The following is a 57,541-nucleotide window of genomic DNA, read 5'->3' as shown; positions in this document are numbered from 1 at the left end:
CGTGTTCTTCGCCGACCTGGGGCTGCCCGAGCCGGTCGCGAACCTCGGCGTCGGCAGCGGCACCCACGCCCGGCAGACGGCCGCCCTGCTCACGGGGCTGGAGGACGTCGTGCTCGAACACCGCCCGGCGCTCGTGGTGGTGTACGGCGACGTGAACTCGACGCTCGCGGCGATCCTCGTCTGCGCCAAGCTGCACGTGCCGACCGCGCACGTCGAGGCGGGCCTGCGCTCCTTCGACCGGGAGATGCCGGAGGAGGTCAACCGGGTCGTCACCGACGCGCTGTCGGACCTGCTGTTCGCCACCTCTCCGGAGGCGCTGTCGCACCTGGCCAACGAGGGCGTGGACCCGGCGAAGGTGCACCTTGTCGGCAACCCGATGATCGACAGCCTGTTCGCCGCGCTGCCGAAGCTCGACCCGGCGCCCGTCCAGGAGCGCCTGGGGATCGACGGCAGGTACGCGGTGGCCACGCTGCACCGCCCGGCGAACGTGGACGACCCGGAGGCGGCCCGCGAACTGGTCGACGCCGTGCTCGGGGTGGCCGAGCAGGTGCCGGTGGTCGTCCCTCTGCACCCGCGCGGCCGGCAGCGGCTGGCGGACGCCGGTCTCGTGGACAAGCCGCATCTGAAGATCGTTGACCCGCTCGGTTACGTGGACTTCCTGTCCCTGGTCAGGGGAGCCGCCCTGGTGGTGACCGACTCAGGCGGCGTTCAGGAGGAGACGACCATGCTGGGCGTCCCCTGCCTGACCGTCCGGCCCAACACCGAGCGGCCGATCACCGTGACCCACGGCACCAACCGGCTCGTCACCCCCGCCTCGCTCCCCGCCGCGGCGTCCAAGGCCCTCGCGGACGGCGCGGCCACACCGAGCGGCGAGCTGCCGCCACTGTGGGACGGCGCGGCCGGGCCGCGGATCGCCCGCGTCATCGAGGCATGGCTCCGCGACGACAACCTCTCCCCCGCCGCACGCGGCAGGGTCGGGTAGGTCTCCGGCCCGAACGGCGGCCATGACCGACGGAGGACAGGAAAGGTCTATACGGACCCCGCCTGTCGAGCGACCTTGAACGTCTTAGGGCCGGCGGCGCGCAGACGCTATCGCTGTCGCGAGCAGAATCAGCGCGAAGACCACACCCAGAATGAGGAGCACAAACCCAATCAGCAGGTTCCAATTTCCCAGCTCGCCGATAACCGGGAGGGTGGGGTCCACGTAATAGACGACAATCCACAGAATGCCGACGATCCACGAGGCGGCCATCGCCAGAGCGGGCCGTCGCAGTGGGCGTTTGCCGTGCTGCGCCGACTCGTCCGTGTCCTCGATATAAGAGTCAGACACTTGCTTCGCTCCTGCCCATGACCAGAAATCAGACGTATACCGGCACGATCGCCAAAGACCAGACTATCCCACGACGGCAGAGCGAGATGGGATGTTTTCGCGCTCCACCGGCAGGTGACGTGGACGTGGCCTGCGGGTCAGCATCGTGACCCGAATGCCTCAGGGCTTGAAGCATGCCTGCGCCGTCCCTCCTGGTCGTCTCGGCACCGGCCGAATGAGCCAGGGCGATGTGACATCACGACTGCCCGCCGGGACCGCGACCCCAGGCATTTGACCGCCGAGGTCCTCGAGGGCTGATCGAGCGCCTTGACGGCGGGGGTCGGCTTTCACATCGGCGTGTCCGATGGACCAGCCGGCTTTGGCGTGGTCCATCGGATGCCTGATTTCGGCGCAGCCGAGCAGGTTTGCCCGCGCGTCCGACCGCTAAATCGTCGCCACCCAACTCCAACTGTAGGAGCCCGTGTAGTGGGCGTAGAACCTGATGGTCACCGTGAAGGGAAGACCCACACCTCCCCATGGTGTCGGGACGCCGAAGGTCAGGTTCCCTGTGGTGACCGCCATGTATCCCGCCTTCGCCCCCTTCCTATTCCAGTTGTAATAATGCTTGTCGGTTATCGGACTTCCCGCCATCAAGGCCGATCCTCTGATCTTCCGCATTGAACCGACCCATACGCTCGTCAGCTTCTTCTTCTTCGCGTTGAAGTAGAAGGAGAATTTCTGTTCGACCGTGAACCACCCTCCGTACGATGCTCGTACGGTGATGATGACGCCGCCATGGGCGAGGCTTCCGCCACCGCTCCCCGTATATACCGCCTGACCAGTCAGATCGGAGTTGTCGACCGGGTCGCCGAGACCGTATTCGTACGCGTTGGCGCTTCCACCGACGATCGGGTCGACGGACAGGAAACGGCCGGTGGCCGGGTTGTAGAGGCGGACGCCCATAAGGACGATGTCGGTGACGGTGTCACTGGCTCGTTGGGCTCCTCCCAGCCATTCGTAGCGGTCACTCGTGTTGGCAGTGCGGTCGAGGCCGTATTCGGTCTGCTCGGCATAGCCGTCCACCCCGATGGCGCCGCTGGTGTTGCCGCAGGTGGCCACGACGTCGCCGTGCAGGTTCGTGAGCTGCAGCGTCACGGTGCCGCCGCTGGTCTGGATCGCCTCCAGCCCCGTAAAGGCGGTGATGTTGCGGGTCCAGGTGCCGTTGGCCTCGGCGATCCAGGCCGGCGAGTCACCCCCGCCCGTGTAGTGGTTGACCTGGGTGCCGGCCGGGGAGGTGGTCTGGCGGACGCGGCCGAGCGGGTCGAGGGTGAAGGTCTTGGTCGTCGACGCCTGGGTGAGGGTCCTGACCATGTCCCCCGCGTAGTAGCCGACCGTGACCGCCGCGCCATTGGCCGTGGACCCCGCCGGGACGGCGGTCGTGCGGCCGAGGGCGTCGTAGGAGTACCCGGAGTCGTTGATCCGGTCGGCAGAGTCGTAGGTGTGTGTTGCGGTCGCCGGGGTGGTCGAGGTCGTGCAGGACCCGTCGTCGGCTGCAGGGTAGCTCGCCTGTGACGTGCGGTTGGTGTTCACGTCGAACCCGTACGTGCGGGTCTCGCACGACAGGTTGTAGGTGTCGGCGACCTGGGTGAGCCGTCCGGCGGTGTCGTAGGTGTAATGCTGAAGGCTGCCGTTCGGCCCGGCATTCTCTACCGTGCGACCGTCCGCGTCGGGAACCGCGGTGAACGCGAGCCACCTTGCGCCCGACTTGGCGTAGGTGAGCGACGTCTGCTTCCCGGCGTCGTCGTAGACGCTGGTGGCGGTCAGACCGTTCGGGTAGACCTGCTTGGCCAGGTTGCCTGCCGGGTCGTAGGCGGCGGTGAAGGTTCCGACCGCGGAGAGCGTGATCTGCGTGGGCAGGCCACGGCGCTCGGTCTTCCCGGCCGCGTCGGTGCCGTCGTAGGTGTAGGTGTAGGTCCCCTTGCCGTCGTTCAGCGTGGCCACCCGGCCCGTCGCGTCGTACGTCGTGACAGCGGTGTTGCCGTCGGCGTCGGTCGTCGAGTACGCCCGGCCGAGCGCGTCGTAGGCGGTGGTCACCGAGACCCCGCCCGCGGTCACCCCGGTCTGCAGGCCGGTCGCGATGTCGTAGGTGTAGGCCCGGTCAGGCAGTGCCGTGCTGCCGACTCCGGTCTCGGTGACGCTGGTCGTGGCCGTACGGCCTGCGGCGTCGACTGTGACCGTCGACGTGCGGGTCGCCGCGCCGGACGTCTCCGCGGTCTGCGCCGTCTGACCCCAGTAGCCGTAGGAGATCGTCGTGACAGGGAGTGTCCCTCCGCTGGAGGGGTTGGCCGCAGCGGCGGACCGGCACACCAGCCCGGCCCACTGCGGCTTGCCGCCGCACGTGGGGACCGAGGAGTTCGCGGCTGCCGTGTAGTAGGTCGTCGTGGTCGTGCCCGCGTCCGAACCGGACGAGGACGGCATGCGCCGCTCGATCTGGCGCCCGGCGTCGTCGTAGCGGACCTTCTGCGCAATGTCTGTGCCACCGGAAACGAGGGTCTTGTAGCTGGTCGGCTGGAAGAGGTCCCACCCGGAGGGGTCACCGGAGACGATCGGGTCGTAGCCGGTCTTCTCGATGTGGGCGTCGGCCGCCGTCACCGTGCCGGCACCGTTCACCACCAGGGGCTTCACCGTCATGGTGGTCACCAGGTGGTAATCGGTGTCCGGGTCGGGCTTGCCCTCGTCGTAGGTGTATCCCGCGTGTTGGCGGGCGGACACCAGCGTGCCGTCGGCGAGCATCACCTGATGGGCAGGGCCGTCGCTGGTCAGGACATCGCCGTCGTCGTTGTACGTGGTGAGGTCGGCCAGCAGGTCGGCACGCTCGGCCGAACTGGCGCGACCGGCCACGTAGGCGTCTGTCGAAGTGGTGGGCGCCAGGGCCTCGGTCCGGTTACCCGCGGACAACTCCCAGACGGGGTTGCCGTTGTCGTCGTACCGGGTCGCCGAGACCTGCCAGGCTCCCGCGCCGTACGCGGCCGTGTTCACCGCGCGGCCGTTGACGTCCATGTAGGTTAGGGTCGCGTACGGGTAGTCGGCGGAGGCGGGGGTGTAGGAGCCGTCCCCCTTCTGCGGGGGCACGTGCCAGGCGGGGAAGACCGCGGTGCCGGTGCGGGGCAGGTCGGTGGTCTGCGACCAGGTCGCGGCGGCGGTGCCGGTGACGTCGACGGGCGAGTTGATCGGAACGCCGTAGGACACGGCCTCGATCAGGTCGGTGGCGCCGGCCTCGCGCTGGACATCGGCCAGGCGGCCCGAGGTGTCGTAGTCGATCCGCCAGGGGTTCAGCCCCGGTGGTGTGATCTGCGAGATCCGGCCGGCCGCGTCGTAGTAGTAGGTGAGGGTCAGGTTGGTGCGGGGGTCGGTCAGCGTGCGCAGGTGGCCGGTGGAGTCGTAGGCGTATGCGGCGACGACGGTGGTCTTCATCGCCAACGTCGCCGGGTCGTAGGCGGTGTAGGAGATGGACTTGACCAGGCCGGTGTAGTCGCCCCAGCCGCTGGACACACCCGTCGCCGTCGTACTCGAGGCGTATGTGAGGTCCAGCGTCTTGCAGCCCGCGACCAGGGTGGTGCAGGTGACCCCGGCGGGGACGGGGGCGAGCATCCGGCTCACCCGGCCGGAGGCGTCATAGGTGTAGGTGGTGGTGTTCTCGCTGCCCGCCTCGTCGATCGAGGCAACCCTCCACGCCCCGCCTGAGGCGGTGAAGACGGTCTTCGTGCCCTCGGCGTCGGTGTGGGTGAACTGCGTGGCTGAGTCCTTGACGACCTTCGAGCCGTCCGAGGCGTCCGAGATACCGGTGTATGTGCCGTCGCCCTGGACCGTATAGGTCTGTGTGGCACCGTCGGTGCCGGTGAGCAGCACATACCCGGCGCCGGAGTGGTCCTCGAACCTCATGCCCGACGCCCTGGAGGCCCCGCCCGGGAAGGACGCGGTCCAGCCGGGGCCGAAGACCCCTGCCGCGCCTGATGCGGTGGCGGGGGCCAGGGTGGTGTGGCCGCGCGAGACCGACAGATCGAAGGCCGTCACGTCGGTGGCGGAGACGGAGTAGTCGCCGGTCAGCAGCGAGACCGTGCCGGGGCCGAGCTGCTGGGTGGCGTAGGAGGAGCCGAAGGCCGTCCGCTCCAGCGTGAACTCCCGCCCATCCGAGCACGCCTCACCCGAGGCGTTGACGAAGCAGGCGCGGACCTGCACCGGGCCGTCACCGCGCCCGGCCGCGGCCATTGTGGCGGCCACATCCCAGTACAGCGGCCCGAAGACGGCGCTGGTGGCGGTGGTCACAGTGGTATACGGCCAGCCCGAGATCGGGGTGGCCGACCCTGGCACCGTCACATGCGCGACAGGGATCTGCGCCCAGGTGCCGCTCGCGGTGACGTCGGCCTTGTACTCGTACCGAACCCCGGTGGCGCCGGGGGCGGCCCGGGAGCCGAGCGTGACGGCGGCCTGGGTGCGGTCGCCGGCCAGCGGCGCGGTGACCTCGCCGGCGCCCACACCGAAGCTGTAGGTGGTCACCGTGGAGGTGCGCAGCGCCATGTCGCGCGCCTTGACTGACAGCGTGTGCCAGCCCTGGGCGGGGTCGATGGTGATGCTCTTGGGATCGCCGCCGCCGTCGTTGTCCTCAACCAGGTTCGGAGTGGAGGCGTCGTCGAGGCCCCAGTAGTAGCCTGCGCCGTCGGCGGAGGTGGTGTCGAGCGTGCAGGTGACCGGGGCGGATGCCTTGGCCGTCCAGGCTCCTGGAGGGTAGTCCGGGCAGGAGATCGTCGGCGCCGCCGGTGCGGTGACATCGACGGTGAAGTACCGGTAGGAGGAGTAGTCGCGGGAGTAGTCGGTGCCGTCATACCCTCTGGCCCGCCACCGGTAGTGGTACCCGTCGACCAGCTTGCCCGCCGGGACCGTCACCGTACCCAGGTCGCCCTGCAGGATGCCGGTGACGCTGCCGGTCCACACGGCGCCGCTGCCCTCGGCCGGATAGTTCGGGTCGTGTTCCAGATAGAAGCTGATCGTCTCGGTGTCCCACTCGCCGTCCCCGACCATGCCGGTCAGCGTCGGCGTCAGGGAGGTGACGAACGCACCGCCGTTGGTGCCGCCCGCCGAGGGGTTGGCGGTCAGGTGGTGCGGAATCTGCGGGTAGGAGTTCCACTCGATCGTCAGCCGCGGGCCATCCGCCCCTTCAGTGTTCTCCGAGGAGCGGAACATCCGCCAGTTGGTGGCCTGGGTCTCCGACACCGCACGGACCTGCAACCCGTAGTTCTCGGCGGGGTGGTCGGTCCAGTACTGCACGATGTCCTCGATCGACCACAGCATGTCGTGCTCCGGACAGCTGGAGTCATACCCGTAGGCCTGGCTGGTGTTGTCCACCATCCCCGTCGTGGTCGAGCTCGGCTGACTCGACATCGTCAATGTGGACGACGACCAGGCGGAGGTCACCCGCTTGACCCGGATGCCCAGACCCGCGCTCACCCCGCCACAGGCGTTCGCCTTGTAATTGGACAGGTATAGGTCGGCGTTCATGATGTGCTTGGAGACCAGGCCGCTGAGCTTGAACTGTAGATACGTGCGCGCGGTCTTCGTGCCGGACCCGAACCGGCCCGCGTGCAACCACGTCGCCGAGGTCTGGGAGTTGGCGTAGTCGTCGGAGACGAACGTGTCGGTCTGCAGCGTCATCTGCATGTACGGGTCGATCGTCACCGGGTAGGTCACATCCGGCGCGTTCAGGAAGTCCATCGACGGCTTCAGCACCAGAACCGGCCCGTCCGGGCCCTTCTCCACCGACGAGCCGACCTCCGACCGCTTCCCCGCGTCCGGGGAGTCGGCCGCGGCGGCGTCCCACATGTGCGGCGGCGGCGCGGCGGCGACCAGATCGCCCTTGCCCTTGCCGGCGTTGTCCACCAGCTTCAGCCGGTTCTTGGAATCCTTGGAGAAGTCCACACCGGCCGACTCGACCGGCAGCCGGATCTCCACCGGCGAAGTTGGCTTCTGCTTCAGCACCACATAGTGCACGAACCCGCGCGGCTGCGCCTGGACGACCAGGTCCGCGCCGGGCGCGATGTCCGCCCACGTCGCGGTGTTGCCCGACACCTGCGGCTTACCCAGGGAGGTCGGCCAGCGCACGCCGAACCTGTGCTCGTCCTTGCCCGAGCCCGTGACCAGCTCGGCCAGCGGGCCGCTGCCGCCGTCCGAAATCTCGACCTGGGCCCCGGACGCCGCGGCCTTCGGCTCCAGATGGCCGTTCCGCTCCACCAGGGTCGTGTCGACCGGCACCCACGCGCCGTTCTGCTTCACCCGCACCGGACCGGCGAAAATCTCCGTCCTCGCCGAGCCGTCCGGCAGATAGACCGTCGTCGAATCCTCCGTACGCGCCGACAGATCCTCCACCGGCGAGTTCTGCAACCGAGCCGCCAGCGCCGCCGACGTCGCATCGGGACGTTCGGCGGCAGGGGCCGGGGGGGCCGCCTTCGGCGCCGTGCCCGCAGCGGCAGTCGCCGGGGTGACCGCGTTGGACATCAGCAGGAGGGCAACGAACATGCCACCTGCCATCCGTACGCGTCTGTGCCTATGCCTGACCTGCAGGAATGCCATTTGCCACTCCGGCTCCTCGCCCTACTAACACATCAGGGCCAGAGAGTACGAATGGACAGCACATTTCCGGCACATTTGCAATATGCCGGCCGTCTGATATGTTTGCCCGCTTACTCCTCCTTGCAGCCCGATCGTGAGGATTGCTAATATTTTGGCCAGGAACTTCAACTGGCTCGCACTCTTGCTACATGGGGGCTGTCTGTGCTATTCCAGGTGCTGGGTCCGCTGGCGGTCGAGGACATGGCAGGCCAGAGCATCGACATCAAAAATGGAAAGCTCCGCCATTTGCTGGCGTTGTTCCTCCTCAATACGAACGTAATCATCTCCAAGCACTGGCTCATCGAGCATCTTTGGCACAGTCATGCACCCAAATCCGCGTTGAGCAATCTGAAGACGTACATCACGCGTCTACGCCGACTGGGAATCCCCATTCTCACGCAAGCGGGCGGCTACAAGATTCGGATGGATTCGGACGAATTGGATGCCCACATATTCGAGAATCTCGCCTCCGGAGGGCAGACGGCGCTCGATCGAGGGGATCTGTACGAGGCGGCTGCCAGCCTGGAAATGGCGACGCGTCTCTGGCGTGGCGATCCCCTGCTTGGGATGGATCTCGATAAGGAACTCTCCCTGTGGGCGGAGCGCCTGCGGGAGGGTTATCGAGTGGCGACCGAAGACTTCTTCGAAGCGCGACTGGCCCTGGGACGCCATCGCGAGATCATCGCCCCCCTGAGGACCTGGGTGGGGAGGCATCACCTGCGAGAGCGAGCTCATGCGCAACTGATGACAGCCCTCTACCGCGACGGCCGGCAAGACGAGGCCTTGAGGGTCTACCAAGAGCTTCGTGCGAATCTCGTGACAGAGATCGGGGTGGAGCCGACACCTGCCCTGCGAGAACTTCAGCGACAGATCCTCGTCGAGGACGGCAAGCTCCAATCGGACTCGACTGTATACATGATCGTGGAACGTGCCAGAGCACTCGTCCACCGGGTCCATTCACCCCACCTCGGTGCCTCGCTCGCCCAGCAGCAGGGGAAGTGAAACGTGCCGTAGCGGTCGATCCCGGGTTCGCGAACGCGTCGTCGCTCACCGCCGGGGCGTTCGACACGGGTGCACGCTACGTCGACCGGCGGAGCGGCCGGTCGGGGTGGCCTTCCGGCCCTGGCTCGGGCAAACGGACACGAAGCGGGCGACGGTCACCGTACGATGGCTTCTCCAGGAGAGGGAGAGGCATGGCTGAGACCCACGAGACGCCAGAGACTCCGGACGGACCGCGTTTCCAGCGGCTGGGGCCGGTGAACTGGCTGCCCGAGGAGCGCAAGCACGTCGAGCAGTACGAGCAGCGGATCCGCGACCTGGAGAACCGGCTCGCCTACCAGGAGGCCCGGGCCGACTACGCCCTCTGGAGGCTCCAGGCCACCCAGACCCAGAAGCCCTACCGGGTCGCGCAGGTGCTGACGAACGCGGCGAAGCCCAAGAAGATCGTCCGGCTGCCCCGCGATCTCAGCAAGGCGATGAAGGACGGCAAGAAGGCGCCGAAGGCGCCGCCCTCCGCCATCGAGGTCGCCGCCGCCGCGGAGGCGCGGGGTCCCGAGGTCAAGATCCCGAGCCTCAGGTGGCCGGACGGGCCGGTCGTACGGCCGGACCTGCGCGTCGCGGTGATCCTCGACGACTTCTCCCGCATGGCGTTCAAGTACGAGTGGGACCAGATCGAGTTCGGGCTGCAGGACTGGCGCGAGGTCTTCGCCGAGAAGCGGCCCGAGATGCTGTTCTGCGAGTCGGCCTGGCACGGCAACCAGGGCCGCTGGCGCTATCAGATGACCGGGACCAACGCGCCGAAGCAGGAGCTGCGCGACCTGATCGCCTGGTGCCGCGAGGAGGGCATCCCCACGGTCTTCTGGAACAAGGAGGACCCGCCCAACTTCGACTTCTTCATCGACACGGCCAAGCTGTTCGACTACGTGTACACGTGCGACGGCGACATGATCCCGAAATATCGCGAGATGCTGGGTCATGACCGTGTCGGCGTGCTGCAGTTCGCCGCCCAGCCCCGGATCCACAACCCGATCCAGACCAAGCAGGGCCGGCCGTACGACGTCGTCTTCGCGGGGATGTACTTCCGCGACAAGCATCCCGAGCGGCGCGAGCAGATGGAGACGGTCCTCGCGCCCGTGCGCCCGCTCGGCCTGCACATCTACGCCAGGAACGCCTCGGTGGCCGACAAGTACGCCTGGCCGGAGGAGTACCGCCCTCACATCGTGGGCGAGCTGCCGTACGAGCAGATGTTGGCCGCGTACAAGATGTACAAGGTCTTCCTGAACGTGAACTCGGTGATCGACTCGCCGACCATGTGCGCGCGCCGGGTCTTCGAGCTGTCGGCCTGCTCGACCACCGTGCTGTCGGGGTGGTCGCGGGCCATCGAGGAGACGTTCGGCCCGCTCATCCCGGTCGCGCACTCGCAGGAGGAGGCGTACAACCGGGCGATCTACCTGATCAACAGCCCCGAGCTGCGGGCGCGCCAGGGCCACCTGGCGATGCGCGAGGTGTTCGACAAGCACCTGTTCTCCCACCGCGTCGACCAGATCCTCACCGACCTCGGCCTGCCGGTCGTCTCGCGCTCGCGGTCGATCTCCGTGGTGCTGCCGACCAACCGGGCCGGCCAGCTCGAACACGCGATCAGCCAGGTGGCGCGGCAGCGGCACCGCAACCTGGAGCTCGTGCTGGTCATGCACGGCCTGTCGGAGGACCCGGCGGTCGTGCGCGACAAGGCCCTCGCGGCGGGCATCCCGGCCGTGAAGGTGCTGACCGCCGATCCGTCCTGGACGCTCGGCGAGGTGCTCAACCACGGCATCGCCCACGCCGAGGGCGAGCTGATCTCCAAGATGGACGACGACAACATCTACGGCGAGCACTACCTGTCCGACCTGGTCCGCGCGTTCGACTACGCCGACGCGGAGATGGTCGGCAAGGGCGCCCACTACACGTACTTCCCCGACCAGAACGTCACGATCTTCCGCCTCCCCGGGCTGGAGCACCGCTACGCCCACCTCATCCAGGGGGCGACGATCCTGGCCAAGACCGACCTGTTGCGGGCGTTCCCGTTCGAGGCGGTCAACGCGGGCGAGGACACCCGGCTAGTACGGCGCTGCAAGGAGGAGGGCGTCCGGATCTACTCGGCCGACCGGTACAACTTCATCTACATGCGCGGCTCGGACGCCACCGCCCACACCTGGCAGGCGGCGGACTACAAGCTGACCCGCAACGCCCAGTTCTGCTTCGCCGGCAACCCCGAGCCGCACGTACTCATCTGAGATTCGCTTCCGTCCGGAATGTCCGGGACGGTGCGAGAGTTGCCCTGTTCCGGGACCCTCCCGCCCTCGGGCGGGCGGGTCCCGTGTACGTGCACGCCGGACAGGGGAGCCTCTCACGTGACCACGAAGTCGACCACGACGACGGCATCGAAAGGCATCGGGCTACGGTCGGAGCGCGGTCCCGTGCTCGCCGCCATCATGCTCTGCACCGCTCTGGTGGCGCTGGACAGCACGATCATCGCCACCGCGGTGCCGTCGGTCGTCAGCGACCTCGGCGGGTTCTCCCAGTTTCCCTGGCTGTTCTCGATCTATCTGCTCACCCAGGCCGTGACCGTGCCCCTCTACGGCAAGCTCGCCGACGTGTTCGGGCGCAAGCCGGTGATGTTCTTCGGCATCGCGGCGTTCCTGCTCGGGTCGGTGCTGTGCGGGGTGGCCTGGAGCATGCCCGCACTGATCGCCTTCCGGGCGATCCAGGGCATCGGCGCCGGGGCGGTGCAGCCGATCAGCATGACCATGGCCGGCGACCTGTACACCGTCGAGGAACGGGCCCGCGTCCAGGGCTACCTCGCCAGCGTGTGGGGCGTCTCCGCGGTGGTCGGCCCGACCATCGGCGGCCTGTTCTCCGAGTACGTCTCCTGGCGCTGGATCTTCTTCATCAACCTGCCTCTCGGCGCGGTGGCCGCCTGGATGCTCGCGCGGCGCTTCAAGGAGCAGGTGAAGCGGGGCTCCCACCGGATCGACTACCCGGGCGCCGTGCTGCTCACCGGCGGCTCCTCGCTGCTCATCCTCGGCCTGCTGGAGGGCGGCGTCGCCTGGGACTGGAACTCGGCGCCCAGCCTGCTGATCTTCGCGGCGGGCCTCCTCCTCATCGTCGCCTTCGTGCTCGTGGAGCACCGCGCGGCCGAGCCGGTGCTGCCCCTGTGGGTGTTCCGCCGCCGCACGCTGACCGGCGGCAACCTGGTGTCCCTCGGCGTCGGCGCCCTCACCATCGGGCTCACCTCGTACGTCCCGACGTACGCGCAGGGTGTGCTGGGCACCGGGGCGCTGGTGGCGGGCTTCGCCCTGGCCGCGCTCACCGTGGGCTGGCCCCTCGCGGCGACGTTCTCCGGCCGCTTCTACATGCGCATCGGGTTCCGCGACACCGCGCTGATCGGCGTCGTCGTGGTGGTGGCCGGCACCGTGCTGTGCGCGCTGCTCGGGCAGAACGCGATGATCTGGCAGGTCGCGGCCGCCTGCTTCGTCGTCGGCGTCGGCCTCGGGCTGTCGGCCAGCCCCACGATGGTCGCCGTGCAGTCGGTCGTCGGCTGGGAACGCCGCGGCGTGGTCACCGCGACGAACATGTTCTGCCGCTCGATCGGCAGCACGGTCGGGGCAGCGGTGCTCGGCGCCGTCTCCAACGCGACGCTGTCGGACCGCTTCGCCCACCCGCCCGCCGACGTCGCGGGACGGCTGCCGGACAGCCTCGACGCCACGAGCCTGGTGCTGAAGGCCCAGGGCGCGGCGGCCCACTCGGCCACCGCGTCCTTCGTCCGGGGCGCGCTGTACGACGCCGTCCACCACATCTTCATCGCGCTCGTCGTCGTGGCCGTGCTCAGCGTCGCCGCGCTGCTGCTCATGCCCCGCCGTACGACCGAGCTGTCCTTCGACTGACGGCCCGCGCGCGGCGCCGCCATGCCGTACGGGCGGCGGCGGCGCTCAGCGCCCCGGCCACGAGCAGCACGGCGACGACCGCCAGGGTCAAGCCGGGACCGGTGCTCAGGTAGAGGCCGCCGAGCCCGGCGACGGCGCTGACGGAGGCCAGCACGGGCCCGGTCGAGTTCAACGCCGACAACGCCGAGGCGCGGTCGGGACCCACGATGGCGGCCACCTGCGCCACCAGCGGGCTGTAGCCGGCCGCGTGCCCCGCGCCTGCCAGGAACAACACCGGGATCGTGAGCGCCAGGGGCCATCCGTCACCGGAGAACGCGGCCACGACCAGGGCGCTCGCGGCGAAGACGGCCGGTCCGGCGACCGGAAGGGCCGACTGGACCCCCTCCGGCAGCCTGGCCCAGGTCAGGCTCAGCGTGGCGAACCCGATCGCGTACGGCACGAAGGCGAGCCCGGCCGCGAGCGGGCCGAAGCCGAGATCGCCCTGGAGGTGCAGGGTCAGCACGAACAGGAACGCGGTGTAACAGCCCATCACCATGACGCAGGTGACGAGGGCGGCGCGTACGCCCGCGGGCCGCAACACGGCGAGATCGAGGAGCGGCAGGCCGCCCCCGCGGACGACCCGGCCTTCGAATCGCGCGAAGACCACCAGCAGGACCAGGCCGGCGAGCAGCGAGGCCCAGGCCCACCCCGGCCAGCCGTACTGCCTGCCGAAGATCAGCGGAACGATCAGGGCGGACATCGCCGCGGTCAGCAGCGCGACCCCGCCCAGGTCGAGCCTGCGCGCCACCGGCGGGCTCGCCGGGAGAGCGCGCAGGCCGACGACCATCAGCACGGCTCCCACCGGGACGTTGACCAGGAAGACCGGCCGCCAGGTCAGCCCGAACAGATCGGCCCCGACCACCAGGCCGCCGATCACCTGGCCGAGGGCGACGCCCAGGGCGAGCACCATCGAGTACAGGCCGATGGCCTTCTTCCGGGTGCCGCCGTCGGAGCGAAGCTGGATCAGCGAGAAGACCTGCGGCACCATCAGCGCGGCCGCCGCCGCCTGAGCCACCCGGGCCGCCACCAGGACCGGTGCGGCCGGTGCGAGCCCGCACAGCAGCGACGACAGGGTGAAGGCCGCCAGCCCTCCGAGGAAGGCCCGCCGGTGGCCGATCAGGTCGCCCGTACGGGCTCCGGTCACGTTGAGCAGCCCGAACGTGAGCAGGTACGCCGATGGGACCAGTTGCAGGACGGCGCCGCCGCCCCCCAGATCGTGCTGTATCGACGGCAGGGCGACCGTGACGATCGAACCGTCCATCGACGCCATGGTCTGCCCGGTCAGGAGCACGGCGAGCACCGTCCCCGCCCGTGGCCTCGTCAAGTGAGACATGGCCCTCAGGCTCCGCGATCGCGAGCCCCGAGGTCTTGAAGATATTTGCTCGTACAGTGGACCGGTGCGGACATCGAGGACAGTGGTCGAGACGCCGGATTTCTCCGTCCACCTGGTTTCCTGCACGGCCCGGCATCGCACGTGGTCGACGCCGGAGCAAGGCGGGTCGTACGGCGTCGTCCTCGTGCGCCGCGGAATGTTCGGGGTGCGCAGTGACGGCCACCGTGTGGTCGCCGACCCGACGATGGGCTACGTGCAGACGCCGGGCGGCGAGTACGCGTTCGCGCATCCCGCCGGCGGGGACGTCTGCACGTTCGTCCTGGTGCGGCCCTCGCTGTGGCACGCCGTCGTGGGTGACGAGCCGCCGCACCCGCCGGTGGCCGTCGACGGCCGGGTCGAGCTCGCGCACCGGCTTCTCCTGCGCACCGCGCACGACGCGGCGGACCCGGCCGAACGGCTGGTGCACACGCTCGCGGCGGCGGTGCGCCCGCGAGCCGACCGGCGGAACCGGGACCGCGGCGGCGGCCTGGCGGATCGGGCGCGGGAGGCCATCGTGGCGGACGACCCCGACTCGGTCGATCTCGTACGGCTGGCCCGGGCGCTGGGGGTCTCGCCCTCCCACCTGAGCCGGACCTTCCGCCGGCACGTCGGCATGACGATCAGCCGCTACCGCAACCGGGTCCGTGTCAGCCGCGCCCTCGCCTGCATCGAGGAGGGAGAGCGGGATCTGGCGGGCCTGGCCACCGCACTCGGCTTCGCCGACCAGGCCCACCTCACCCGTACCATGCGAGCCGAACTCGGTCGTCCTCCCGGCCACCTGCGGCGGCTGTTGTCCGAGTAGAACGGCACGGGGGCCGGCCAGCGGAGTGCGCGGGCCGGCCCGGTCGCCGTCAGGAGGCGGCGTCGATGGCGTTCTTCGTCACGGGCTCGGCGCCGTTCACGCTCACGCCGTCCTTGGCCGCCGCGGGGGTGCCTCCGGCCAGCAGGGAGCGGGCCAGGCCCAGCCCGGTGCCGCCCAGCGTCAGCGCCTTCGCCAGCATCTCCTCGATGCCCTGGGCGCCGTTGAGCACCACCATGTGGTCGACGTTGCCGAACGCCTTGGAGCCGGCCTCCACGATCTGCGGCCAGTTCTCGGCGAGCTGCTGGGCGATGACGGCCTCCTGGTTCTCCCGCAGCGCCTCCGAGCGGGCCCTGATCGCCTCGGCCTCGGCGAGACCCTTGGCCTTGGCCGCCTCGGCCTCGGCCAGACCCTTCGCCCTGGCCGCCTCCGCCTCCGCGAGACCCCGCGCCTTGGCGGCCTCCGCCTCGCCCAGACCGGTCGCCTTGGTCGCCGCCGCGGCGGCCTCACCGCGCACCCGCACCGACTCGGCGTCGGCCGCGGCCGCCTGCTTCACCTGGGACGCCTGAGCGGCGGCGCGCAGCTCGGTCTCCCTGGCCTCCGCCTCGGCCTGGGCGATGCGCGCGTCGCGCTCGGCCTGGGACAGCGTGACGGTCTCGTACGCCTTGGCGTCGGCGGGCTTGCGGACCTGCGACTGGAGCCGCTGCTCGGCGAGCTGGGCCTCCAGCTCCGCGGCCCTGGTCTCCTGGACGACGACCTCCTGGCGCGCGGTGGCCTCCGACAGCGGGCCGGCCTGCCGGGCCTTGGCCGCCGCCTGGTCCACCTCCGCCTGGTAGCCGGCCTGCTGGATCTGCGACTCGCGGATGGCGGAGGCCTTCTTGGCGGCCGCGACCTGCTCGGCCTCGGTGGCTTCCTGGTCGCGCTGTGCCTCGGCGATGCGGGCCGCCGCGGCGATCTTCGCGGCGTGCGGCTTGCCGAGGTTCGTGATGTAGCCGGTCTCGTCCTCGATCTCCTGGATCTGCAGCGAGTCGACCACCAGGCCGAGCTTGCTCATCTCGTCGGCCGCGGAGCTGCGGGTCTCGCTGGTGAGCCGCTCGCGGTTGAGGATGAGGTCCTCGACGGTCAGGTTGCCGATGATCGAGCGCAGGTGACCGGTGAACAGCTCGTGGATGGCGCCGTTCATCGAGTCCTGCTGGTCGAGGAAGCGGCGGGCGGCGTTCGCGATGCTGGTGAAGTCGTCGCCCACCTTGTAGATGATCACGCCGCGCACCTGGACCGGGATGCCCTGCTGGGTCACGCAGTTGACCTGCAGGTTCGTGGCCCGGCTGTCGAGCCGCAGCCGCCGGGCGGTCTGGAAGCCGGGCAGCACGGCGGTGCCCTTGCCGGTCACGATCTTGAAGCCGAGGCTGTCGGCCAGCTCGTTCTTGGTGTGGGCGCCGAGGCCCGAGATGATGAGCGCCTCGTTGGGCTCGGCCACCCGCCAGATGGCCTTGAACAGGAGGATGAGGACGATGAGGGCGACGACGGCCACACCGCCCACGACCAGGATCTCCGGGGACATAGGAGCCTCCGTGTAGTGGGGGGAAAGGAGGACGGAGCGAGTCAGACGACCGCGCGAGCGACGTAGACGGTGCGCGGGGGCGAATACTCCACGACGACGACGATCGACCCCACCGGGATCTCCTCGTCCGGGACGCTCGGATAGGCGTAGAACGCCTCGACACCCCCGCGGATGGGCACCATGACCTCGCCGACAAGGCCCGGCCCGATCCTGCCCGTGACCCTGCCCTGTCTGCCGACCACCCGCGTCACCCCGTCGTTTTGACCGCTCCTGGCTGCACCGCGAATGCGCACGTTACCCCGTATCACCATGCCGTGACAGAGCCGTTTGCCGTACCTGGCCCCGCCGGCCGCGCGATTCGCCCTACTCTGCACCATCACCTAGCAGAACGGAGTGTTGTTACGCAAAGTTCCGGTCACGTCGCGGCGGGCTCCTTCGGGCGCCCGCCGGTGTTCCTGCCGGGCCGGCGCAGTCTGGTGAAGGCCCAGGAGACGTCGGGCTCCACCGCCCAGCGGAACGCCCTGCGCACCGGGGACGTGCAGAGCAGGGCCGCGAGTACGGCTCCGAAGACCACCATGGCGGTGACGCCGAGCGGGTTGAGGAGGGTGTCGTGGAAACGCTCGGTGACCTTCACGACGAACCCGTGCAGCAGGTAGGCGTACATCGTGGCGGCGCCCAGGCCGGTGAACCAGGTGCGGCGGCTCGGGGTGACCGCGAGGAACGCCACCACCAGCAGGGCGCCCACCGCCAGCATGGCGAGCCGGATCAGCGTGCCGGTCAGGTCGTCCACGCCGATCTGGTGGTTGGAGTGGCGCCAGCGGATCCACTCCGTCGGCACGAGCGTGTGCACGGCGAACGCCCCGGCGAGCACCGCCGCCAGGACGGCCGCACCCGCGATCCTCGCCCGGCGCCCGCGCAGGAGGTCGAGGTGCTCCGGCGTGAGCATGAGGCCGAGCACGTAGAACGGGAGCAGGCCGAACGTCCGGTTCATCGACAGCTCGTCGGGCAGGGCGCTGGTGCCCGACAGCAGGCACAGCCCGACCGCGATCACCAGGGGATGGCGCAGCTGCTGCCAGACCGGCGTGGACAGCCGCCACAGGAACAGCGACATCAGGAACCAGGTCAGGTAGTACGGGTCGAGCAGGCTGATTTCGAGCTTGCCGTACAGGAAGAAGCGGGGCAGCGAGTAGGCCACCTCGAAGATGACGTACGGCACCGCGAGGCCGCTGATGAGTTTGCGCGCCTTACCCGGAGAAAACGTGAAATTTCGGGACAAATAGCCGCTGACGACGATGAAGAGCGGCATGTGGAACAGGTAGACGAAGAAGTAGAGCGCATGTGCCGCGGGGACGTCCCGCAGGTCCTCGACGAGGTGCCCGGAAACGACGAGCACGATGGCCAGGAACTTGGCGTTGTCCAGCAGCGGGTCGCGGGCGACAGCCGTACCGGACGGACGGGCGGGAGCGGTCACGGTCACGCAGCCGGACCTTAGCCACCCGTCCGTGAGCACCGGCGCAACCGCGGGCGAACACTGCCCGAACTCTTCGCACCGCCGGCCCGGCCCATGCCGCCGCCGTCGAACCGCCGCGTGCATGCGAGCGCCGATCAGGGCCTCCGGGGTGACCTCGCCGTACTCCGCCGGCAGGCGCGGGCCGAGGAAGCCGGCGTCGACGCCGATGCGGCACGACGACCACACGACCCCCAGGTCCCCCGCCCCCGGCCGGGGGTGAGTCAGACGGAACGGTAACGCGTGGCGAGCCGGGGACTCTGACCGCCGAATGCGGCGAGTTCGGCCTGGAAGACCGCGTCCAGGAGTCCGGCGTCCTCGACGCCCGGAGCGCAGACGACCTCGCCCAGCTCCAGGCCGCGCAGGCTGGCCGTGACGACGTCGTCGGCGCTCATGCGGGGCACCGCGCTCAGGTCGAGGCCCTGACGCTCGTGGAACTCCGTGGCCACCACGCCGGGGCACAGGACCTGCACGGTGACTCCGGTGCCCTCAAGCTCGGCGCTCAGGGTCTGGGACATCGCGACGAGGTGGGCCAGGGTCCCCGCGTAGACGGCCCTGCGCGGCATCTGGGAGTGCGACGCGGGACCGCTGAAGGCGATCATTCCGGCCACGTTGACGATCGAGCCCTCGCCCCGCTCCCGCATGCCCGCGACGGCGGCACGGGTGAGCATCGTCGGGGCGACGACCTTGACGTGCACGAGTTCCCTGGCCTTGTCGGCGGGGAGCTCGGCGAGCGGCATGTAGTGGGACACGCCGGCGTTGTTCACGAGCATCGTCAGCGGCTCGGCCGCGCAGATCTCGGCGACCGTGTCGACGCCCGCGTCCGTCGACAGGTCGGCGGCCACCGTCCGCACCTCGACCTCGGGGTGCGAGGCGGCGAACTCCTCCAGGCGCTCCTTCCGCCGGCCCACGATCACCAGGTCGTGGCCGCGGGCGGCCAGACGCTCGGCGAAAGCCCTGCCGATTCCGGAGGTGGCGCCGGTGACGAGTGCGAGCGTGCTCATCGCTGCTGTTCCCTTTCCCTGACCGGCCGCGACGGCCGGAGTGTGGCTCTCGTGGAGCCGGGTCGTGTTCCGCATCCGTGACTCAAGGGTGCGGAGACGACCGGGTGAGCAGCCAGATGACCCGTCTTCCTGGGACTGGCGATACCAGGAAGACGGCCTGTCTCGCTCCTTCAGGCGGACAGACCGGTGGCGGCGAGGCTCGCGTCCCACAGGGCGGCGGCGAGGGCGGGGTCGGACATCTTCTCCGGCACCCGTACGGGAGCGTTCTTGACGAAGTACCGCCCCGGGTGCGTGACGCCGTCGGGGTGGGTGGCGAGATGGACGATCCGCTCGGCCCCGGCCTCCGGCGGCTCGCCCATGCCGGGAAGGAGCCACACCAGCTTCATGAAGAACGTGCCCTCGGCGAACGTGGTCTTGAGCACCCCGGGGTGGAGGCACGTGGCGGCCAGGCCGCGCTCGGCGAGCGACACGGTGAACAGGGCGTTGGCCTGCTTGGAGTCGCCGTACTGCAGCCAGCCGTTCCAGCGCCGCCGCTCCCTGGACAGGTCGGCGGGGTCGAGGCGGCCCGTCTTCGCGGCCCGGGACGAGGTGGTGACGACCCGGGCGGACGACGCGGCGAGCCGGTCGATGAGCAGGTTCGTCAGCAGGAACGGCGCCAGGTGGTTGACCTGCATCATCCACTCGTTGCCGTCCACGGTGGTCCTGCGGTCGGGCGTCATGACACCGGCATTGTTGATCAGCACGTCGATGCGCTCGTACCGCGCCAGCAACTCCGCCGCCAGCCGGCGCACCTGATCAAGGGAGGAGAAGTCGGCGAGGAGCGTGTCCGGACGGCTGCCACCGGCCTGCTCCGCGCGGTCCGCGACCGCGCGGAGCTTCTCCGGGGTGCGCCCGACGAGCACGATTTGGTGACCTCGCCGGGCGAGATCAAGGGCAGAAGCTGCACCGATTCCGGCACCAGCCCCAGTGATCACTGTAATCATGACTTCCTCCCACTGCGCCAGAACTGTATCGGTGCTAGCCTTCTGTGCGATCTTCCGGAGGTGCATTCCCCCATAAATGCGGCGCGAGCCTCCAGCAATGCAGGAGTGGGCTATGGGTTCGAGAAACCGGTCGATTCGGTTCAAGATCTTCTTGTTGCTGCTCCTACCACTGCTCATGTTGAGCGCTATGTGGGGATTTGCCCTAAAGCTCACGGTTGGCGACGGCCTCGTCCTCCTGCGTTCCAAGACGCTGTACGACACCATCGGAGTGACCTCCACCGACCTGGGCACCCAGATCCAGGCCGAACGCGCGCTGACCGCCGGCGTCGTGAGCAGCGGCCAGACGACGTCCGCCGCGCTCACCGCCCAGCAGGCCAGGACCACCGCCGCCGCGGACAAGTTCAAGAAGTCCGCCGAGGACGAGGCGACCCGTGACGCGATGAGCGACGAGCTCGTGGCGCCCCTGGAGTCCCTGCTGTCCTCCATCGAACGCCTGCCCACGATCCGGGAGGGCGTCTCGCTCGGCAGGTCCGACAGGCTGACCGCGATCAACGCGTACAACGCGATCATGGATGACCTGTTCGCGCTGTACGAGCGTCTCGTCTCGGTCCCCGACCTGGCCACCTTCCAGCAGGCCAGCGCCATGCAGGGGATGGGCAACGCGCACGAGATGATCACTCGTGAGGACGCGCTCGTACGCGGCGCGCTCGCCAGCGGCACGATGACGGCCGCCGAGCAGAACGCCTTCAGCGAGTGGGTCGCGACCCGGCGGTTCCTCTACGCCAAGAACCGGCCTGTCCTCAGCGGGGAGATGCGGGCGCCGTACGAGAAGGTGCTCACCTCGCCGCTGTTCGACCGGTTCACCGCCCTGGAGAACCAGGTCGTCGACCAGGTGCGCTCCGGCGGGCCGCTCCCCGCGGACGCCGAGAGGTGGTCGTCGACCGTCGACCAGCTGATCATCCAGCTCGACTCGGCCCGGCTGAAGGCGTCGGACGCGCTGAGCGTCTCCGCCACCTCGGTCGCCACCGGGATCATGCTCCGCATCCTGGTCGCCGGCGGCCTGGGTCTCGTGGTGATCATCGCCACGATCATCTTCTCCGTCCGGTTCGGCCGCCGTCTCGCCCGCGACCTCGCCGGTCTGCGCGACGCCGCGCTCGAACTCGCCGACGTACGGCTGCCGCAGGTCGTCGAGAAGCTGCGGCGGGGCGAGGACGTGGACGTGGAGGCCGAGGCGCCCGCGATCAAGGCGAGCGGGTCCAACGAGGTCGAGGACGTCGCGCACGCGTTCAGCTCCGTGCAGCGCACGGCCGTGGAGGCCGCCGTCGGCCAGGCCGCCCTCCGCCGCGGTGTCAGCCAGGTCTTCCTCAACCTGGCCCGCCGCAAGCAGACCCTGCTGCACCGCCAGCTCACGCTGCTCGACACGATGCAGCGCCGCGCCGAAGACCCGGAGAGCCTGGAGGACCTGTTCCGGCTCGACCACCTGACCACCCGCATGCGCCGCCACGCGGAGAGCCTGATCATCCTGTCCGGCTCCGCGCCCGGACGGTCGTGGCGCAAGCCGGTGCCGCTCGTCGACGTGGTCCGCGCGGCGATCTCCGAGGTCGAGGACTACACCCGCGTCTCGATGGCCCCGATGCCGGACGCCGCCGTCGCCGGCGCGACGGTGGCCGACGTGGTGCACCTGATCGCCGAGCTCGTGGAGAACGCCACGATCTTCTCGCCCCCGCAGACGAAGGTGGCGGTGCGCGGGGAGATCGTCGCCAACGGGCTCGCCGTGGAGATCGAGGACCGCGGTCTCGGCCTGGCGCCCCAGGAGTACGACGAGATCAACGCGCGGCTGGCCGACCCGCCGGAGTTCGACCTGGCGGACAGCGACCGGCTCGGGCTCTTCGTCGTCGGCCAGCTCGCCGCCCGGCACGAGATCGGAGTGGTCCTGCGGGGCTCGCCGTACGGCGGGACGACCGCGATCGTGCTCATCCCGCGGGCCCTGGTGGTGGAGCAAGGCTCGCCCGCGGCGCTCGCGGGCCCGGCCTCCCGCGGCGCCCACGCCAAGCCCGCGCTGGCCGCCGGCGGCAACGACACCGACATCTCGCTCAGCGACACGCTCCAGGCCGACCTCGGCCTGGGCGGCCTGGGCGGCCGGGGCCCCGCCGACGATCCCCGGGAGGTCCGCACGATCGCCGGGGAAGTCGCCAGGGACGTTCCCGCGGAGGTTCCCGGCGGCGTTCCCAGCGGCGTTCCCAGCGGTGTTCTCGGCGGTGTTCCCAGCGGTGTTCCCAGCGGTGTTCCCAGCGGCGTTCCCGGGGAGGTTCCCGGAGAGACGGACGACCGGGAGGAGCGCGCGGGCGCGTCCGAGCCGTCCCCGTTCTTCACGCCGGCCGCCCAGCGGACCGAGGCCGTGCCCCCCGCCGCGCGCGACGACCTCTCCTCGCGGCCCGTCGGCTCCGGCTCCGGCTCCGGCTTCGAGAGCCCGCGCCCGGCCGCCGTGTCCTCCGCTTCGCCCTCGCTCGCGCCCTCCGTTTCGCCCTCCGTTTCGCCGCCCTCCGAGCCGGCGGCCGCTCCGGCGGGGGTGGCGGCGAACGGCCTGGCGCGGCGGACGAGCACACAGCGGGGCAGGGGCGCCGTCAGCAACGGGACCCACGCCGGCCTGCCGCGCAGGGTTCGCCAGGCCAACATCGCCCCGCAGCTTCGCGCCCAGCCCGAGCAGACCCAGACTCAGGCTCAGCAGACTCAGGCTCAGCAGGCCCGATCCCCGCAGACGCAGTCCCCGCAGAGGCCGCCGCTGTCCGCCCCGATCGTGGAGGAGCGGTCGCCCGAGGAGGCCAGGGCGATGTTCAGCGCCTTCCAGCGCGGCTCGCTGCGGGGCCGGGAGGACTCCGATCAGCCGGGTGGGGCCGCACCCGGCGACCACGTACACAACACGCACGGCGAAAAGGGTGACGAATGACCGGCAAAGCGACGTCGACCGGCGAACTGAACTGGCTGCTCGACGATCTCATCAGCAGGGTCGCCGCCGTCCGCCAGGCGGTGATCCTCTCCACCGACGGTCTCGTCGTCGGAGCCTCCCAGGGGCTGAGCCGGGAGGACGCGGAGCACCTGTCCGCGGTCGCGGCCGGGTTCCAGAGCCTGGCGCGGGGCGCGGGGCGGCACTTCGGCGGGGGCGAGGTCAGGCAGACCATCGTGGAGATGGAGGCCGCGTTCCTGTTCGTCACGGCCGCCGGTCAGGGCACCTGCCTCGCCGTCCTGGCCGCCTCCGACGCCGACGTCGGGCACATCGCGTACGAGATGGCGATGCTGGTCAAGCGGGTGGGCCAGCACATCTCCACCAACCCGCGGCGGATCTCCCCATGAGATGGGCGGCCACATGACGGGACCCCAGTGGATGGACGAGGAGGCCGGGCCGTTGGTCCGGCCCTACGCACTGACGGGGGGCCGGGCGCGGCACTCCGGGGCCAAGCTCGACCTGATCACCATGGTGACCACCACGGGCTCACCGAGGGACGTCCCCGGCATTGGCCCCGAGCAGCGGCGGATCCTCGAGATCGCGCGCCGCGGCGCGTCGGTGGCGGACATCGCGTCCGACATCGACCTGCCGCTGGGCGTGGTCCGCGTCCTGATCGGGGATCTGCACGACCTCGGGCTCGTCGACGTACGAGCTCCGGGCAAGGTGGCGCCGCTGCCAAGCGAGCGCATTCTCAAGGAAGTGATCAATGGCCTTCGCGCCCTCTGAGGAGCCGGTCGCCCTCAAGATATTGGTGGCCGGCGGCTTCGGCGTCGGTAAGACCACGCTGGTCGGCGCGATCAGCGAGATTCGCCCCCTGCGCACCGAGGAGGTGCTGTCCGATCGCGGCGTCGACGTCGATGACACCGACGGCGTGGAAGGCAAGACGACCACGACGGTGGCCATGGACTTCGGCCGAATCACCATCAGGGAAGGGCTCGTGGTCTACCTGTTCGGCACCCCCGGGCAGGAGCGCTTCTGGTTCATGTGGGACGAACTCAGCTACGGAGCGCTGGGGGCGGTCGTGCTCGCCGACACCCGCAGGCTGACCGACTGTTTTCCGTCGATCGACTACTTCGAGCAGCGGGGCACGCCGTTCATCGTCGCGGTCAACTGCTTCGACGGCGCCGACCGGCACGAGCCCGAGGACGTGCGGATCGCCCTCGACCTCGACCCGGACGTCCCCGTCCTGCTCTGCGACGTACGGCGCCGCGCCTCGGCCAAGGTCGTGCTCGTCACGCTCGTGGAGCACGCGCTCAAGATGCTGACGGCCGCCCAGCGCTGACCCGCCCGGCGGACCGGGGGCCCGGCGCGGCCCCGACCCGGTCCGCCGACGATCGACGACCGACGCGAAGGGGACGGGGTGCGTAGATGATCAGCGGATGGGCGGCCGAGGCCGTCGCGCGCCTGGACCGGGAGCGCGAAGACGCGGGCACGACGCCGCTTCGCGAGTTTCCGCTGCCCGGGGCGTGGGGGGTGCGGCTGCGGCTGAAGGACGAGTCGGCGCAGCCCACCGGTGGTCTCAAGCACCGGCTGGCCCGCGCCCTGTTCGCCCAGGCGATCGCCTCCGGGCGGATCACCGAGGGGACGACCGTGGTCGACGCCACCGGTGGTCCCATGGCCGTCGCCGAGGCCTACTTCGCCCGGCTGCTCGGCCTGCCGTACGTCGCGGTGATGCCGAAGAAGTCCTCCGGAGCCGGTGTCGAGCGGCTGGGCGGGACGTGCCGGTACGTCGACCCCCCGCTCGCCGTCTACGAGGAGGCCGCGCGCCTGTCCGAGGAGATCGGCGGCCACTACCTCGACCACTACCGCTCCGCCGCCGAGGTCGACTGGCGTGGCGCGAGCCTGGCCGACGAGCTGTTCGGGCAGCTCGGCGAGTGTCCCCGCTGGATCGTGGTCGGGGCGGGCACCGGCGCGACGTCCGCCGCGATCGGCCGGCGACTGCGGGCCCACGACCTGCCGGGCAGGCTGGCCGTGGCCGATCCGGAGAACTCGGCCTACTTCCCCGGCTGGGCCACCGGCGCCCCCGACTACGCCACGGGCATGCCCAGTCGCATCGAGGGCGTCGGCAGGCCGCGGATGGAGCCCGCCTTCGACTCCGCGCTCGTCGACCTGGTCGTTCCCGTGCCCGACGCCGCGAGCGTGGCCGCCGCCCGGCACGTACGGCAGGTGACCGGGCTCGCGGTCGGCCCGGCCACGGGGACGAACCTGTGGGCCGCCCTCGAACTCATCACCCGGATGCGCGACCGGGGCGAGCGGGGCGAGGTGGTCAGCGTGATCGGCGACGCGGGCGACCGCCATCTCGCGACCTGCCACGACGACGCCTGGGCGGCGGGCAGGGGCCTCGACTGGCAGCCGTACGCCGAGCGCCTGCGTGACCTGCTCGGCCCGTCCTGACCCCGCTCCGCACCCCCGCGCCCCTGGGGCCGCACCGCTTGGGGATGCGACCCCTGTCCCTTCGCCGGTCGGGCTTCGGGTGGTTCAGGCCACCGTGCAGGGGACGCCGTTGAGGGTGAAGGCGGTGGGTTTGGCGGTGTTGCCGGTGTGGGTGGCCTGGAAGCCGATGTCGACGGTGGCCCCGGGGGCCAGCGTGGCGTTGTAGCTGACGTTGCGGGCGCTCACCTGGCCGCTGGAGGGCGTGTAGGTGGCGTTCCAGCCCGAGGTGATGGACTGGCCGGAGGGCAGGGTGAAGGCCAGCGTCCACCCGTTGATCGTCGAGGTGCCGGTGTTGGTGATGCTGATGCCGGCGGTGAAGCCGTCGCTCCAGGAGTTCATCGTGTAGGTGACCCGGGGCCCCGTCCCGGTGCCGCCGCTGGGCGACGGTGTGGGCGACGGGCTGGGCGACACGACGGGCGATGGACTGGGCGACTGGCCGCCGCTCAGGCTGGTCACGAAGGTCGTCATGCTGCGAGCGGGAAGCGTGACGGTGAGGGAGCCGTTCGACATGCTGGTCGCCGCCTGGGGCGCGACGTTCCTGCTCGCGTCGGTCACCCAGGAGGAGACACCGGCCGAGGCGGCGTTCGCCACGGTGAACTGCTGGCTCACCGCGGAGGTCCCCTTGTTGAGGGCGACGATGACGACGGTGTTACCACCCCGGTAGGCCGAGACGTAGACGTTCGACGCGGGGTTCGCCGTCGCGTCGATCCGTACGTATCCGGGGCGGACGAACCTGGCGAACTGCGCCATGATGGCGCCGCGCTTGCTGATCTGGCCGTCCTCGCGCATGGGGCCGTAGCTGCGCCGGATGTACCACCAGACGTACGCCTGGAACTCGGCGTCCACCATGGCCCGGTGCATGTGCTCGCCCACGTCGAGCGCCTGGGGCCAGGTGTCCGCCGAGTCGGTGCTGTTGGGGTAGTAGACCTCGGTCATCCAGAGTTCCTTGCCCGCGCCCTTCTGCTGGAAGAGGGGGTAGGGGAAGTTCGCGTACGGCGTGCCGTAGAGGTGCGCCCCGATGATGTCCACGTTGGCGAGCGCCGTGGAGTCGTTGAGGATCGGGTCCGACATGCTCTTGACGTACTGGAAGGACTCGGGCGCGATGACCCTGGTGCCGATCGAGCCGGCGTTCTCCCGCAGGAACCGGACGATTTCGGCGGAGGTCCACCACGTCCAGTCCTGCGCGTAATCGGGCTCGTTCTGCACGGATATGGCGTACAGGTTCACCCCGTTGTTCCGCATGTAGGTGGTGAAGTCGTTCAGGTGCTGGGCGTAGGCGGCGTACGAGCTGTACTTGAGGCGTTTCGCGTTGGTCTGGCTGCCGCGGGTGAAGGTCTCGGTCATGCCGGCGGGGGGATTCCACGGCGACGCGAAGACGGTCGCTCCGAGCTCGACCGCCCGCTTCGCCGTCGCCAGGTCACGGCTCCAGTCCGACTGGTTCTCGCCGACCGGGATCCGCAGCACGGAGAACCCCAGCTTGCCGTCGCCGTTGCCGAACGCGGTGTCCCGCTGTGCGGCCGTCAGGTCGCCGGCCCAGGCCGCGTGGGTCATGCCGCCGAAGCCCCGGATCGTCTGCCGCTGCGCCGACGGGTTGATGGTCGCGGTGGCCGCCGCGGCCTCTGCGGCCCCCAGCACCGACGTCGTGGCCGTGATGACCGGCAGGGCCCCCATGGTCGCCAGGACGGATCTCCGGCTGAACAATCTCCGCTCGCCGCTCGCCGGCTTGTTCTGGTCGTGCGTCATGTCTCCTCCTCTTGGCCCGTGGTGCCGATCCGCGCCCTGTCGGTCCCGTCGGCCCGGCCGGCGCCGGTCTCCGGCGTCGCCACGGGAAGGGGCCTCGATCGTGTTATCGCTAACATCTCCCGGCGTGATCGACTCTCGTGATTGTTTGCGCTAACACATCCCCCTATGGACCGGCACACGAGTGCGACGGGGATGCGGACCGCTCAGGTGGTCGCGCGGGGGGTGATACTCCAGCGGAGTGTGGTTGCGCCCTCTACAAGGGTCAAGGCCGACGCGGGCCCGCGAGCAGGCGAACTGTACGGATGTCTCGCCGAACCGTGAAAATTTCAGGTCGGGAATCCGCGGAGCGCCCGGCAGGATCGGTCCTCACCACGGTCCGCGGCACGCACGACGAGAAGGGCGGCTGCGCCTTCTCGGTCGATCTCGTCTCCCCCGGGCGCTCGAGCCCGCCGCGGGCCACGCTGACCGCATCTTGCCGGCAATGGGGGCTACCCAGTACGACGGATCGACGGGAGCTGTTCATTCCTCCTGACCCGCCACCATGAACCGATCCGAACCCTCGACCAGAGTTTGGAGAGCAATGGAGCACGAGCCGGTGAGATCGGCGCGGCGCCTGATCCTGTGGTCCGCGGCCCTGAGCGTCCTCGCCTCCTTTCTCTTCCTTGTCGTGCCGGTTTTCGCGTCGGAGAACCCGGGCGGCACCAGTGTGAAGCGCGCGATCGACGTCATCGGCCCCCGCGCGTTCCTCGTCCTCATCCCGCCGGGGATCGCCCTGCTGACATTGCTGGCCTTTCAGATCGGCGGAACGTCGCGCAGGGCGGTGTCTCTCATCGGAGCGATCCTGCTGGGGGCATGCTGCCTCCTGGCCCTGCCCTCGGTGGGATTGTTCTTCCTGCCGTCCGCGGCATGCATGCTCGTCGCCTTCGGACGGTTGCCGGTCACCGATCGATGACGCCGCACGCCGGGCCGTGCGGCGCCCCCGCGCCCGCACCCGCCCCCGTCCGACCGGCGGTGAGCATGGCTCAGGTGAACATGACTCAGCGGTGGACCAGGAAGTCGCGCGCGGCGCGCCGGCCGCCGATCCGCTCCCTGATCGACGGCCCCCACGCGAGCTGCGCGAGCCGTACGGCGAGCACCCCGAGGACGGCCACCTCGGCGGTCAGGAGCAGCCGTTCCACCAGGCCGATCATGACGCCGTGTCCGGGCAGCGCGACGTACGTGATGACCGCGAGGCCGAGACCGGAGGCGAGGGTCAGCCACTCCAGCGGCCGGACGGTGGCCTTCCACCGCTCGTCCTGTCCCAGGCGGCCCACCAGCTGGATGGCGGCGGCGGGCACGCTCACGAAGGCCACCACCGACAGGACACCGTGGAGGTCCCCCTGCCAGGTCGCACCCGACGGGACCACGGCCGCGCCGATGAGCGAGACGCTCCACAGACCGATCAGGCGGGCGGGCCAGCCGTCCACCGGCGCGTCGAGCGCGCGCATCCCGGCCAGCAGCGCGAGCGAGGCCAGGCCGAGGAGGGCCATGGCCGTCTCGATGGCGCCGCCCCCGTCGCGGGCGGCGTACTCGCTGATCGTCATCGAGACGGGGTCCAGGGAGGGATCCCCGCCCACCTGCGCCGCCACCACGGTGACGACCGCGAGCAGGATGCCACCGCCGGCGAGCAGGGGACAGAACCTCTTGACCATATGGTGAGGATCCCGCGAACGGCCCGTTCCTAACATCCGGGACAACGCGTAGATCCCCCCGAGAAAGAGTCAGGGTCGTCTCAGGGTGGGGTCCCCGGGGTCACCGGGGCCCCCACCCCAGGACGTCACTCCTGCGCGGCCTCGTGGTAGCGCTCGCGCAGGCCGGGGGTGGGATCGGCCTCGTAGCGCTCGGCGGCGCCCGTGTCCCACACCGGCGGTTCCTGCTCCCCGGACAGCAGCCAGGCGGCCTGCCTGGCCGCGCCGTCCGCGACGTACTCGCCGGGGGTGGGCACGAGCACCGGACGCCCGAAGACGGTCGGCGCGATGCGGCGCACCGCCTCCGAGCGCGCGCCGCCGCCGATGAGCAGCACCCGCTGCGGCTCGACACCGAGGGCGTCCAGCGCGTCGGCGAGGCCGCAGAGCATGCCCTCGACCGCCGCTCTGGCCAGGTGCTCGGGCGTGGACGTCGCCAGCCTGAGACCGTGCAGCGACCCCGTCGCGTCGGGACGGTTCGGGGTGCGCTCCCCCTCCAGGTACGGCACGAGCACGAGCCCGTCCGCGCCCGCTGGCGCCCGCAGGGCGAGGTCGCTCAGCCCCTGGGGGCCGACCCCGAGCATCCGGGCGGCGGCGTCCAGCACCCGTGCCGCGTTGAGGGTGCAGACCAGCGGGAGATAGCGGCCGGTGGCGTCGGCGAACCCGGCGACCGCCCCGGACGGGTCCGCGGACGGCGACTCGGAGACGGCGAACGCCGTACCCGAGGTGCCGATGGACACCACCACGTCGCCGGGCCGCATGCCGACGCCGAGCGACGCCGCCATGTTGTCGCCGGTGCCGGGGGCGAGCAGCGCGCCGCCCTGCTCCGCCGTTCCCGCCTGCTCGGCGGGGCCGAGGACGCGGGGCAGGTCCGGCACACCGCCCATGGCCAGTTCGAGCAGGTCCGTCCGGTAGTCGCCGGTGGCGGGCGACCAGTAACCGGTGCCGGAGGCGTCGCCCCGGTCGGTCGTGATCACGCCGGACCGGCCCGCGAGCCGCCAGGTGAGCCAGTCGTGCGGCAGGCAGACCGACCGCGTACGGCGGGCGTTGTCCGGCTCGTTGCGGGCGAGCCACCGGAGCTTGGTCACCGTGAAGGAGGCCACCGGGACGCTGCCGACGGCCTCGGCCCACGCCTTCGGGCCGCCCAGCTCGGCGACCAGGTCGGCCGCCGCCCCGGCCGAGCGGGTGTCGTTCCACAGCAGGGCGGGCCGGACCACCTCGCCGTCCTCGTCGAGGCAGACCATGCCGTGCTGCTGGGCCGCCACGCTCACCGCCGCGACGTCCGCCAGCCCTCCCGCCTGCTCGATCGCGCTCTGCAGCGCGGTCCACCAGTGCTCGGGATGGACCTCGGTGCCGTCGGGGTGGGAGGCGCGGCCCTCGCGCACGAGGGCCCCGCTCTCCGCGTCCCGGATGACGACCTTGCAGCTCTGGGTCGACGAGTCGACCCCCGCGACCAGCGTCACAGTCGTCCCTCCACTCTCACCTGGTCGGTCAGCCGCGCACGCCGAGGAGGTGCTCCAGCGCGAGCTGGTTGAGCCGGGTGAAGTGGAAGCCGCGGGCGGCCACCTCGTCCACGTCGATCGACTCGGCGAGGATGTCCTCGTACGTCTCGCCCGGGGCGAGGGTCGGCTGGGCCAGCTCGTTGCACTTGCTGGCCTCCAGCGCCTCCTGCACCTCGGGGTCGGCGCGGTAGGCCTTCGACTTCTCCTTGAGGATGAGGTAGGTCCGCATGTTGGCCGCGGCCGAGTCCCAGACGTCCTCCTTGTCCTCGGTGCGCAGCGGCTTGTAGTCGAAGTGGCGCGGGCCGTCGTAGCCGCCGTTCTCCAGCAGGTCGACGAGGAAGAACGCGTTCTTCACGTCGCCGTGGCCGAAGATGAGGTCCTGGTCGAACCTCGGGCCGTGCTGGCCGTTGAGGTCGAGGTGGAACAGCTTGCCGTGCCACAGCGCCTGGGCGATGCCGTGGACGAAGTTCATCCCGGCCATCTGCTCGTGGCCGACCTCGGGGTTGAGGCCCACCATCTCGGGGTGCTCCAGCGAGTTGATGAAGGCCAGGGCGTGGCCGATCGTCGGCAGCAGGATGTCGCCGCGCGGCTCGTTCGGCTTGGGCTCGACGGCGAACCGGATGTCGTAGCCCTTGTCGATCACGTACTGGCACAGGAGGTCGAAGCCCTCCTTGTAGCGGTCGAGCGCGACCCGCACGTCCTTGGCGGCCTCGGACTCGGCGCCCTCACGGCCACCCCAGCACACGTACGTCTTCGCGCCCAGCTCGGCGGCGAGGTCGATGTTGCGCATGACCTTGCGCAGGGCGTAGCGCCGGACCTCACGGTCGTTGCTGGTGAACCCGCCGTCCTTGAAGATCGGGTGGGTGAACAGGTTGGTGGTGGCCATCGGCACCTTCATGCCGGTGTCGGCCAGCGCCTTCTTGAGGTTCTCGATCGCCTTGGCCCGGTCCGGCTCCACCGCGAGGAGGTCGTCGTCGTGGAAGGTCACACCGTACGCGCCGAGCTCGGCCAGGCGATGGACGCTCTCGACCGGGTCCAGCGGGGCCCGGGACGCGTCGCCGAACTGGTCGCGCGCCTGCCAGCCGACGGTCCACAGCCCGAACGTGAAACGGTCCTCGGGAGTGGGGGTGTACATGAGTCGCCTCCGAATTAGTCTACGTTGTGGACTAAATATCCGACGTGACGAGCCGCAGGGTCAAGAGGGTGTGTCCGTGTTCTCAACGCCGGCAGTGGAGGATGTGATGACGCAGGCCGTACGGCGGGGCGCGTTGGAGGGTGCGATGACGCAGGCCGTGCGGCATGACGTGGGACTCGCGTGGAGGGTGCCGCAGGCCGTCGGGAGTGAGGCGGGACTCACATGGAGGGTGCGATGACGCAGGCCGTGCGGCATGACGCGATGCGCGCCCGGAATCTGGCGCTCGTCCTCGGCGCGGTCGGTGCGCGAGGATCGGTGACGCGCGCCGCCCTCGCCGAGATGACCGGCCTGACCAAGACGACCGTGTCCAAGCTCGTCGGCGACCTCATCGAGGGCGGGCTCGTGGTGGAGACCGGGGCCGTGCGCGACGGCGAGCGCGGCAGGCCCGGGGTCGAGATCCGGATCAGCGGGCAGCGTGTCGCCGCTCTCGGGCTGGAGATCAACGTCGACTACCTCGCGGTGTGCGTGGTCGACCTCGCCCGGACGGTACGGCTGCGCCGTACACAGGCTGTGGACAACCAGGCCGCACCTCCTGTGGATGTGATCGCGCGACTTGGGGATTTGGCCTCCACGGTTGTGGACGAAGCTGTGGAGAAGGGCCTGCGGGTGGTCGGCGGCGTGCTGGCCGTACCCGGTCCTGTGGACATGGCCACCGGGGCCGTGCGCAACGCGCCGAACCTCGGCTGGCGTGACGTGCCGCTGGCGTCGCTCCTGCGGTTCCCCTTCCCCGTACGCGTGGAGAACGAGGCCAACCTGGCCGCGCTCGGCGAGCTGTGGTTCGGGTCAGGGCTGCCCGACTTCCTGCACGTGTCGGGAGAGATCGGCATCGGGGCGGGCCTCGTGGTCCGCGGCAGGCTCTTCCGGGGCGCGCACGGCTTCGCCGGGGAACTCGGGCACGTCGTCGTCTCCCCCGACGGCCCGCCCTGCCGCTGCGGCGGCCGGGGCTGCCTGGAACAGTACGCCGGCCAGGACGCCCTCCTGAGCGCCGCCCGCGCCGCCGCCCCGGTCCACCCCGCCCCCGGTACGCGCCCTGCCGGAGCGTCCGGGGACGTGCCGGCCGACGCGGCGCGCGAAAGGGTGGAGGCGACCTCCGACGTGCCGCTGGACGACGGCAACGGCGCCGGCGACGAGACCGAGATGCTCCTTCCCGCGCAGCAGGGCGTGTCGTGGATGCTCTCCCGGCTGCGGGAGGGCGACGAGAACGCGCGTGCCGCCTGCGAGCGGGCGGCCTGGGCGCTCGGCGTGGCCCTGTCGTCGGCGGTCAACCTCGTGGATCCCGACGCGATCGTCCTCGGCGGGATCTACGCGCCGCTCTTCCCCTGGATCGGCCACACGGTCGCCGACACGCTGAAGGTCCGCCTCGGTCAGATGCGCGGCGCCGTGCCGCCCGTGGTCGTGTCGCGGCTCGGCGCCGAGGCGGCCGCCCTCGGCGCGGCCGGCCAAGTGATCGAGCAGGTCATGGCCGACCCCGCCGCTCTCCTGCACACCTGAAAGGCCAACGCGGGCGCCCCGGGTGAGGCGCCAAGGAGCTGTAAGGACATGCGCCGATCTTGTCCAGCTCCGGTCACGGCCCTGCTCCCGGGGGGTATGAGACCGCCGTTCCACAGAACCGGACGGGCGACCTCACCGTCGGTCGCCAACAGGAAGGCGTGTACCGAGATGTCCCGTTATTGGACGCGGCCCCCCGGCGGCTCCGTGGTCCTCACGGCCCGGCGGCTGGCCCTGGCCGCGTTCCTGATCCCGGCGACGGGGATCTGCGCCGCGCAGTCGGCAACGGCGCGGGTCACCCCGCTGCCCGCGTGGGAGGGACTCGCGGCCTCCCGCGTCCCCGGGCCGGGCGGAGGCGGAGGCCAGGTGATCGAAGGAGGACGCGCGAGCGGCAGCCAGAGCAGGTCCGGCGCGGGCAGGCACAACCAGAGCCTCACCGGGACCATCGCCCCCACCTTCGTGATGGGACGGTCGCAGCAGCCGATCGCCGACACCCGCTCGCTCGACCTGCAGGCCGCCTTCTGCGGATCGCAGCCCACTACCTGCACCCTGGGACAGAACATGCCGATCCGCTGGAGGAGCTGACACCTCCGCCGTCCGCACCCCCTTTTCTGCGGGGACCGGCTCCGCTGCCACCAGGTGAGCCACGAGAGGTTCCACCGCGTGCGCCCCGAGAGGTTCCACCGCGTGCGCCCCGAGAGCTCAGGCGGTCAGCGGCTCACAGGCCCGAGGGGTCGCGGCCGAGGCTGATCTCCTCGGCGATGCGCCGCAGCTCGTCGGCGGCCAGCCGGGGCGTGCCGGGCAGGCCGGCGGCCAGCGCCGAGATCACCTGGTGGTATGGCGCGCCGGCATGACGGACCGCCACCTCGTGCACCGCCCGGAACAGGACCAGGTTGTCCTCGTGGTCCCGCGTCGCCCTGTCCACGATCATGACGACCCCCTCCGCCGGCCTCGTCGCCGGCACCGCTACCGGACCGCCCGCTTCCGGCGCCGTACGGAACGCCGGCGGGCGGCTGCGCCACCCCCTGGCGCTCTGCCCGCTGGCCACCGTACGACCTGCCACCGACAGTTTCCGGGAAACCCACCGAGGTACAATTACTTGAGAGTTCAAGTTTTCGGGAGGGCGTCATGCCGGTCCAGCGACTCAACCACGCCGTGCTGTACGTGCGGGACGTGTCCCGCAGCGTGGCCTTCTACCAGGAGGCCCTCGGCTTCCGCGTCGTGCAGGCGTTCCCCGGGGCGGCGTTCCTGCAGGCCGAGGGCTCCTCCAACGACCACGACCTCGGGCTGTTCCAGATCGGGGCGCAGGCGGGGCCGTCGTCCGCCGGGCGCGCGACGGTCGGCCTCTACCACCTCGCCTGGGAGGTCGACACGCTCGCCGAGCTGCACCGGATCGCGACCAGGCTGACGGAGATGAACGCCCTGGTCGGCGCGTCCGACCACTCCACCACCAAGGCCCTCTACGCGAAGGACCCGGACGGCCTGGAGTTCGAGGTCTCGTGGCTGGTGCCCGCGGATCTGCTGACGGACGAGATCCTGGACGGGCGGGCCCAGGTCAAGCCGCTCGACCTCGCGAAGGAACTGGAGCGGTACGGCGCGCAGACGCGCGGCGGGGTCGGCGTCAGCGTCTGATCCCACGGTCGCGGGCACCCGCCGGTGGCCCGGCGGTGGCCCGGCGGTGGCGGACCCCGCCCGCCCGAGGCCCGGCGATCGTGGACGGCCGCCCGCTGCGGCGCTCCGGGCGGCCGTCGTCCGTGACAAGAGATCGCATGTGGAGCAGGCCGGGAGACCGACGGGAACGCCCCGATGCGCCCGGCCTTACCCGTTGGCCGACCTGTTCGTGCCACTTATCGCAAACGTCCTTCTCCCGGCCTCCCAGGAGCCTTAGCATGATCACGATCTGAACCGGTACGGCGAGGGACAGGACGGATCATGGCCGACAACGATCAGCACGCGGGCGACGTCCCGGCCGAGCACGACCGGGCGAGTGCCAGGATCGACACGAGCAGGCCCAGCGTCTCCCGGGTCTACGACGTCATGCTGGGCGGCAAGGACAACTACGCCGTCGACCGCCACGTGGCGGAGGCGGCGTTGCGGATCGCCCCCGACGCTCCGGCCGCGGCCAAGTCCAACCGGGCGTTCCTCCGGCGGGTGGTCCACCACCTGGCGGCCGAGGCGGGCATCCGGCAGTTCCTCGACATCGGCTCCGGCCTGCCCACGCAGGGCAACGTGCACGAGGTCGCCCAGCAGGTCGCCCCGGACGCGCGGGTCGTCTACGTCGACAACGACCCCATCGTCCTGGTGCACGGCCGGGCGCTGCTGGCGAGGAACGGCAGCACCACGGTCATCGAGGCCGACATCCGCGACCCGGAGGCGATCCTCGGCCACCCGGCGGCCGGGGCGCTCATCGACTTCGAGCAGCCCGTGGCCCTGCTGCTGTTCGGGATCCTCCACCACCTCAACGACCACGAGGACCCGCAGGGGATCGCCGCCCGCTTCCGTGAGGCGCTGCCCTCCGGCAGCTATCTGGCGCTGTCCCACTTCCACAACCCCGGACCGGGCATGCCCGAGGTGTCGGCGCAGGCGGCCTCGGCCGAGAAGCTGTTCAACGAGCACCTGGGCACCGGCCGGTGGCGCACCCGCGAGGAGATCCTGGCCTTCTTCGGCGACCTGCCGCTCCTCGAACCCGGCCTGGTGCCGCTCCCCGAGTGGCGGCCGGACCCCGACGAGTTCGTCGAGCGCGGCATCACCTACCACACGTTCGTCGGCGGCGTGGCACGCAAACCCTGAAACGTTCTTCGTGCGATAAACGTGAGTTACGTCACTGGACGGCCGTACGGCCGAGAGCGCGTCGTCGCAGGCAGCGGACCAGGCGACGACGGAACGGCGATCGGCCGTACGGGCACGGGGACGGCGGTTCGGTTGACATCGGCGAGCAGCGACGGTGATGCTCGGAGGTGGCTGCCCCTCTACAGGAAGGCGGCACCGTGATGACGACCGTCAACGGATCGTTCGAATCCGCACTGAACAAGAAGAACCTGCTCTACCTCGACAAGCAACTGATCGTACGCGCCTCCAGGGACGGCTCCGTACGGCTGATCGGGCAGATCGACCTCACCAACGGAGACGCCTTCGCCGACGCCCTGCACAGGGAGTGGACGAGGCCGGGGATGGGAACCGTGGACGTCGCCGAACTCCAGTTCATCGACCTCTACGGCCTGCGCGCCCTGGCCCTGCTCTCCGACACCCCCCTTGGCCGGCCGATCCGGCTGCACAACGTCAAGCCCGGACTGCGCAAGCTGCTCACCCTGCTCGACTGGCCCGCCTTCAGCATCGGGTGACCCCCGCGGCCCGACGCGGGCCCTCGCCGCGCCGATCGCGGGCGGCGCGTTTCTCGCATTCCCGCGTTTCTCGTGCTCCGGATGGAGGAAAGGTATCCGAGGACGGTCGTCCGACCGTTATGACCAGCGCCTGAGCCTTGCTACGGGTTCAGGCGGAATCCATTCGTGAGTTCCCCCCGACTCTCGCGAGGAGGGGTGATGAGCCATTTCCGGGCACTCCGGCAGCGCGCCACCGAAGGCGGCCATCCGCCGCGGTGGCGCAGTCACCGCCGCGCGTTCGCGCCGCGGTGACGAGGCGACCTCGCCGGACCGGCTGACCCGCCGGTGCGGCCGCCCGCTCCGCCCGGACACCGGCGTCCGGGCTCCCGTCTGCTGGAGAGCCGAATGTTCCTGAACCAGGTGCTCACGACGTCCGCGGCCCTGTTGCGCGGCGTAGTGCCCGAACCGCTCCGGGATCTGTTCCCGAGCCCTCGCGAGGTGCGCCCCTGCCCAGGGGGCCTGCGCATCCACCTGCGGGGGATCGGCCGGCCCGGCTCCGAGGCGGCGGCCGGCCTGCTGGAGGAGCGGCTGGAGGCCGTTCCCGGCGTCGAGCGGGCGGAGGTCAACGGCCGCATCGCCGCCGTCTTCGTCGCCTGCGACCCGGACCGGGTCGACCAGGAGGAGCTGCTGGCCGTCACCGCGGAGCTCGACGAGCAGGAGGAGCACGCCCACGAGAGCCCCGTCCACCTCGTGGAGGAACATCTGCGGGCGACCGTACGGCTGACGGCCGGCGTCACCGGAATCGGGCTGATCTTCCTGGGCAAGGCGATCCGGGCCCCTCGGCTTCCGGCGACCGTGCCCGCGTTGCTGCAACTGGCCAACGCCACCCCCGCGATCCGCGAGCAGCTCGACCACCGGCTCGGGCGCCGTCCCACCGACGCCCTGTTCACCACCGCCAACCTCGTCACCCAGACCCTCACGCTCCGCCCCACCGCGCTGTTCGTGCAGGCCGTCGCGAACGTGGGCCGCTACATCGAGACCAGGGCCAGCCGGTACGCCTGGGAGGGGCTGGAGGAGCGGCTGGCCACGCGTCCGGGGGCCTACCACCACATCAGGGCCGAGGCCCGGCGGCGGCCGACCCACCTGCCGCACGGGCCGATCGAGCGCTACGCCGACGTGGTCGCCCCGATCAGCGCCGCCGCCTACGCGGTGACCCGGGTGCTCACGCGGGGCGAACGGGCCGTGTCCATCCTCGTCTCCGCGACCCCGAGGGTCGCCGACCTCAGCCGGGAGGCGTTCGCGGGCGCGGTCAGCCGCGGGCTCGGCAAGCACGACACGGTCGTCTTCGACGCCGACTGCCTGCGCAAGATGGACCGCGCCGACACCGTCGTCCTGCACGCCGACGCGCTGACGACCGGCTCGTGGACGATCGACCGGGTCGAGCCGCTGCGTGCGGGGGAGGACACCGGCGAGCTGTACTCCCGGCTCTACTCCCTCATCGACTTCTCCGACCCCGGCCGCACCAGGACCGTGGAGGGCTGGTCGGTCCGCCCGCTGCCTGACCCCGATCCCCTGCTCGCGGACGCCGCCCTCTGGCGATCGCGCGGGCTCCGGGCGGTGGAGGTGGCCAGGGACGGCACCCGGGTCGCCGTCGCGGGTCTCGCCCCGGAGATCGACGCCCTGGCCGTACCCGTCGTCGGCGCGGCCAAGGCGGCCGGCACGGTCCTGCTCGCGGGCGGCGACGAGGGCGGCTACGAGGGCTTGGCGCAGCGCCTCGCCATCGGCCGGACGCTGCCCGCCGGCGACCCCGAGTTGGCCGAGCACGTGTACGACCTGCAGGCGGCGGGCCACTGCGTGGTCGTCGTGTCCCGGGGCGCCTGGCGGTCGCTCGCCCAGGCGGACATCGGCCTGGGGGTGGTCGACCCCGCGAGCGTCGAGCCCGGACGCATGGTGCCGTGGGACGCCGACATCGCCGGCGAGCTGCGCGGCGTCCACCTGTTCCTGCGCTGCCTGCCCCGGGCGCGCGGCAACAGCGCGAACGGCGTGAAGCTCGGCGCGGCCGGCGCGTTCGTCGGCACCCTGCTGGCCGTCGCCGGCCCGGCCGCCACCGCCCTTCGCCGGGCGCAGCTCGCCAGCGCCGCCGTCTCACTGGGCGCCATCGTGCTGGGCGAGTGGGACGGGCAGAACGCCGGCCGCATCCCCACCCCGCCCCGCGCCGACACCACGCCGTGGCACGCCATGTCCGCGCGGGAGGTGCTCTCCCGGCTCCGTTCCTCCTCGGAGGGCATCGCCGAGCAGGAGGCGGGCAGGCGCCGCGCGGAGGCCGCGCCCGAGGAGGCGGAGGGGCCGCACTCGCTGGCCCGGGCCACGCTGGAGGAGCTGGCCAACCCGCTCACGCCCGCCCTCGCCACCGGCGCGGGCATCTCCGCCCTCGTCGGCTCGGCCCTCGACGCCGTGCTGATCAGCGGCGTCATGGTCATCAACGCGTTCCTCGGCGGCGTGCAGCGGTTCAAGGCCGACCGCGCGCTGCACCGCCTGACCGAGTCCACCGAGGTCCTCGTACGGCTGCGCCGCCCCGAGGGCGTCGTCGAGACGACGAAGGACGAGCTCGCGCCCGGCGACGTCATCGAGCTGCGCGCCGGCGACGCCGTGCCCGCCGACGCCCGCGTCATCAAGGCCGTCGGGCTGGAGGTGGACGAGTCCACGCTCACCGGCGAGTCCCAGCTCGTCGCCAAGACTGCCGCGCCGACCGTGGCGGCGGCCATCGCGGACCGCAGCTCGATGGTCTACCAGGGGACGTCGATCGCGGCGGGCAGCGGCCGGGCGGTGGTCGTCGCGACCGGCGACATGACCGAGGCGGGGCGCAGCGCCAGGCTCGCGGGCGAGCCGAGCCCACCGACCGGCGTCGAGCTGCGCCTGCGGGAGCTGAGCCGGCGGATCCTGCCGCTGTCGATCGCCTCGGGTGTGGTGCTGCTCCTCACCGACCTCCTGCGCGGACGGCCGCTGGCCGCGGCGCTCACGCCCGCCGTCAGCCTGACGGTCGCCGCCGTGCCCGAGGGGCTCCCGTTCGTCGCGACCGTGGCGGAGCTGGCCGCCGCGCGCCGGCTGTCCAGGCGCGCCGCCCTGGTGCGCAACCCGTCCACGATCGAGGCCCTCGGCCGGGTCAACGTGCTGTGCTTCGACAAGACGGGCACGCTGACCGAGGGCCGCATCAGCCTGCGGCACCTGTCGGACGGGCGCGCGGGCCGTCCGGTCGAGGAGGCCGACGGCGGGCTGCGGCGCGTCCTCTCCGCGGCCGTCCGGGCCAGCCCCATGTCCGGCGGGGGCCGGGTGATCGCCCACCCGACCGACCGCGCCGTGCTGGACGGCGCACACCGGCTGGGCGTCACGCCCCAGGAGGGGTTCGAGAGCTGGGAGCGCGTGGACGAGATGCCGTTCGAGCCGGGCCGGGGCTACCACGCCGTGCTCGGCCGCACCGAGCACGGGCACCTGCTCAGCGTGAAGGGCGCCCCCGAGATCGTGCTCACCCACTGCACCACCGTGCACCGCGACACCGGCCCGGTCGCCTGCGACGAGACCGTACGCATGGAGCTGGAGCGCGAGGTGGAGCGGCTGGCCCGGCAGGGCTACCGCGTGCTCGCCGTCGCGCAGCGGCCCGCCTCCGACCGGCGCGACCTCGACGAGTCGCGCATCGAGGAGCTGTGCTTCCTCGGCTTCCTCGGCCTGGCCGACCCGGTCAGGTCGACGGCGGCGGAGAGCGTCAGGCGCCTCATCCGGGCCGGGGTGCGGATCGTCATGGTCACCGGCGACCACCCCAGCACCGCCGAGGCGATCGCGGTCGAGCTGAACGCGCTGAACGGCCAGCGCGTGATGACCGGCCCCGAGCTGGACGAGCTCGACGACGAGACGCTGACCAAGGTGCTGCCCGACGTGGCGGTCTTCGCCCGCACCACCCCCGCGCACAAGGCCAGGATCGTCACGTGCCTGCGCCGGGCCGGGGAGGTCGTCGCCGTCACCGGCGACGGCGCCAACGACGCGCCCGCCATCCGCACCGCCGACGTGGGCATCGCCCTGGGGTCCCGTGCGACGCCCGCCGCGCGGGCCGCCGCCGACCTCGTCGTCACCGACGACCGCATCGAGACGATCGTGGACGCCATCGTCGAGGGCAGGGCGATGTGGACCTCGGTGCGCGACTCGCTGAGCATCCTCCTCGGCGGCAACGTCGGCGAGATCGCGTTCACCGTGGGGACCAACCTGCTGGCCGGCGGCAGCGCGCTCAACGCCAGGCAGCTCCTGCTGGTCAACCTCCTCACCGACATGGTGCCGGCCATGGCGGTCGCCGTACGGCCGCCCGCCTCGACCGATCCGGACAAGCTGCTCGCCGAGGGCCCCGAAGCGTCGCTGGGCGCGTCGCTGACCCGCGACATCTACCTGCGCGCGGCGGTCACGACCGCGGCTGCGACGGCCGCGTGGATCCTGGGACGCATGACCGGCACCCGCGGGCGCGCGAACACCATCGGCCTGGTCGCGCTCGTGTCCGCGCAGCTCCTGCAGACGCTCGCGGGCGGCGGCCGGGACAGGATCGTCGTGCTCGCGGCGCTGTCGTCCCTGGCCGTCCTGTGGCTCATCGTCACGCTGCCGGGTGTCAGTGCGGTCTTCGGCTGCCGGCCGCTCGGCCCTGCGGGCTGGGTCATCGGGCTGGGCAGCGCGGCCGCGGCGACGCTGGTGGGCATGCTCGTGCAGCGCCCGGTCAGGGAGGCGACCACCCGCGCCGAGGCCGAACGGCACAAGGCGGAGGCCGAAGAACGGCACAGGGCCGCCGCCCAGGTGCCCGTCCCCGCTTGACCGCGGCCAGGGGCGCCTTGTTCATGACCCGGCGGCTTTCGCGTCATCGAGGTATGCCGACGCCTGCAGGGTGAACAGTTCGGCGTACCTGCCCTCGATTCGCATCAGTTCGGTGTGGGTGCCGTCCTCCACGAGCTTGCCGTCCTCCAGGAACATGATCCGGTCGGATTGGCGGACGGTGGAAAAACGGTGCGAGATGTACAGCGTGGTCTGCCCCGCGGCCAGGGCGCGCAGCCGGGTGAACAGATCATGCTCGGCCTGCGCGTCGAGCGCGGAGGTCGGCTCGTCGAGCACGAGGATCGCGGACTCGCGCATGAACGCTCTGGCCAGCGCGATCTTCTGCCACTCACCGCCGGAGAGACTGACGCCCTGGTCGAACCACCGGCCGAGCGGACTGTCGAAGCCTCTGGGCAGCCGCTCGATGCGCTCGGCTATCCCGGCCCGCTCGGCCGAGTCCACGATCGCCTCCCTGTCCTCGAGCCGCGGCAGGTTGCCGAGGCCGATGTTCTCGCTCGCGGTGGCCTGATAGGTCACGAAGTCCTGGAACATCGCGCTGATCCTGGCCCGGTACTCCTCCGGGTCGTACTCCCTGATGTCGGTGCCGTCCAGCAGGATCCGGCCTTCTGTCGGGTCGTACAACCGGCACAGCAGCTTGATCAGGGTGGACTTGCCCGCGCCGTTGCGGCCGACCACCGCGACGGTCTCGCCCGGGCGGATCTCGAAGCTGACCCGGTCGAGTGCCTTGACGTCGGATCCGGAGTAGCTGAACGAGACCTCTTCGAACCGCACGTGACCGCGTACGTCCGCCGGCAGCGGGCGGGGCCGCTCCGGTCCGCGGATCGCCGGGCGGGTGCCGAGAAAGCGGTACAGCAGGTCCAGGAACAGGTTGTTCTCGTACATGCCGCTGAACCCCAGGAACAGGCCCTGGACGGAGCTCTGCACGGCGGCCGCGGCACCGGTGTACAGCGCGAGGTCACCCAGGGTGAGCCTGCCCGAGACGGCCTGCAGCGCGATGTAGAGGTATATCGCGGAGCTGGTGACGGTCGTCAGCATGCTCCAGGCGGCGGCCGCCATGTTGCGGGTGCCGATCAGCTTGCGCTGCCGTTCGTAGTAGACCTCGCCGAGCCGGCGGAACCGGTCGACGAGGTAGGCGCCGAGCCCGAAGTGCTTGATCTCCTTGGCGTACGTGTCGGTGGTGACGAGCCCCGCCAGGTACTCCATCCGGCGGCGGATCGGGGAGCCGAGGAAGTTGAACGCGAAGCTCCGGGCGGAGTACCGGGTTTGCGAGACGAACGCCGGGATCGGAGTGACCAGCGCCACGACCGCGAGGAGCGGGCTGATCGCGATCAGCATGGCGATCATCGTGCAGAACGTGATCGTGGTCCTCACCAGGCCGAACGCGGAGTTCATCATCGACAGCGGGCGGGTGGGCGCCTCCTGGTCGGCCTGCCGCAGCAGGTCGTAGGACTGGGAGCCTTCGAAGAAGGCGAGATGCAACCTACTGGCGTGCTCCATCACCTTGTGCCGGATGGTGAGCACCATCTTCTCCTGCAGCAGTTGCTGGGCGATGTTCGTCAGCGCCGTGAGGACCGTGGTCAGCGTGAAGAGGAGAAGCTGCAGTGCGGCCACTGCGATGATCTTGACGACCGACGTCATCGCGATGCCGGGGAACGGCGGCACCGTCAGCATGACGACGTCCGGGCGGTTCTGGGAATGCACCTGAATGGCCTCGACCACCGAGTCCATCAGCAGCTTCGTCATGTACGCCGCGGCGGTGGGCAGCAGGCCGCTGACGATGGTGACGATGCCGATCAGCACGGTCAGCACCGGACTGGCCTGCCACGTCAGCCCGACCACGCGCGGCAGGCCGCGCACGGTGCCGACGGCCGTCTCCCGGATCCGTCGCCGGCGTGACCTCAAGTCCCCGGGCTGTTTTCGCGGCGTGGGGTCCGGAATGTCGATGGGGCCGGTCAGCCCGCTGTCGGCGACGCTGGTGGGGTCGTCCAACCCGAGTGGAAGGCGGCGCATCGCCGATTCGACACCGCCCCCACCATGGTCCACTAAGCACCGCCCTGAAACTCGGCCGGCAGCTTGGTGTGGTCGAACGCGCCGTGCAGGAACAGTCCGATCAGCGACGCCAAGCAGATCGGTTCTTCATCGGCGTCAGGACGGCGGGACCGGGCGAACAGCAGGTCCAGCAGGACACCCGCGAGCTGGTCGGCGGGCAGGCGCAACGCGGGCTGCTCGGGGGCGAACAGTTCGGCCAGCGCCGCTCTGGTCGCGGCGATGCCGGCGACCCGGCTGTCGCGCTCCCGTGGTCGCCCGGACACGTCGCCACGATCGCGGGGGCCGCTGCGGAAGCCGGAGGCGTGCACCGCGCCGAGCACGCGGCCCATTCTGTCCATGTGCGCCTCCATGGCGGAGGCGGCCTCGTGCAGCCTTTCGTGCAGCGAGATGTCCAACGGGATGGCGCGGATGGCCTCGACCACGTTGTCCGGCCGCAGCACCTCGGCGATACACGCTTCGAGAAGCTCGTCCTTGTCCTTGAACACCCGGAAGATCGTGGCTTCGCCGATCCCGGCCGCCGCGGCGATCTGGCTGGTCTTCACGGCGGCTCCGTACTCGGCCACCAGCGGCAAGGTCGTGTGCACGATCATGGCGCGGCGATCCTCGGGGCTCATGCTCGGCGCCCGGCGCCGGGTCGGCGCGGAGGGGGCGGCGTCGGTGTCGTTCGGTTTGGATGTCGTCATGCCCCAACTGTACGGAGTGAGTGCTCACTCCGACAAGGGCCGAGGTCCAGGGCGTGCACCCTGGACCTCGGCCGGCGCAGACGGTCGGTCCCTCGGCGGCGAGCTGACGTGCGTTTTCTCATCCATGCCCTTGCCTGCGCCGGTGGCCGGTGCCGCGTCATGGTCCACGACGCCGACGATGTCCCTCGCCGCGGATCCCGGTTTCCCGCCGGCGCGTCGTCAGCGGTGGCGGCGCAGGCCCTTGCCGCCGTGGCGGTGCTTCTTCCCCCCGTGCTGCTGCGCCGCGTGGTGGTGCTGCTTGTGCTCGCGCGGACTGCGGGTGCGCGGCTTGTCCGTCACCTTGAACTTCTGGAACCCGAAGTCGGGCAGCGTGATCGGCTTGGAGGGGTCGTCCGAAACCGGGACGACCACCACGTCGTGGCGCACGCCGTCCTTGCCCTTCAGGTGATAGGTGGCCTGCTTCGGCTCGCTCGGCGCCCCCATGATCGGAGCGGCGCCGGCGACCGGCATGGCGACGGGCATGGCCACGGGCGTGTACGCCGGACCGTCGTCGGGACCCGAGGGGCCGTAGCCGGGGTTGTAGACCGCCGTGTCGGGCGGCGCCGCGATCGGCCCCGCGCCGCCCGTGGAAGTGCCCGCGGACGGCGCGGGGTCCGCGGACGCGACCGGTCCGGCGATCAGGGTCGCGGCGAGGGCGGCGGCGGCCGAACAGATGATCATGAGTCTCCCCCGAGGTCACGGATCGTACGAGGAAGACGGTAGGCAGCGCGTCAGCTCCAATCACGCGCCTCGCGCCCAGTGTCGGGTCAAGGCTGCGTTCCTCAGGGCAGCGGGGCCAGGTGGACGACCTTCGTATGGGTCATCTCGTCGAGCAGCTCGGGGCCGTACCCGAAACCGTGCCCGCTGGCGCGCAACGGCTGGGCCGCGCCGCCGGGCGCCCCGCCGAAGACGGCGTTGATCTTCACCGTGCCCACCGGCAGCTCGCGCCAGGCGCGCTGGGCGTTGGCCATCGACGGAGTGAGGACGGTGGCCGCCAGGCCGTACCGCGACTCGCCGGCCAGCTCAAGCGCCTCGTCGAACGACCCGACTACGCGCACCGCCGCGACCGGCCCGAACGTCTCCTCGCGCATGACGTCCATGTTCTCGGTGCAGTCGGCGAGGACGGTCGGCGGGTAGAAGGCCCCCGGTCCCTCGGGCACGTATCCGCCGGTCAGCAGCCGCGCCCCCGCCTCGATCGCGCCGCGCACGTGCCGGTCCACGACGTCGCGCTGCGCCCGGTCGACGAGGGGCCCGAGCGCGGTCTCCTCGTCCATGCCGGGCCCCACGCGCAGCTCCTCGGCCCGCTGCACGAGCGCGGCGAGGAACTCCTCGGCGACATCGCGGTGGACGTAGACCCGCTCGGCCGAGGTGCAGATCTGCCCCGCGTTGGCGAAGCAGCCGGTCGCCGCCTGGCCCGCGGCCCACTTCACGTCCACGCCCGCGTCGACGATCAGCGGGTCCTTGCCGCCGTTCTCCAGCAGGGTCCTGGCTCCGGTCCGCGCGGCCACGGCGGCGATGGCCCGGCCCGCGGCGGTCGAGCCGACGTGCGCGACGAGGTCGACGCCCGGGTGCGCGGCCAGGGCCTCGCCCGGGTGCCGGTCGCCCGGCACCATGGTCAGCACGCCCGGCGGCAGCTCCGCCGCCATCAGCTCGGCGAGCAGCGCACCGGCGTGCGGTGTGCGCTCCGACGGCTTGTGCACGACCGTGTTGCCGGTCACCACGGCCGCGCCGATGAGCCCGCAGGCGATGGCGACCGGGTCGTTCCACGGCGTGATCACCGCGACCACGCCGCGCGGCTCGTGAACCATCAGGTCGGTGGCGTCCCAGCCGCCCTGCAGGCTCCGTCCCCGGTGCAGCGGCCCCAGCTCGGCGTACTGCCGCAGCGTGCCGACGCCCGCCGCCACACCGCCGCGGCTGTCACCGATCGGCTTGCCCATCTCCCTGGTCACCAGTTCGGCCAGCTCGCCGGCGCGGGCCTCGATCCGGTCGGCCATCCGGTGCAGGCACGCGGCCCGCTCGGCGGGAGCCGTACGGGCCCAGCCGGGCTGGGCGCGGCGGGCCGAGCCGACGGCCCGCTCCACGTCCTCGGCGCACCCCGCGGGGAAGTCGCCCACCGGCTCCCCGGTCGCCGGGTCGGCGACCGTACGGTCCCGCTCGCTCGCGCTCGCCGTCCACGCCCCGTCGGTCAGCACCCAGCGATCCCTGTCCCGCACCCCGGTTCTCCTCCCGTTACTCGTACGCCGTCCTCGCCCTACCCCCCAGCGCGTACGGTTACCACCGCGATCCTTAGACTCCCGGTATGCGACGGCTGAGCAGCACAGTGGTCGTGGTGGCCGGGGAGCGGGCCGCCGAGGTGATCTCGGCGCTCGACGGGCTGCACAACGTGCGGGCGATCACCCGGGGAGAGCGGACCCCCGCCGAGATGACCGACGTGGTCACGCGGGCGAGTGGGACCTACGTGTTGCACGACGCCGATCCCCTGGCCGAGGTCGGCGAGGCGTGGACCGGCTTCTTCGACGGGACGACCCCCGTGGGCGGCCTGGAGGTCGCCGTCGAGGCGGCGCTCGGCGCGCTGCGCGCCGAGCGGCTGGTGCTCCCCGACTACTACATCGTCCTCGACCCCGACGGCCTGACGCCGACACGGCGGCACTGGTGGCTCGGCGTGCTCGCCGGGGCCGCGCCGACCCGGGTGGTGCCGAGCCCCGCCTCGGCCGCCGCCGTCAAGGAGACGTTGCGCGGGCTGTCGGCGGGCCGCTGGTGGCCCTCCGACCTGGAGACGTGGTTGCGCGGCCTGCCCCGCCAGGTGCCCGACCGGGTCGGGCTCCCCGGCGCCACCGCCTGAGCGCCGAGGGACGCGGCGGAGCGAAGCGGCTCAGAGCGCCGTGAAGTCGGCGAAGTCGAAGCCGGGTGACACGACGCAGCTCACCAGCACGCCCTCGGCCCCCGCCGGTCGGGCAGCCTGCCAGGTGCCCGCCGGCACCACCGCCTGCGGGACCTGCCCGTTCTCCACGTCCGGACCGAGAACGACGACGTCCTCCCGGCCGGGCCGCTCGCCGGTGCCGCCGAGCACGAGCGTCAGCGGGCCGCCCCGATGCCACAGCCACACCTCGTCGGACCGCACGGCGTGCCAGACCGACTCCTCGCCGGGTTCGAGCAGGAAGTAGATGCCCGTCGCCGTCGCCCGCGTGCCGCCGTACCCAGGAGGCTCGACGGAGACCGGCGCCCGCCACGTCTCGCGATACCACCCGCCCTCGGGATGCGGCAGCAGGCCGAGGGCCTCGGCGACCGGGGGGCGCGCCTGGACCGCCACGAACGCCCCGGTGACGTCGCGGCGCAGGAACCGGAGGGGCGCGCCCGGGTCGTCCTCGTCCACCGCCACGACGGGCTCCGTACCGGGAAAGGCCGCGGCGGCGACCCGCAGCGCCTCCTCGTCATCGCGGGCGCACAGCCCGGGACCGTCCGGATACGCGTCGAGCGTCATCAACAGCACGCGGCCGATCGTACGGCAGGGCGCCGCGCGCGCCCGCGGGCCGGGCTGTCACCGCACGTCGAGGCCGAGCGCGGTGGCGATCACGACCGCCTACCGCATGCCGAGCGCTGCCGATCGGCGGGACGGGCCTGCCGTACGGGCGGTCAGCCACGGCCGCCTCGGTGAGAGCGCCTTCACCGACAGCACCGTCTTAAACCGGTGTTACGTGATCGTTACGGAATCGGCCGCACAAAACAGCGATTTCACACGTTCCAAGTCAGTGCAAATCGCTGTGTAACACCCCCTATGAGGAGTAGACCGTGAATACCCTCCGGCGGGCGGCCCACGTCACACTGACCGTCGCCGCCATCGCCGTCGCTACGGCCTGCTCGGCGGGAGGCACGACCACTCCCGCCGCATCAGTCACTGGTACGGCCGGGACGGCCACTCAGGCTCCGGCCACTCAGGCTCAGGACGCCCAGGCGGTGGCGGCACTCGCCCCGCACGCGGCGTCCAGGACGGCACGCAAGGCGGGAAAGCCGAAGCTCGGCATCGCCGACATCACGCCCATGGGCGAGAAGGTCGAGCGGGTCGGCGTCGGTTTCCCGATCATCGTCACCTTCGACCGCGCGGTGCGCGACAGGGCGGCCGCGGAAGCGGTGCTGCAGGTCCAGGCGGAAAAGCCCGCCGAGGGCGCCTGGCGCTGGGTCTCCGACCGCAAGGTCATCTATCGGACCCAGACCTACTGGAAGCCGCACCAGAAGGTCCTGTTCACCGCCAGGCTGAGCCAGATCCCCGGCAACGAGGCCGCCAAGGACGTCTCGCGCCGCTTCGCCGTCGGCACCGCCAACATCTCGGTGGTCGACACCAGGAAGCACGTGATGAAGGTGCGCCGCGACGGGAAGCTCGCCAAGACCATCCCGATCAGCGCGGGCCGCGGCGGCCTGCCGCGCAACGGCGTCGACGTCTACCTCACGACCACCGGCGTCCACCTCGCGATGGGCAAGAAGCGGGTCGAGACGATGACCTCGTCCTGGCTCGGCGTCACCGACCCCAACGACCCGCTCTACTACAAGCTGGAGATCCCCTGGGCGGTCCGGATCTCCGACAGCGGCGAGTACGTCCACCAGAGCGCGGGCGACTACCAGTTCCTGGGCAGGTCGAACCAGAGCCACGGGTGCGTGCGCGCCACGCCCGCCGGGGCCAAGTGGTTCTACGGCATCAGCCAGCGCGGTGACGTCATCGAGGTCACCGGCACCAAGCGCAAGCTCGACTGGCGCAACGGCTGGAGCTACTGGCAGCTGAGCTGGAACCAGTGGAAGCGCGGCAGCGCGCTGCCCGCCGGCTCGGCCTCGGCAGTGCCCTCGCCCTCGCCCTCGGCCTCCCCGGCCGACGACCAGGACGCCCTGCAGGGATAGGCCGTCCGCTCTTCACGGCGCTCCCGCCCCGGTCCGTACGGCCGGGACGGGAGCGCCGCCTGGTTTCCGCAGCCTCCGGGGCCCTGCCGCCCCCGGCTCCGGCTCCGGCCCCGGCCCCGGCGAGCGTTCCCGTCGGGATCTACGCGATGCCGCCGGTCCATTGGTAGGCGGCCTGCTTGAAGACCTCGTACAACTCGCCGTCGAAGTACGGCGAGACGCCGGTGTCGTACCGGCCGTCGCCGTCGGTGTCGGCGGCACTGATCGTGATGCCGTTGAGATAGCCGGTACGGCTGTCGTCGGCGTAACGGATCAGCCACGAGGACCCGAGGGAGCCTTCACCGGTGAACGGGGAGTCCACGCCGATGGGACGGTCCATGCGGAGGCCCGTGACCTTCGTGGCGAACATCGGTCCGGTCGACCGTTCGAGGGTCTCGCCCGTGTAGGGCCGGCTGCCGTCGGGGTTGGGGCCGGCGGGGTGACCGAAGACGTCGGCCGCGGGCGCGAGCGGCTGGTTGATCGCGAGCCCCTGGCCGCCGACGTTGTCGCCCAGCTTCCCGACATTGGTCAGCACGTCCGGAGCGGAGAAGACGACACCGTTGTACACGTTGACGAAGGCGTAGTCGCGGTCGTGGTCCCGGATGTCGTCGAAGTCGTAGTGAGCCTCGGCCTGCTTCCCGACGTACAGGCCGAACGGGGCCGCGCCCTCGGAGTAGCCGGGAACGAAGACCCACTTGGCGAGCGGACCGGCCGGCGCCTCGATGTCCAGCAGGCAGTGACCCGCCGTCGCGACAACGTTCCGGTAGGGCGACTGCACAGCCGTGCCGGTGCACCAGTGCGGCTGTAGGTCGCTGCCGATGAAGAACACCTTGCCCGAGGTCGTGGGCATGCTCCCCTCCGGCGAGGCCGGCCCCCGCCCCGGCGCGATGAGCATCGGAGGGCCGTCCGGGACGATGTCCGTGGGGAGGCGCTCCCCGCCGACCGCGGTCCGCACGGCGTACGGCGTGGCGTTCTTCAAGTTGGCGGCCCCGTCGGCGAGCCAGAACCTCGCGACCTCCTGGGCCGCCGACACCGTGCGAGCCAGTGGGACCACCAGCACATTCGCGGCCTGTGCCGGTCCACTGACGACAGCGGAACCGAACACGCCCAGGCCGATGCCCAACGCGATCAGTGCACGTCTCACGGTCGATCTCCCGTCCAGTCATGGGGCGTCTTCACACCCCGTCAGCGCGGAGAGCCGGCCGGCCACCCTGGCCGGCGACGGCATGATCGTAACCCGGATCTCGCCATGTTTTAGATCACATGTTCGAAACAAGGTCGCTCGCTTCGGCGGCCACGACCCCACGACCCCGCCGAGCCCACCTGGACGGGCACCTTCCCCGGCCGCTACCGGGCCGTGGACCGGCACGTCCTGGAACCGCCGGAGGGCGGGCGTACGAGGATCACCGTGGAAGCGTCGCCCGCCGGTCCGCCGCTGCCGCTCTTCTACGCTCCGGGCCGACCACGAGCGGTGGCTCTCGGATCTCGCCCGCCCGGCGGCCTGAGCCGTCCGCGGTTGTACGGCATCGCCACCAATCCCGTCGCCCGGCACCACAGGAGTGAGAACCGGAGGCTGGAGGCGTTCCGGCGGGCGCCGGCGGACGGCAGAGCGGAGTCCGGCCACGAGGACCGGGCGGCCCGCCGGCACGACCGACCCGCCCATCCCGGACCGTCGCACGAACGGAACGCAAATATCCCAAAAAAGTCGGAATTCGATTTTTCGGGTAATTCCACACACCCAGATGGCCTGTGGAAAAAGTCGACGAGTGACGCCGGGCGATGCTTTGATGAGGAGTGACGAAAGAAACGCCGGCCAAAGGGCAAACACATGCTTAAGATGCTTCTCCAGCAAATGGCGGAACTACTCGACGCCGACGACGACCTGCACCTTGGCGACGACGCACACGCCCTTGACCAGGATGACGACGCGGACGAAACGGAAGATCTGGACGACGATTTTTGACGTTCCCCCCGAAATCCCTCCACGATTCAGAAAGCCCCCCAAATGACGTTCACGCTGCATGACGTACGCTCTCGGACATACAAGGCGCGCGACGCCTGGTGGACCGTGTTCCTGGTGGATCCCCTGGCGGGCCGGCTGGTGGTGACGGCCGCCAACCGCACGTCCATCACCCCGAACCAGATCACCTGGGGCGCATTCGTGCTCGGACTGGGCTCGGCCTGGTGCTTCCTGCGGGCCGAGTGGCAGTGGCTGGTCGCCGGGGCCGTCCTCTACCACCTGAGCTTCGTCCTCGACTGCATGGACGGGAAGATCGCGCGGCTCAAGGGGACGGGGACGGTCCTCGGCGGCTGGCTCGACTACGTCTTCGACCGGATCCGGGTGCTGGCCTGCACCGCCGCTCTCATGTGGGGGCAGTACCACGCGACCGGGCAGGAGGTCTACCTGCTCCTCGGCATCGCAGTGGTGTTCCTCGACATGCTGCGCTACGTCGACGCCCTGCAGATCGCGAAGGTCCGCCGCCAGATGCGCCGCGCGCTGCGGCACGCCTACGAGGAGTCGGTGCCCGGCGGTCCGCTCGCGCTGCCGGAGTCCCTGTTGCACGAGGACCTCGACAACGACCCCGATGAGATCAGGATCCGCCTGACGAAGACCGTGGACCTGCAGGAGGAGTTCCGCAGCCGCTTCTCCTGGTATCCCGGCCTGCGCGAGTGGCTGCGCGAGCACCGGATCCGCACGCATCTGGTCAGCGGCATCGAGTTCCAGATGGCGGTGTTCATCGTCGGCCCGCTGGTCGACGCGGTCATCCCGGTCACGATCGGCGCGGCCACCCTGCTGCTCCTCTTCGAGGCCGCCATCATGTACAAGCTCCTGCTGTCGTCGCGGGACCTGACCCGTGCGCTGGCCGCGATCCGCTCGTCCGCCGAACCGTCCGTCTCCGGGACGCCCGCCGGTTGAGCGTCCGCGCCGACGCCCGCTCCGGCAGCCGGTAGAGGCGCCGTCGCGAGGGGTAGCGGTGGAACATGACCGAACGTGAGGAACCCGCCGGGCTGCCCGATCCCGCCCACCGCCGCCCCCAGGGGCTGGACGACGTCACCGTCGACGCGCTGGGCAGGCTCAGCAAGGCGCTGGAGACCATCCACCGGGTCAGAGGTCACCTGTACGCGTTCCACCAGCTCACCGGGACGGCGGACTTCGAGCTGGACGACGCCGTACGGCTGCTGCGGCAGGCCGGGCACGACAAGTGGGCCGACCGGATCGAACGCGAGCTGATCGGCCGCAACGTCATCCAGGGCCGCTGGACCTTCCAGATCGTCGAGGAGTACGACGACGGCTACTACGCGACCTTCCAGGAGCTGGAACGCCAGGCCCGCAACGAACTGGCCGGAGGACGCCGCCACCTCTACGAGGCCGAACTGAAGCAGCAGCGGCGCACCCCCGGGCAGCCCGGCCACGAGACCACGCCCTGAAACCCGGATTCCCGTCCAGCGGTCCACGAACGTTCGCCCGGAGCGAGGGAGCGGAGCGGAAGGAAGCGAGGACCGCAGCGAAGGCCCACCCCGGGCCCCGCGGAAATTCCGAGCTTGCGAAGGAATCTTCGTGAGTCGAGCGGAGCGGGCTTCGCGAGGACAGGAGGTTCCTGCCGGCGCAGTGACCGACCCGGCCAAAGTCCGTGAGACACCCCCGCTGGGCATCATGAGGGGGCTTCGTGAGGACCGGAGATTGCTTCCGGCGCAGTGACCGACCCGGCCAAAGTCCGTGGGCGCCCCACTGGTTCAGTGATGGTCGCGTCCGCCGAGGAGGTGTTCCCGTCCCCACACGCCGAGCGGGGCCAGCGCCTCGTTCAGCGTGACGCCGAGCGGGGTCAGCGAGTATTCGACGTGCGGCGGCACCTCGTCGTAGACCTCGCGGTGCACGATGCCGTCGGCCTCCATCTCCCGCAGATGCGAGGCGAGCACCTTCTCGGTCACGCCCGGAAGCAGCCTGCGCAGCTCACCGAAACGGCACGCGCGTTCGTTCAGCGCCCAGAGGATCGAGCTCTTCCACTTGCCGCCGATCACCTCCATCGCCGCGTCGATCCCGCATCCGGACGCCCCCGGACGCCGTGCGGTCCGCATGGTCCACCCCTTCCTGGCTGCTCGCTCACCCCGGGGTAAGCACCCACTTCGAAGTGCGTACTTGATCGGCTCGGGGCTCGTGACCAGCCTAATCGGCATGACCCACAACGCTGAGAAGTCTCCGCTGTCCCTCCTCGGGCTGGGCGCGATGGGTGGCGCGCTCGCCCGCGCCTGGCTCGCCGCCGGCCATCCGCTGACCGTCTGGAACCGCACCCCCGGGCGTGCCGAGGCCCTCGCCCGCGAGGGCGCGCGCGTCGCCGCGACCGCCGCCGAGGCCGTGGCCGCGAGCGACCTGGTGATCGTCTGCCTGCTCGACCACGCCTCGGTCGGCGACGCCCTCGCCGGCGCCGACCTGTCCGGCAAGGACCTGGTCGACCTCACCACCGGCACCCCGGAGGAGGCTCGCGCCCGCGCCCGGTGGGCCGAGGAGCGCGGCGCCCGGTTCCTGGACGGCGGCGTCATGGCGGTCCCGCCCATGATCGGGGTGCCCGGCTCGGGGGCGTACGTCTTCTACAGCGGCTCCGGGGCGGTGTTCGAGGCCCACGCGGGCACGCTGGCCGTACCCGCAGGCACCGTCTACACCGGCGAGGACCCCGGGCTCGCCGCCCTCCACGACGTGGCGCTGCTGAGCGCGATGACGGGCATGTTCGCGGGGGTGGCGCACGCCTTCGCGCTCGTCCGGGAGGAGATCCCGCCGAAGGGCTTCGCCGACCTCGTCGTGGGCTGGCTCACAGCGATGGCGCCGTACGCGCACGGGATCGCCGAACACCTGGACAGCGGCGACTACACGAGGAACGTCACGTCCAACCTCGCGATGATGGTCCGGGGCAACGCGACCCTGCTGCGTACGGCCGAGGAACAGAAGGTCAGCCCCGAACTGCTCACCCCGTTCATGACCCTGATGGAGCGCCGCCTGGCCGCCGGCCACGCCGACGAGGGCACCACGGGGGTGATCGACCTGCTGCGGGTGCCCTGACCCGCGCCGCGCACGGCGGAAAGTTATCCTCGCAGGAGGATGCCGACCACGTCGTGCGAGGTGAGGTCGTGACCGAACGCAAGCCCCTCGGAGTGAGCTTCGAGTCGTGGATCGACCGGCAGATCCGCGAGGCCACCGAGCGTGGCGAGTTCGACGACCTGCCGGGCGCCGGCAAGCCCATCCCCGGCCAGGGCAAGCCGCACGACGAGATGTGGTGGATCAAGCAGAAGATGCGCGCGGAGAACCTGTCGTTCCCGCTGCCGGGGACGCTGGCGCTGCGCAAGGAGGCCGAGGAGGCACGGGCGGAGGCGCTGGGCGCGCGCACCGAGGCCGAGGCGCGCAGGATCGTCGAGGAGATGAACGTCAAGATCCGCGATAGCTACCGCAAGCCCCTGTCGGGCCCGCCCGTCGTGCAGCCGCTCATCGACGTGGACGAGGTGGCCGCCGAGTGGCGGGCCCTTCATCCGGTCGCCGAGAGAAAGCCCGCTCCCCAGAAAGACCCGAAAGACCCGAAAGACCGGGAAGACCCGAAAGACCCGAAGCAGCCGAAGCGCGCGAAACGGTCCCTCCTCCGCTGGTTCGGGCGCCGCTGACCCGCCCGGTCCCCGGCCTGACGAAAGTCAGGTGAGGACCTTCCGATCGCCCGCTGTGCCGCCCCTCCGGCCGCTCCTACCGTACGTGACCTGCGAACGGAAAGAGCTCGGAGGGGAAACACGGTGCGCATGCGCAGGATCGCCGCGATCGCCGGTCTGGCCGGTGGGTTGCTGCTCACGACGGGAACGACGGCGGTGGACGCCGCAGTAGACGCGGCGGTGGACGCCACGACGCGGGCGGCGCCCCCGGACGGACGGCCCGGCCTGACCGCGGAGTCCGTTGACCGCTACGTACGCGACTACATCCGGCGCACGGGCCTGCCCGGCGCCGTGGTGACGGTCGTCAAGGGCGACCGGGTCGTGTACGCCGCCGGGCACGGTCACACGGCCGGCGGCGAGGCGATCACCGCGGACACCCCCATGCCGCTCGCCTCGCTGTCCAAGTCGTTCACGGCCCTGGGGGTGCTGCGCCTCGCCAAGGAGGGCAGGATCGACCTCGACGCGCCGGTCCGGCGTTACCTGCCCGAGTTCACCATGGCCGATCCCCGGGCCGAGAAGATCACCGTGCGGCAGCTTCTCCAGCAGACCTCGGGTATGAGCGACCGGACCTTTCCCGAGTTGACGCTCCCCGCGCCGGACGACCTCAAGAGCGCCGTCGCGATGCTCGGAACCGCGCCGCTCGCCGCCGCGCCGGGCACCAGGATGATCTACCACAACCCCAACTACGCGGTCGCGGCACGGCTGGCCGAGGTGGTGTCGGGGACGCCGTTCGCCGACTTCATGGCCGCCACCGTGTTCACCCCGCTCGGCATGACGTCCACCCGGACGGTGGACACCACGGAGGAACTGCCCGGCGCGGGCGCCGGATACATCCGCGCGTACGGCCGGGTGATCGAGCGCGCGCACCCGAAGTGGTTCGTCAACGGCTCCTACGGGGTCGTCAGCACCGCCGACGACCTGGTCAAATGGCTGATCACGCAGAACGGCCACGGCGACGCCCTCCCCCGAGACCTCGTCACGGCCACCCAGACCCCGTCCGGCGTGGGCGGCAGCACGTACGGCATGGGCTGGTCGGCCGAGCGCACCGCCGGAGGGGCGCCGATGCTGCGGCACACCGGCTGGCTGCTCACGCACAACTCCGCCCAGACCCTGCTGCCCGGGAGCGGGTGGGGCATCGCCGTCGTCACCAACACCGGGATGATCTCCGGCGACGACGCGCTGATCATCAGCGACGGCCTGATCGACATGATCGAGGGACGGCCCGACGCGGGCGCCGTGCCCTTCACCACGAAGGCGGACCCCTGGCTGGGCGGCCTGTCGCTGCTCACCCTGGGCCTCGGCGTGGCCGGGGTGCGGCGTTCCCGCCGCTGGGCCCGGCGTCGCGCGCACCGGCCCGCCTGGCGGATGATCGCCCGTCTGGTCCCGTACGCGCTGCCGGTCGCCTTCTACCTCGGGCTGGCGGAGCTGGCCGGAGTGCTGCTGAACCGGGTGGGCGCGCTGGACCAGCTCACCTACGTCTGGCTCGCGCTGTACGTCTGGGCCGCCACCGGGGCGCTGGCCGCCGTGGCCGTCGTGGCCGCCCGGCTCGTCCACACCGTACGCTCCCGGCGTCGGGCCGTTGGTAACGTCCCCACATGAGCGGTAGGGCAATTTTGGGCAGAATGAGATGATTCGCGTCCTGCTGGCGGACGACGAGGCACTGATCCGCGCCGGCATCGCGAGCATCCTGGCCACGGCCGGCGACATCGAGGTCGTCGCCGAGGCGGCCGACGGGCACGAGGCCGTCGACCTCGCCCTGCGGCACCGCCCCGGCATCTGCCTGCTCGACATCCGGATGCCGCGGTTCGACGGGCTCAAGGCGGCCGCCGAGCTGCGGCGGGTCCTCCCCGAGGTCGCCGTCGTCATGCTCACGACGTTCAACGAGGACGACTACGTGACGAGCGCGCTCGGCTCCGGCGCGTCCGGTTTCCTCCTCAAGTCGGGCGATCCGCGCGAGCTGATCGCGGGGGTCCGCGCCGTCGCCGCCGGCGGCGCCTATCTGTCCCCCGCCGTCACGCGGCGGGTCATCACCCGCCTGCGGGCACGCCCGCTCGGCACGGAGTCCGCAGCCCGCGCCCGCGTGGACCGGCTCGGCAACCGCGAGCGCGAGGTGCTCGCGCTGGTCGGGGCCGCCCTGTCCAACGCCGAGATCGCCCGCCGCCTGCATCTCGTCGAGGGCACGGTCAAGGGGTACGTCAGCCAGATCCTCAGCCGTCTCGGCCTCCGCAACCGCGTCCAGGCCGCGATCCTGGCGTACGAGGCGGGTCTCGTCCCCGAGGCCCCGCTGGACCGGAGGGCGTGAGGTGGTGCGGCCGTCCCGTCTGCTGGACCTCGGGCTGTGGCTCGCGGTGTGCGCGCCGCCGGTCGCACTGGCCCTCGATGACGGCGACGCCCGGCGGGTTGCGGCGGCGGCCGTGGCCGTGCCGCTGTTCGGGGCCGCCACGGCGGTGAGCCGGAGGTGGCCGCTGGCGGCGCTCGCCGTACCGGTGGCGGTGAGCCTGGCCCTGGACGTGCAGATGTTCGGCCCCCTGGTCTGGACGTGGGCGGCGCTGGTGGTCTTCGGCTACCTGGCCGGGCAGAGGATGGCGAGCGCACGGCCGGCGCTGTGGTTCTTCGCGGCCGTCGCCCTCGCCGGGCTGCCCCTGTCCGCGCTCGTCCTGCGCGACCTGTGGGGCTGGCCCACGCAGCTCGCCACACTGCTGCTGGCGGTGGTGGTGCCCTGGCTGCTCGG

At 71.1% G+C, this 57,541-nt stretch carries 47 protein-coding genes (2 of these 47 only partly in view); 27 read left to right on the top strand and 20 right to left on the bottom strand.

Features of this window, described 5'->3' with window-relative positions; all coding sequences use genetic code 11:
* Positions 1-982, top strand: the 3' portion of a protein-coding gene (wecB, locus tag ABZ857_RS02950; RefSeq protein ID WP_357036526.1) for a UDP-N-acetylglucosamine 2-epimerase (non-hydrolyzing). Its footprint begins 146 nt before the window's first position; 982 of the gene's 1,128 nt are visible here — the last part of the coding sequence; the start codon falls outside the window, past its left edge; the stop codon is at positions 980-982.
* Between the two features lie 84 nt (positions 983-1,066).
* Here the strand turns inward: wecB and ABZ857_RS02945 are convergent, their stop codons facing one another.
* Positions 1,067-1,330 carry a cell division protein CrgA gene (locus ABZ857_RS02945; protein WP_357036523.1) on the bottom strand — a complete coding sequence of 88 codons (264 nt, stop codon included), beginning with the start codon at positions 1,328-1,330 and terminating at the stop codon, positions 1,067-1,069.
* Positions 1,331-1,753: 423 nt separating this feature from the next.
* Complete coding sequence (locus tag ABZ857_RS02940) at positions 1,754-7,879, bottom strand: DNRLRE domain-containing protein (RefSeq protein WP_357036520.1); 6,126 nt, start codon at positions 7,877-7,879, stop codon at positions 1,754-1,756.
* A gap of 267 nt (positions 7,880-8,146) precedes the next feature.
* Here ABZ857_RS02940 and ABZ857_RS02935 point away from each other — a divergent pair, with 267 nt between their 5' ends.
* The 3 genes from ABZ857_RS02935 to ABZ857_RS02925 all read left to right on the top strand — a co-directional run bounded on the left by ABZ857_RS02935 (position 8,147) and on the right by ABZ857_RS02925 (position 12,894).
* The gene (locus ABZ857_RS02935; RefSeq protein ID WP_357036517.1) at positions 8,147-8,974 is read left to right on the top strand and encodes an AfsR/SARP family transcriptional regulator; all 828 of its coding nucleotides are present in this window, start codon (positions 8,147-8,149) and stop codon (positions 8,972-8,974) included.
* A gap of 191 nt (positions 8,975-9,165) precedes the next feature.
* Positions 9,166-11,244, top strand: coding sequence for a glycosyltransferase (locus ABZ857_RS02930; protein WP_357036514.1), 2,079 nt, complete (start codon positions 9,166-9,168; stop codon positions 11,242-11,244).
* Positions 11,245-11,361: 117 nt separating this feature from the next.
* Positions 11,362-12,894 carry an MDR family MFS transporter gene (locus tag ABZ857_RS02925; RefSeq protein WP_357036511.1) on the top strand — a complete coding sequence of 511 codons (1,533 nt, stop codon included), beginning with the start codon at positions 11,362-11,364 and terminating at the stop codon, positions 12,892-12,894.
* Here the strand turns inward: ABZ857_RS02925 and ABZ857_RS02920 are convergent.
* Positions 12,857-14,266: an MFS transporter gene (locus ABZ857_RS02920; protein WP_357036508.1), complete on the bottom strand. Its 1,410-nt coding sequence runs from the start codon at positions 14,264-14,266 to the stop codon at positions 12,857-12,859. The genes ABZ857_RS02925 and ABZ857_RS02920 overlap by 38 nt on opposite strands.
* 64 nt (positions 14,267-14,330) lie before the next feature.
* Between ABZ857_RS02920 and ABZ857_RS02915 the strand changes: the two genes are divergently transcribed.
* Positions 14,331-15,107 (top strand): AraC family transcriptional regulator, encoded by a 777-nt coding sequence (locus ABZ857_RS02915; RefSeq protein WP_357036505.1) that lies wholly within the window; start codon positions 14,331-14,333, stop codon positions 15,105-15,107.
* A 49-nt stretch (positions 15,108-15,156) separates the two neighbouring features.
* Here ABZ857_RS02915 and ABZ857_RS02910 read toward each other — a convergent pair whose 3' ends face one another.
* From ABZ857_RS02910 to ABZ857_RS02890, 5 genes are all read right to left on the bottom strand, one after another.
* Positions 15,157-16,665 carry an SPFH domain-containing protein gene (locus ABZ857_RS02910; RefSeq protein ID WP_357036502.1) on the bottom strand — a complete coding sequence of 503 codons (1,509 nt, stop codon included), beginning with the start codon at positions 16,663-16,665 and terminating at the stop codon, positions 15,157-15,159.
* 41 nt (positions 16,666-16,706) lie between these two features.
* Complete coding sequence (locus ABZ857_RS02905; RefSeq protein ID WP_189180274.1) at positions 16,707-16,907, bottom strand: hypothetical protein; 201 nt, start codon at positions 16,905-16,907, stop codon at positions 16,707-16,709.
* Positions 16,908-17,080: 173 nt separating this feature from the next.
* The gene (locus tag ABZ857_RS02900; protein WP_357036498.1) at positions 17,081-18,142 is read right to left on the bottom strand and encodes an acyltransferase family protein; all 1,062 of its coding nucleotides are present in this window, start codon (positions 18,140-18,142) and stop codon (positions 17,081-17,083) included.
* 254 nt (positions 18,143-18,396) lie between these two features.
* Positions 18,397-19,176, bottom strand: coding sequence for an SDR family NAD(P)-dependent oxidoreductase (locus tag ABZ857_RS02895; RefSeq protein ID WP_357036495.1), 780 nt, complete (start codon positions 19,174-19,176; stop codon positions 18,397-18,399).
* A 170-nt stretch (positions 19,177-19,346) separates the two neighbouring features.
* Positions 19,347-20,159: an SDR family NAD(P)-dependent oxidoreductase gene (locus tag ABZ857_RS02890; RefSeq protein WP_357036492.1), complete on the bottom strand. Its 813-nt coding sequence runs from the start codon at positions 20,157-20,159 to the stop codon at positions 19,347-19,349.
* Positions 20,160-20,346: 187 nt separating this feature from the next.
* Here ABZ857_RS02890 and ABZ857_RS02885 point away from each other — a divergent pair, with 187 nt between their 5' ends.
* From ABZ857_RS02885 to ABZ857_RS02865, 5 genes are all read left to right on the top strand, one after another.
* Complete coding sequence (locus ABZ857_RS02885; RefSeq protein ID WP_357036489.1) at positions 20,347-23,106, top strand: nitrate- and nitrite sensing domain-containing protein; 2,760 nt, start codon at positions 20,347-20,349, stop codon at positions 23,104-23,106.
* Positions 23,103-23,510 carry a roadblock/LC7 domain-containing protein gene (locus ABZ857_RS02880; protein WP_030507694.1) on the top strand — a complete coding sequence of 136 codons (408 nt, stop codon included), beginning with the start codon at positions 23,103-23,105 and terminating at the stop codon, positions 23,508-23,510. Before ABZ857_RS02885 ends, ABZ857_RS02880 begins: the two co-directional genes overlap by 4 nt.
* A gap of 13 nt (positions 23,511-23,523) precedes the next feature.
* Positions 23,524-23,889, top strand: coding sequence for a DUF742 domain-containing protein (locus tag ABZ857_RS02875; protein ID WP_142561856.1), 366 nt, complete (start codon positions 23,524-23,526; stop codon positions 23,887-23,889).
* Positions 23,870-24,445 (top strand): ATP/GTP-binding protein, encoded by a 576-nt coding sequence (locus tag ABZ857_RS02870; protein ID WP_357036484.1) that lies wholly within the window; start codon positions 23,870-23,872, stop codon positions 24,443-24,445. The genes ABZ857_RS02875 and ABZ857_RS02870 overlap by 20 nt, the downstream gene beginning before the upstream one ends.
* Positions 24,446-24,531: 86 nt before the next feature.
* Positions 24,532-25,557, top strand: coding sequence for a pyridoxal-phosphate dependent enzyme (locus ABZ857_RS02865; protein WP_357036481.1), 1,026 nt, complete (start codon positions 24,532-24,534; stop codon positions 25,555-25,557).
* A gap of 84 nt (positions 25,558-25,641) precedes the next feature.
* Here ABZ857_RS02865 and ABZ857_RS02860 read toward each other — a convergent pair whose 3' ends face one another.
* A complete protein-coding gene (locus tag ABZ857_RS02860) occupies positions 25,642-27,339 on the bottom strand; it encodes a cellulose binding domain-containing protein (RefSeq protein ID WP_357036478.1) in 1,698 nt (565 codons plus the stop codon).
* A gap of 580 nt (positions 27,340-27,919) precedes the next feature.
* Between ABZ857_RS02860 and ABZ857_RS02855 the strand changes: the two genes are divergently transcribed.
* Positions 27,920-28,291: a hypothetical protein gene (locus ABZ857_RS02855; RefSeq protein ID WP_357036475.1), complete on the top strand. Its 372-nt coding sequence runs from the start codon at positions 27,920-27,922 to the stop codon at positions 28,289-28,291.
* Between the two features lie 85 nt (positions 28,292-28,376).
* Here the strand turns inward: ABZ857_RS02855 and ABZ857_RS02850 are convergent, their stop codons facing one another.
* From ABZ857_RS02850 to xylA, 3 genes are all read right to left on the bottom strand, one after another.
* Positions 28,377-29,030, bottom strand: coding sequence for a DUF998 domain-containing protein (locus tag ABZ857_RS02850; RefSeq protein WP_357036472.1), 654 nt, complete (start codon positions 29,028-29,030; stop codon positions 28,377-28,379).
* A 125-nt stretch (positions 29,031-29,155) separates the two neighbouring features.
* The gene (gene xylB, locus ABZ857_RS02845; protein WP_357036469.1) at positions 29,156-30,526 is read right to left on the bottom strand and encodes a xylulokinase; all 1,371 of its coding nucleotides are present in this window, start codon (positions 30,524-30,526) and stop codon (positions 29,156-29,158) included.
* Between the two features lie 28 nt (positions 30,527-30,554).
* Positions 30,555-31,700 carry a xylose isomerase gene (xylA, locus tag ABZ857_RS02840; RefSeq protein WP_357036466.1) on the bottom strand — a complete coding sequence of 382 codons (1,146 nt, stop codon included), beginning with the start codon at positions 31,698-31,700 and terminating at the stop codon, positions 30,555-30,557.
* A gap of 234 nt (positions 31,701-31,934) precedes the next feature.
* Here xylA and ABZ857_RS02835 point away from each other — a divergent pair, with 234 nt between their 5' ends.
* A complete protein-coding gene (locus ABZ857_RS02835; protein WP_357036463.1) occupies positions 31,935-33,251 on the top strand; it encodes an ROK family transcriptional regulator in 1,317 nt (438 codons plus the stop codon).
* Between the two features lie 168 nt (positions 33,252-33,419).
* Positions 33,420-33,833, top strand: a complete 414-nt coding sequence (locus ABZ857_RS02830; protein ID WP_357036460.1) for a hypothetical protein — start codon at positions 33,420-33,422, stop codon at positions 33,831-33,833.
* A 133-nt stretch (positions 33,834-33,966) separates the two neighbouring features.
* Here the strand turns inward: ABZ857_RS02830 and ABZ857_RS02825 are convergent, their stop codons facing one another.
* On the bottom strand, positions 33,967-34,179 hold the full coding sequence (locus ABZ857_RS02825) for a hypothetical protein (protein ID WP_357036457.1): 213 nt from the start codon (positions 34,177-34,179) through the stop codon (positions 33,967-33,969).
* Positions 34,180-34,376: 197 nt separating this feature from the next.
* Between ABZ857_RS02825 and ABZ857_RS02820 the strand changes: the two genes are divergently transcribed.
* The 4 genes from ABZ857_RS02820 to ABZ857_RS02805 all read left to right on the top strand — a co-directional run bounded on the left by ABZ857_RS02820 (position 34,377) and on the right by ABZ857_RS02805 (position 41,413).
* The gene (locus ABZ857_RS02820; RefSeq protein ID WP_357036454.1) at positions 34,377-34,880 is read left to right on the top strand and encodes a VOC family protein; all 504 of its coding nucleotides are present in this window, start codon (positions 34,377-34,379) and stop codon (positions 34,878-34,880) included.
* A 300-nt stretch (positions 34,881-35,180) separates the two neighbouring features.
* Positions 35,181-36,038, top strand: a complete 858-nt coding sequence (locus ABZ857_RS02815) for an SAM-dependent methyltransferase (RefSeq protein WP_357036451.1) — start codon at positions 35,181-35,183, stop codon at positions 36,036-36,038.
* Between the two features lie 200 nt (positions 36,039-36,238).
* Positions 36,239-36,589, top strand: a complete 351-nt coding sequence (locus tag ABZ857_RS02810) for an STAS domain-containing protein (protein ID WP_357036447.1) — start codon at positions 36,239-36,241, stop codon at positions 36,587-36,589.
* A gap of 384 nt (positions 36,590-36,973) precedes the next feature.
* Entirely contained in the window at positions 36,974-41,413 is a 4,440-nt protein-coding gene (locus ABZ857_RS02805) for an HAD-IC family P-type ATPase (RefSeq protein WP_357036444.1), read from the top strand.
* A gap of 21 nt (positions 41,414-41,434) precedes the next feature.
* Here ABZ857_RS02805 and ABZ857_RS02800 read toward each other — a convergent pair whose 3' ends face one another.
* The 4 genes from ABZ857_RS02800 to ABZ857_RS02785 all read right to left on the bottom strand — a co-directional run bounded on the left by ABZ857_RS02800 (position 41,435) and on the right by ABZ857_RS02785 (position 46,415).
* Positions 41,435-43,441 (bottom strand): ABC transporter ATP-binding protein, encoded by a 2,007-nt coding sequence (locus tag ABZ857_RS02800; protein WP_357036441.1) that lies wholly within the window; start codon positions 43,439-43,441, stop codon positions 41,435-41,437.
* 32 nt (positions 43,442-43,473) lie between these two features.
* On the bottom strand, positions 43,474-44,163 hold the full coding sequence (locus ABZ857_RS02795) for a TetR family transcriptional regulator (protein WP_357036438.1): 690 nt from the start codon (positions 44,161-44,163) through the stop codon (positions 43,474-43,476).
* A 219-nt stretch (positions 44,164-44,382) separates the two neighbouring features.
* Entirely contained in the window at positions 44,383-44,883 is a 501-nt protein-coding gene (locus ABZ857_RS02790; protein WP_357036435.1) for a hypothetical protein, read from the bottom strand.
* Positions 44,884-44,984: 101 nt separating this feature from the next.
* The gene (locus ABZ857_RS02785) at positions 44,985-46,415 is read right to left on the bottom strand and encodes an aldehyde dehydrogenase family protein (protein ID WP_357036432.1); all 1,431 of its coding nucleotides are present in this window, start codon (positions 46,413-46,415) and stop codon (positions 44,985-44,987) included.
* An 86-nt stretch (positions 46,416-46,501) separates the two neighbouring features.
* Between ABZ857_RS02785 and ABZ857_RS02780 the strand changes: the two genes are divergently transcribed.
* Positions 46,502-47,044, top strand: a complete 543-nt coding sequence (locus ABZ857_RS02780) for a hypothetical protein (RefSeq protein ID WP_357036429.1) — start codon at positions 46,502-46,504, stop codon at positions 47,042-47,044.
* A 30-nt stretch (positions 47,045-47,074) separates the two neighbouring features.
* On the opposite strand, the gene ABZ857_RS02775 is transcribed toward ABZ857_RS02780, so the two are convergent.
* On the bottom strand, positions 47,075-47,683 hold the full coding sequence (locus ABZ857_RS02775) for a cupin domain-containing protein (protein WP_357037383.1): 609 nt from the start codon (positions 47,681-47,683) through the stop codon (positions 47,075-47,077).
* A gap of 308 nt (positions 47,684-47,991) precedes the next feature.
* Here ABZ857_RS02775 and ABZ857_RS02770 point away from each other — a divergent pair, with 308 nt between their 5' ends.
* Complete coding sequence (locus ABZ857_RS02770) at positions 47,992-49,089, top strand: L,D-transpeptidase (RefSeq protein WP_357036426.1); 1,098 nt, start codon at positions 47,992-47,994, stop codon at positions 49,087-49,089.
* 139 nt (positions 49,090-49,228) lie between these two features.
* Here ABZ857_RS02770 and ABZ857_RS02765 read toward each other — a convergent pair whose 3' ends face one another.
* The gene (locus tag ABZ857_RS02765; protein WP_357036423.1) at positions 49,229-50,269 is read right to left on the bottom strand and encodes a hypothetical protein; all 1,041 of its coding nucleotides are present in this window, start codon (positions 50,267-50,269) and stop codon (positions 49,229-49,231) included.
* Positions 50,270-50,953: 684 nt separating this feature from the next.
* Here ABZ857_RS02765 and ABZ857_RS02760 point away from each other — a divergent pair.
* The 3 genes from ABZ857_RS02760 to ABZ857_RS02750 all read left to right on the top strand — a co-directional run bounded on the left by ABZ857_RS02760 (position 50,954) and on the right by ABZ857_RS02750 (position 52,554).
* Positions 50,954-51,088 carry a hypothetical protein gene (locus tag ABZ857_RS02760; protein WP_357036420.1) on the top strand — a complete coding sequence of 45 codons (135 nt, stop codon included), beginning with the start codon at positions 50,954-50,956 and terminating at the stop codon, positions 51,086-51,088.
* 42 nt (positions 51,089-51,130) lie between these two features.
* Entirely contained in the window at positions 51,131-52,042 is a 912-nt protein-coding gene (locus ABZ857_RS02755) for a CDP-alcohol phosphatidyltransferase family protein (RefSeq protein WP_357036417.1), read from the top strand.
* 65 nt (positions 52,043-52,107) lie between these two features.
* Entirely contained in the window at positions 52,108-52,554 is a 447-nt protein-coding gene (locus ABZ857_RS02750; protein WP_357036414.1) for a hypothetical protein, read from the top strand.
* A gap of 306 nt (positions 52,555-52,860) precedes the next feature.
* Here the strand turns inward: ABZ857_RS02750 and ABZ857_RS02745 are convergent, their stop codons facing one another.
* Positions 52,861-53,202: a helix-turn-helix domain-containing protein gene (locus ABZ857_RS02745; RefSeq protein ID WP_357036411.1), complete on the bottom strand. Its 342-nt coding sequence runs from the start codon at positions 53,200-53,202 to the stop codon at positions 52,861-52,863.
* 97 nt (positions 53,203-53,299) lie between these two features.
* Between ABZ857_RS02745 and ABZ857_RS02740 the strand changes: the two genes are divergently transcribed.
* The 5 genes from ABZ857_RS02740 to ABZ857_RS02720 all read left to right on the top strand — a co-directional run.
* Positions 53,300-54,178 carry an NAD(P)-binding domain-containing protein gene (locus tag ABZ857_RS02740; RefSeq protein WP_357036408.1) on the top strand — a complete coding sequence of 293 codons (879 nt, stop codon included), beginning with the start codon at positions 53,300-53,302 and terminating at the stop codon, positions 54,176-54,178.
* A gap of 68 nt (positions 54,179-54,246) precedes the next feature.
* Complete coding sequence (locus tag ABZ857_RS02735; RefSeq protein WP_357036405.1) at positions 54,247-54,771, top strand: DnaJ family domain-containing protein; 525 nt, start codon at positions 54,247-54,249, stop codon at positions 54,769-54,771.
* Between the two features lie 129 nt (positions 54,772-54,900).
* Positions 54,901-56,409: a serine hydrolase domain-containing protein gene (locus ABZ857_RS02730; RefSeq protein ID WP_357037379.1), complete on the top strand. Its 1,509-nt coding sequence runs from the start codon at positions 54,901-54,903 to the stop codon at positions 56,407-56,409.
* Between the two features lie 28 nt (positions 56,410-56,437).
* A complete protein-coding gene (locus ABZ857_RS02725) occupies positions 56,438-57,112 on the top strand; it encodes a response regulator transcription factor (RefSeq protein WP_357036402.1) in 675 nt (224 codons plus the stop codon).
* A 4-nt stretch (positions 57,113-57,116) separates the two neighbouring features.
* On the top strand, positions 57,117-57,541 hold the start of the coding sequence (locus tag ABZ857_RS02720; RefSeq protein WP_357036399.1) for a histidine kinase. The gene runs 1,231 nt beyond the window's last position; 425 of the gene's 1,656 nt are visible here — the first part of the coding sequence; its start codon is at positions 57,117-57,119; the stop codon falls past the right edge of the window.

The organism is Microbispora sp. NPDC046933, assembly GCF_040644635.1.
GTDB lineage: Bacteria > Actinomycetota > Actinomycetes > Streptosporangiales > Streptosporangiaceae > Microbispora.
This window is presented reverse-complemented; position numbering and strand designations above follow the sequence as displayed.

What these genes read in the sequence shown, in the direction of transcription:
- ABZ857_RS02940 (WP_357036520.1), bottom strand. Translation starts at nt 7,879, where the DNA reads ATGTTCGTTGCCCTCCTGCTGATGTCCAACGCGGTCACCCCGGCGACT.
- ABZ857_RS02930 (WP_357036514.1), top strand. Translation starts at nt 9,166, where the DNA reads ATGGCTGAGACCCACGAGACGCCAGAGACTCCGGACGGACCGCGTTTC.
- ABZ857_RS02920 (WP_357036508.1), bottom strand. Translation starts at nt 14,266, where the DNA reads ATGTCTCACTTGACGAGGCCACGGGCGGGGACGGTGCTCGCCGTGCTC.
- ABZ857_RS02910 (WP_357036502.1), bottom strand. Translation starts at nt 16,665, where the DNA reads ATGTCCCCGGAGATCCTGGTCGTGGGCGGTGTGGCCGTCGTCGCCCTC.
- ABZ857_RS02895 (WP_357036495.1), bottom strand. Translation starts at nt 19,176, where the DNA reads ATGAGCACGCTCGCACTCGTCACCGGCGCCACCTCCGGAATCGGCAGG.
- ABZ857_RS02890 (WP_357036492.1), bottom strand. Translation starts at nt 20,159, where the DNA reads ATGATTACAGTGATCACTGGGGCTGGTGCCGGAATCGGTGCAGCTTCT.
- ABZ857_RS02885 (WP_357036489.1), top strand. Translation starts at nt 20,347, where the DNA reads ATGTGGGGATTTGCCCTAAAGCTCACGGTTGGCGACGGCCTCGTCCTC.
- ABZ857_RS02880 (WP_030507694.1), top strand. Translation starts at nt 23,103, where the DNA reads ATGACCGGCAAAGCGACGTCGACCGGCGAACTGAACTGGCTGCTCGAC.
- ABZ857_RS02875 (WP_142561856.1), top strand. Translation starts at nt 23,524, where the DNA reads ATGACGGGACCCCAGTGGATGGACGAGGAGGCCGGGCCGTTGGTCCGG.
- ABZ857_RS02870 (WP_357036484.1), top strand. Translation starts at nt 23,870, where the DNA reads ATGGCCTTCGCGCCCTCTGAGGAGCCGGTCGCCCTCAAGATATTGGTG.
- ABZ857_RS02865 (WP_357036481.1), top strand. Translation starts at nt 24,532, where the DNA reads ATGATCAGCGGATGGGCGGCCGAGGCCGTCGCGCGCCTGGACCGGGAG.
- ABZ857_RS02860 (WP_357036478.1), bottom strand. Translation starts at nt 27,339, where the DNA reads ATGACGCACGACCAGAACAAGCCGGCGAGCGGCGAGCGGAGATTGTTC.
- ABZ857_RS02855 (WP_357036475.1), top strand. Translation starts at nt 27,920, where the DNA reads ATGGAGCACGAGCCGGTGAGATCGGCGCGGCGCCTGATCCTGTGGTCC.
- ABZ857_RS02850 (WP_357036472.1), bottom strand. Translation starts at nt 29,030, where the DNA reads ATGGTCAAGAGGTTCTGTCCCCTGCTCGCCGGCGGTGGCATCCTGCTC.
- xylA (WP_357036466.1), bottom strand. Translation starts at nt 31,700, where the DNA reads ATGTACACCCCCACTCCCGAGGACCGTTTCACGTTCGGGCTGTGGACC.
- ABZ857_RS02835 (WP_357036463.1), top strand. Translation starts at nt 31,935, where the DNA reads ATGACGCAGGCCGTGCGGCATGACGCGATGCGCGCCCGGAATCTGGCG.
- ABZ857_RS02830 (WP_357036460.1), top strand. Translation starts at nt 33,420, where the DNA reads ATGTCCCGTTATTGGACGCGGCCCCCCGGCGGCTCCGTGGTCCTCACG.
- ABZ857_RS02825 (WP_357036457.1), bottom strand. Translation starts at nt 34,179, where the DNA reads ATGATCGTGGACAGGGCGACGCGGGACCACGAGGACAACCTGGTCCTG.
- ABZ857_RS02820 (WP_357036454.1), top strand. Translation starts at nt 34,377, where the DNA reads ATGCCGGTCCAGCGACTCAACCACGCCGTGCTGTACGTGCGGGACGTG.
- ABZ857_RS02815 (WP_357036451.1), top strand. Translation starts at nt 35,181, where the DNA reads ATGGCCGACAACGATCAGCACGCGGGCGACGTCCCGGCCGAGCACGAC.
- ABZ857_RS02810 (WP_357036447.1), top strand. Translation starts at nt 36,239, where the DNA reads ATGACGACCGTCAACGGATCGTTCGAATCCGCACTGAACAAGAAGAAC.
- ABZ857_RS02805 (WP_357036444.1), top strand. Translation starts at nt 36,974, where the DNA reads ATGTTCCTGAACCAGGTGCTCACGACGTCCGCGGCCCTGTTGCGCGGC.
- ABZ857_RS02800 (WP_357036441.1), bottom strand. Translation starts at nt 43,441, where the DNA reads ATGCGCCGCCTTCCACTCGGGTTGGACGACCCCACCAGCGTCGCCGAC.
- ABZ857_RS02795 (WP_357036438.1), bottom strand. Translation starts at nt 44,163, where the DNA reads ATGACGACATCCAAACCGAACGACACCGACGCCGCCCCCTCCGCGCCG.
- ABZ857_RS02790 (WP_357036435.1), bottom strand. Translation starts at nt 44,883, where the DNA reads ATGATCATCTGTTCGGCCGCCGCCGCCCTCGCCGCGACCCTGATCGCC.
- ABZ857_RS02780 (WP_357036429.1), top strand. Translation starts at nt 46,502, where the DNA reads ATGCGACGGCTGAGCAGCACAGTGGTCGTGGTGGCCGGGGAGCGGGCC.
- ABZ857_RS02775 (WP_357037383.1), bottom strand. Translation starts at nt 47,683, where the DNA reads ATGACGCTCGACGCGTATCCGGACGGTCCCGGGCTGTGCGCCCGCGAT.
- ABZ857_RS02760 (WP_357036420.1), top strand. Translation starts at nt 50,954, where the DNA reads ATGCTTAAGATGCTTCTCCAGCAAATGGCGGAACTACTCGACGCCGAC.
- ABZ857_RS02755 (WP_357036417.1), top strand. Translation starts at nt 51,131, where the DNA reads ATGACGTTCACGCTGCATGACGTACGCTCTCGGACATACAAGGCGCGC.
- ABZ857_RS02750 (WP_357036414.1), top strand. Translation starts at nt 52,108, where the DNA reads ATGACCGAACGTGAGGAACCCGCCGGGCTGCCCGATCCCGCCCACCGC.
- ABZ857_RS02745 (WP_357036411.1), bottom strand. Translation starts at nt 53,202, where the DNA reads ATGCGGACCGCACGGCGTCCGGGGGCGTCCGGATGCGGGATCGACGCG.
- ABZ857_RS02740 (WP_357036408.1), top strand. Translation starts at nt 53,300, where the DNA reads ATGACCCACAACGCTGAGAAGTCTCCGCTGTCCCTCCTCGGGCTGGGC.
- ABZ857_RS02730 (WP_357037379.1), top strand. Translation starts at nt 54,901, where the DNA reads ATGCGCAGGATCGCCGCGATCGCCGGTCTGGCCGGTGGGTTGCTGCTC.
- ABZ857_RS02725 (WP_357036402.1), top strand. Translation starts at nt 56,438, where the DNA reads ATGATTCGCGTCCTGCTGGCGGACGACGAGGCACTGATCCGCGCCGGC.